The organism is Micromonospora sp. CB01531, assembly GCF_001905095.1.
Lineage (GTDB): Bacteria > Actinomycetota > Actinomycetes > Mycobacteriales > Micromonosporaceae > Micromonospora.
In genome coordinates this window covers 1-56,268 of record NZ_LWLS01000060.1, presented here as the reverse complement: position 1 = coordinate 56,268, position 56,268 = coordinate 1, and the positions used below count along the sequence as shown (strand labels likewise).

General features: G+C 72.7%; 54 protein-coding genes and 1 pseudogene. 11 read left to right on the top strand and 44 right to left on the bottom strand.

The genetic code is table 11. From position 1 onward, the window contains the following. The first annotated feature begins 294 nt into the window (after window positions 1–294). On the top strand, window positions 295–711 hold the full coding sequence (locus A6A27_RS11380) for a YchJ family protein (protein WP_073834544.1): 417 nt from the start codon (window positions 295–297) through the stop codon (window positions 709–711). Window positions 712–795: 84 nt separating this feature from the next. On the opposite strand, the gene A6A27_RS11375 is transcribed toward A6A27_RS11380, so the two are convergent. From A6A27_RS11375 to A6A27_RS11340, 8 genes are all read right to left on the bottom strand, one after another. Beyond that, window positions 796–1,344 (bottom strand): gluconokinase, encoded by a 549-nt coding sequence (locus tag A6A27_RS11375; protein WP_073834543.1) that lies wholly within the window; start codon window positions 1,342–1,344, stop codon window positions 796–798. Continuing rightward, window positions 1,334–2,563 carry a D-mannonate dehydratase ManD gene (manD, locus tag A6A27_RS11370; RefSeq protein ID WP_073834542.1) on the bottom strand — a complete coding sequence of 410 codons (1,230 nt, stop codon included), beginning with the start codon at window positions 2,561–2,563 and terminating at the stop codon, window positions 1,334–1,336. Before manD ends, A6A27_RS11375 begins: the two co-directional genes overlap by 11 nt. Before the next feature lie 23 nt (window positions 2,564–2,586). Next, window positions 2,587–3,540, bottom strand: a complete 954-nt coding sequence (locus A6A27_RS11365) for a sugar kinase (protein ID WP_241825230.1) — start codon at window positions 3,538–3,540, stop codon at window positions 2,587–2,589. Next, the gene (locus A6A27_RS11360; protein ID WP_073834540.1) at window positions 3,537–4,160 is read right to left on the bottom strand and encodes a bifunctional 4-hydroxy-2-oxoglutarate aldolase/2-dehydro-3-deoxy-phosphogluconate aldolase; all 624 of its coding nucleotides are present in this window, start codon (window positions 4,158–4,160) and stop codon (window positions 3,537–3,539) included. The genes A6A27_RS11365 and A6A27_RS11360 overlap by 4 nt, the downstream gene beginning before the upstream one ends. A gap of 4 nt (window positions 4,161–4,164) precedes the next feature. Next, complete coding sequence (dgoD, locus tag A6A27_RS11355) at window positions 4,165–5,313, bottom strand: galactonate dehydratase (protein ID WP_073834539.1); 1,149 nt, start codon at window positions 5,311–5,313, stop codon at window positions 4,165–4,167. 5 nt (window positions 5,314–5,318) lie between these two features. Continuing rightward, window positions 5,319–6,134, bottom strand: coding sequence for a carbohydrate ABC transporter permease (locus A6A27_RS11350; RefSeq protein WP_073834538.1), 816 nt, complete (start codon window positions 6,132–6,134; stop codon window positions 5,319–5,321). Continuing rightward, window positions 6,131–7,081, bottom strand: coding sequence for a carbohydrate ABC transporter permease (locus tag A6A27_RS11345; protein ID WP_198940269.1), 951 nt, complete (start codon window positions 7,079–7,081; stop codon window positions 6,131–6,133). The genes A6A27_RS11350 and A6A27_RS11345 overlap by 4 nt, the downstream gene beginning before the upstream one ends. Window positions 7,082–7,158: 77 nt before the next feature. Then, on the bottom strand, window positions 7,159–8,448 hold the full coding sequence (locus A6A27_RS11340; protein WP_073834537.1) for an ABC transporter substrate-binding protein: 1,290 nt from the start codon (window positions 8,446–8,448) through the stop codon (window positions 7,159–7,161). Window positions 8,449–8,584: 136 nt separating this feature from the next. Here A6A27_RS11340 and A6A27_RS11335 point away from each other — a divergent pair, with 136 nt between their 5' ends. The 3 genes from A6A27_RS11335 to A6A27_RS11325 all read left to right on the top strand — a co-directional run bounded on the left by A6A27_RS11335 (window position 8,585) and on the right by A6A27_RS11325 (window position 10,679). After that, window positions 8,585–9,343, top strand: a complete 759-nt coding sequence (locus A6A27_RS11335; protein WP_241825229.1) for a FadR/GntR family transcriptional regulator — start codon at window positions 8,585–8,587, stop codon at window positions 9,341–9,343. Between the two features lie 230 nt (window positions 9,344–9,573). Then, window positions 9,574–10,293, top strand: a complete 720-nt coding sequence (locus A6A27_RS11330; RefSeq protein ID WP_073834536.1) for a hypothetical protein — start codon at window positions 9,574–9,576, stop codon at window positions 10,291–10,293. Beyond that, window positions 10,290–10,679 carry a VOC family protein gene (locus tag A6A27_RS11325; RefSeq protein ID WP_073834535.1) on the top strand — a complete coding sequence of 130 codons (390 nt, stop codon included), beginning with the start codon at window positions 10,290–10,292 and terminating at the stop codon, window positions 10,677–10,679. Before A6A27_RS11330 ends, A6A27_RS11325 begins: the two co-directional genes overlap by 4 nt. 121 nt (window positions 10,680–10,800) lie before the next feature. Here the strand turns inward: A6A27_RS11325 and A6A27_RS11320 are convergent, their stop codons facing one another. Further along, a complete protein-coding gene (locus A6A27_RS11320; protein WP_073834534.1) occupies window positions 10,801–11,190 on the bottom strand; it encodes a DUF2267 domain-containing protein in 390 nt (129 codons plus the stop codon). A gap of 131 nt (window positions 11,191–11,321) precedes the next feature. On the opposite strand from A6A27_RS11320, the gene ligD reads away from it, so the two are divergent. After that, a complete protein-coding gene (gene ligD / locus A6A27_RS11315; RefSeq protein ID WP_241825228.1) occupies window positions 11,322–12,287 on the top strand; it encodes a non-homologous end-joining DNA ligase in 966 nt (321 codons plus the stop codon). A gap of 13 nt (window positions 12,288–12,300) precedes the next feature. Here ligD and A6A27_RS11310 read toward each other — a convergent pair whose 3' ends face one another. From A6A27_RS11310 to A6A27_RS11215, 20 genes and pseudogenes are all read right to left on the bottom strand, one after another. Further along, window positions 12,301–12,708, bottom strand: a complete 408-nt coding sequence (locus A6A27_RS11310) for a DUF2267 domain-containing protein (protein ID WP_073834533.1) — start codon at window positions 12,706–12,708, stop codon at window positions 12,301–12,303. 68 nt (window positions 12,709–12,776) lie between these two features. Next, window positions 12,777–14,630: a transketolase gene (locus A6A27_RS11305; RefSeq protein ID WP_073834616.1), complete on the bottom strand. Its 1,854-nt coding sequence runs from the start codon at window positions 14,628–14,630 to the stop codon at window positions 12,777–12,779. Window positions 14,631–14,732: 102 nt separating this feature from the next. Continuing rightward, a complete protein-coding gene (locus tag A6A27_RS11300; RefSeq protein WP_073834532.1) occupies window positions 14,733–15,770 on the bottom strand; it encodes a zinc-dependent alcohol dehydrogenase family protein in 1,038 nt (345 codons plus the stop codon). Continuing rightward, complete coding sequence (locus A6A27_RS11295) at window positions 15,767–16,636, bottom strand: carbohydrate ABC transporter permease (RefSeq protein WP_073834531.1); 870 nt, start codon at window positions 16,634–16,636, stop codon at window positions 15,767–15,769. Before A6A27_RS11295 ends, A6A27_RS11300 begins: the two co-directional genes overlap by 4 nt. Next, window positions 16,633–17,565, bottom strand: a complete 933-nt coding sequence (locus A6A27_RS11290) for a carbohydrate ABC transporter permease (RefSeq protein WP_073834530.1) — start codon at window positions 17,563–17,565, stop codon at window positions 16,633–16,635. Before A6A27_RS11290 ends, A6A27_RS11295 begins: the two co-directional genes overlap by 4 nt. A gap of 57 nt (window positions 17,566–17,622) precedes the next feature. Next, on the bottom strand, window positions 17,623–18,993 hold the full coding sequence (locus A6A27_RS11285; protein WP_073834529.1) for an ABC transporter substrate-binding protein: 1,371 nt from the start codon (window positions 18,991–18,993) through the stop codon (window positions 17,623–17,625). A 55-nt stretch (window positions 18,994–19,048) separates the two neighbouring features. Next, window positions 19,049–19,810 carry a DeoR/GlpR family DNA-binding transcription regulator gene (locus tag A6A27_RS11280; RefSeq protein WP_073834528.1) on the bottom strand — a complete coding sequence of 254 codons (762 nt, stop codon included), beginning with the start codon at window positions 19,808–19,810 and terminating at the stop codon, window positions 19,049–19,051. Between the two features lie 244 nt (window positions 19,811–20,054). Further along, a pseudogene (locus A6A27_RS11275) lies at window positions 20,055–21,303 on the bottom strand (MFS transporter). Between the two features lie 176 nt (window positions 21,304–21,479). Then, on the bottom strand, window positions 21,480–22,385 hold the full coding sequence (locus tag A6A27_RS11270; RefSeq protein WP_083672551.1) for a mechanosensitive ion channel family protein: 906 nt from the start codon (window positions 22,383–22,385) through the stop codon (window positions 21,480–21,482). Between the two features lie 170 nt (window positions 22,386–22,555). Next, window positions 22,556–23,059, bottom strand: a complete 504-nt coding sequence (locus tag A6A27_RS11265) for a hypothetical protein (protein ID WP_073834525.1) — start codon at window positions 23,057–23,059, stop codon at window positions 22,556–22,558. A gap of 18 nt (window positions 23,060–23,077) precedes the next feature. Beyond that, window positions 23,078–23,923 (bottom strand): hypothetical protein, encoded by an 846-nt coding sequence (locus tag A6A27_RS42165; protein WP_083672550.1) that lies wholly within the window; start codon window positions 23,921–23,923, stop codon window positions 23,078–23,080. After that, window positions 23,920–25,155 (bottom strand): MCE family protein, encoded by a 1,236-nt coding sequence (locus tag A6A27_RS11255; RefSeq protein ID WP_073834524.1) that lies wholly within the window; start codon window positions 25,153–25,155, stop codon window positions 23,920–23,922. Before A6A27_RS11255 ends, A6A27_RS42165 begins: the two co-directional genes overlap by 4 nt. Further along, the gene (locus A6A27_RS11250; RefSeq protein ID WP_073834523.1) at window positions 25,152–26,564 is read right to left on the bottom strand and encodes an MCE family protein; all 1,413 of its coding nucleotides are present in this window, start codon (window positions 26,562–26,564) and stop codon (window positions 25,152–25,154) included. Before A6A27_RS11250 ends, A6A27_RS11255 begins: the two co-directional genes overlap by 4 nt. Then, window positions 26,561–27,811: an MCE family protein gene (locus A6A27_RS11245; protein ID WP_073834522.1), complete on the bottom strand. Its 1,251-nt coding sequence runs from the start codon at window positions 27,809–27,811 to the stop codon at window positions 26,561–26,563. Before A6A27_RS11245 ends, A6A27_RS11250 begins: the two co-directional genes overlap by 4 nt. Continuing rightward, the gene (locus A6A27_RS11240) at window positions 27,811–28,794 is read right to left on the bottom strand and encodes an MCE family protein (protein ID WP_073834521.1); all 984 of its coding nucleotides are present in this window, start codon (window positions 28,792–28,794) and stop codon (window positions 27,811–27,813) included. The genes A6A27_RS11245 and A6A27_RS11240 overlap by 1 nt, the downstream gene beginning before the upstream one ends. Continuing rightward, entirely contained in the window at window positions 28,791–29,825 is a 1,035-nt protein-coding gene (locus A6A27_RS11235) for an MCE family protein (protein WP_073834520.1), read from the bottom strand. The genes A6A27_RS11240 and A6A27_RS11235 overlap by 4 nt, the downstream gene beginning before the upstream one ends. Continuing rightward, entirely contained in the window at window positions 29,822–31,117 is a 1,296-nt protein-coding gene (locus A6A27_RS11230; RefSeq protein WP_073834615.1) for an MCE family protein, read from the bottom strand. Before A6A27_RS11230 ends, A6A27_RS11235 begins: the two co-directional genes overlap by 4 nt. Window positions 31,118–31,119: 2 nt before the next feature. Then, window positions 31,120–31,923, bottom strand: a complete 804-nt coding sequence (locus A6A27_RS11225) for an MlaE family ABC transporter permease (protein WP_073834519.1) — start codon at window positions 31,921–31,923, stop codon at window positions 31,120–31,122. A 1-nt stretch (window position 31,924) separates the two neighbouring features. Beyond that, window positions 31,925–32,695: an MlaE family ABC transporter permease gene (locus A6A27_RS11220; RefSeq protein WP_073834518.1), complete on the bottom strand. Its 771-nt coding sequence runs from the start codon at window positions 32,693–32,695 to the stop codon at window positions 31,925–31,927. Then, complete coding sequence (locus tag A6A27_RS11215; protein WP_073834517.1) at window positions 32,692–33,711, bottom strand: ABC transporter ATP-binding protein; 1,020 nt, start codon at window positions 33,709–33,711, stop codon at window positions 32,692–32,694. The genes A6A27_RS11220 and A6A27_RS11215 overlap by 4 nt, the downstream gene beginning before the upstream one ends. A gap of 165 nt (window positions 33,712–33,876) precedes the next feature. On the opposite strand from A6A27_RS11215, the gene shbA reads away from it, so the two are divergent. After that, the gene (gene shbA, locus A6A27_RS11210) at window positions 33,877–34,455 is read left to right on the top strand and encodes an RNA polymerase sigma factor ShbA (RefSeq protein ID WP_073834614.1); all 579 of its coding nucleotides are present in this window, start codon (window positions 33,877–33,879) and stop codon (window positions 34,453–34,455) included. After that, the gene (locus A6A27_RS11205; RefSeq protein WP_073834516.1) at window positions 34,452–35,297 is read left to right on the top strand and encodes an anti-sigma-D factor RsdA; all 846 of its coding nucleotides are present in this window, start codon (window positions 34,452–34,454) and stop codon (window positions 35,295–35,297) included. Before shbA ends, A6A27_RS11205 begins: the two co-directional genes overlap by 4 nt. A 61-nt stretch (window positions 35,298–35,358) precedes the next feature. Here A6A27_RS11205 and A6A27_RS11200 read toward each other — a convergent pair whose 3' ends face one another. The 4 genes from A6A27_RS11200 to A6A27_RS11185 form a co-directional block, all read right to left on the bottom strand. Next, the gene (locus A6A27_RS11200; protein WP_073834515.1) at window positions 35,359–36,429 is read right to left on the bottom strand and encodes a hypothetical protein; all 1,071 of its coding nucleotides are present in this window, start codon (window positions 36,427–36,429) and stop codon (window positions 35,359–35,361) included. 70 nt (window positions 36,430–36,499) lie between these two features. After that, entirely contained in the window at window positions 36,500–36,847 is a 348-nt protein-coding gene (locus tag A6A27_RS11195; RefSeq protein WP_073834514.1) for a PadR family transcriptional regulator, read from the bottom strand. A 42-nt stretch (window positions 36,848–36,889) separates the two neighbouring features. Beyond that, the gene (locus tag A6A27_RS11190; RefSeq protein WP_073834513.1) at window positions 36,890–37,774 is read right to left on the bottom strand and encodes an SPFH domain-containing protein; all 885 of its coding nucleotides are present in this window, start codon (window positions 37,772–37,774) and stop codon (window positions 36,890–36,892) included. A gap of 98 nt (window positions 37,775–37,872) precedes the next feature. Continuing rightward, window positions 37,873–38,967, bottom strand: a complete 1,095-nt coding sequence (locus tag A6A27_RS11185) for an enolase C-terminal domain-like protein (protein ID WP_241825227.1) — start codon at window positions 38,965–38,967, stop codon at window positions 37,873–37,875. A gap of 191 nt (window positions 38,968–39,158) precedes the next feature. Here A6A27_RS11185 and A6A27_RS11180 point away from each other — a divergent pair, with 191 nt between their 5' ends. Beyond that, on the top strand, window positions 39,159–39,665 hold the full coding sequence (locus A6A27_RS11180; protein WP_073834511.1) for a MarR family winged helix-turn-helix transcriptional regulator: 507 nt from the start codon (window positions 39,159–39,161) through the stop codon (window positions 39,663–39,665). Window positions 39,666–39,790: 125 nt separating this feature from the next. Continuing rightward, window positions 39,791–39,967 carry a hypothetical protein gene (locus A6A27_RS44215; protein ID WP_158073978.1) on the top strand — a complete coding sequence of 59 codons (177 nt, stop codon included), beginning with the start codon at window positions 39,791–39,793 and terminating at the stop codon, window positions 39,965–39,967. Between the two features lie 58 nt (window positions 39,968–40,025). Here A6A27_RS44215 and A6A27_RS11175 read toward each other — a convergent pair whose 3' ends face one another. From A6A27_RS11175 to A6A27_RS11125, 11 genes are all read right to left on the bottom strand, one after another. Next, entirely contained in the window at window positions 40,026–40,847 is an 822-nt protein-coding gene (locus A6A27_RS11175) for an HpcH/HpaI aldolase/citrate lyase family protein (RefSeq protein WP_083672547.1), read from the bottom strand. After that, on the bottom strand, window positions 40,847–42,040 hold the full coding sequence (locus A6A27_RS11170; RefSeq protein WP_073834510.1) for a CaiB/BaiF CoA transferase family protein: 1,194 nt from the start codon (window positions 42,038–42,040) through the stop codon (window positions 40,847–40,849). The genes A6A27_RS11175 and A6A27_RS11170 overlap by 1 nt, the downstream gene beginning before the upstream one ends. After that, entirely contained in the window at window positions 42,037–44,187 is a 2,151-nt protein-coding gene (locus A6A27_RS11165; RefSeq protein ID WP_073834509.1) for an alpha/beta hydrolase-fold protein, read from the bottom strand. Before A6A27_RS11165 ends, A6A27_RS11170 begins: the two co-directional genes overlap by 4 nt. Then, entirely contained in the window at window positions 44,184–46,136 is a 1,953-nt protein-coding gene (locus A6A27_RS45555) for a formylglycine-generating enzyme family protein (RefSeq protein ID WP_073834508.1), read from the bottom strand. Before A6A27_RS45555 ends, A6A27_RS11165 begins: the two co-directional genes overlap by 4 nt. A 76-nt stretch (window positions 46,137–46,212) precedes the next feature. Beyond that, entirely contained in the window at window positions 46,213–47,151 is a 939-nt protein-coding gene (locus tag A6A27_RS11155) for a ribokinase (protein WP_073834507.1), read from the bottom strand. Further along, window positions 47,148–48,539, bottom strand: coding sequence for an ADP-ribosylglycohydrolase family protein (locus tag A6A27_RS11150; protein WP_073834506.1), 1,392 nt, complete (start codon window positions 48,537–48,539; stop codon window positions 47,148–47,150). Before A6A27_RS11150 ends, A6A27_RS11155 begins: the two co-directional genes overlap by 4 nt. Window positions 48,540–48,576: 37 nt before the next feature. Beyond that, window positions 48,577–49,710 carry an ADP-ribosylglycohydrolase family protein gene (locus A6A27_RS11145; RefSeq protein WP_073834505.1) on the bottom strand — a complete coding sequence of 378 codons (1,134 nt, stop codon included), beginning with the start codon at window positions 49,708–49,710 and terminating at the stop codon, window positions 48,577–48,579. A 2-nt stretch (window positions 49,711–49,712) separates the two neighbouring features. Continuing rightward, window positions 49,713–51,008, bottom strand: a complete 1,296-nt coding sequence (locus tag A6A27_RS11140; RefSeq protein WP_073834504.1) for an ABC transporter substrate-binding protein — start codon at window positions 51,006–51,008, stop codon at window positions 49,713–49,715. A gap of 37 nt (window positions 51,009–51,045) precedes the next feature. Beyond that, on the bottom strand, window positions 51,046–51,885 hold the full coding sequence (locus tag A6A27_RS11135) for a carbohydrate ABC transporter permease (protein WP_073834503.1): 840 nt from the start codon (window positions 51,883–51,885) through the stop codon (window positions 51,046–51,048). A 1-nt stretch (window position 51,886) separates the two neighbouring features. Then, window positions 51,887–52,819: a carbohydrate ABC transporter permease gene (locus A6A27_RS11130; protein ID WP_073834502.1), complete on the bottom strand. Its 933-nt coding sequence runs from the start codon at window positions 52,817–52,819 to the stop codon at window positions 51,887–51,889. Further along, window positions 52,816–53,895: a LacI family DNA-binding transcriptional regulator gene (locus A6A27_RS11125; RefSeq protein ID WP_073834612.1), complete on the bottom strand. Its 1,080-nt coding sequence runs from the start codon at window positions 53,893–53,895 to the stop codon at window positions 52,816–52,818. The genes A6A27_RS11130 and A6A27_RS11125 overlap by 4 nt, the downstream gene beginning before the upstream one ends. 311 nt (window positions 53,896–54,206) lie before the next feature. Here A6A27_RS11125 and A6A27_RS11120 point away from each other — a divergent pair, with 311 nt between their 5' ends. Together A6A27_RS11120 and A6A27_RS11115 are read left to right on the top strand one after the other, a co-directional pair. Next, a complete protein-coding gene (locus A6A27_RS11120) occupies window positions 54,207–54,686 on the top strand; it encodes an RNA polymerase sigma factor (RefSeq protein ID WP_198940267.1) in 480 nt (159 codons plus the stop codon). A 172-nt stretch (window positions 54,687–54,858) separates the two neighbouring features. After that, the coding region (locus A6A27_RS11115) for a transposase (RefSeq protein WP_073834501.1) at window positions 54,859–56,268 on the top strand (1,410 nt) is incomplete at its 3' end.

Genomic DNA, 56,268 nt, shown 5'->3' with positions numbered 1-56,268 from the left:
GCCACGGCGACCCCCGCCCGGACGAAGAAGGTGCCCGCCACGAAGGCGCCGGCCACGAAGGCCGCACCGAAGAAGGCCACGGCGAAGAAGGTCGCCGCGAAGGCGCCGGCCAAGCGGGCGACGGAGGCGTCGCTGACCCGCACCACCGCCGCGAGCCGGGCCCCGGCGAAGGCGGCGAAGAAGGCCACCACCATGGCGTCGTTCGGCAAACGGAACACGGCGAGCACGCCCGGCCGCAAGACGGTGGGCAGGGCGACTCGCCCGCCGCGCTGACCGGTCGACGAGAATGGCCGGGTGGCGAAGCGCGCTGGCCGCCGGAGCGCGGCCGATCCGATCGAAACCTGTCCGTGCGGCTCCGGTGTGCCGTACGCGGACTGTTGCGGCCCGGTCCACCAGGGCGCGTCGACGGCGGCGACCGCCGAGGCGTTGATGCGCTCCCGGTACAGCGCCTTTGCCGTCGGAGACGCGGACTACCTGCTGCGCAGCTGGCACTCCAGCACCCGTCCGGTTCGGCTGCGGCTGGATCCGGGGCAGCGGTGGACCCGGCTGGAGATCCTCGGCACCGACCGGGGTGGCCTCTTCGACACCACCGGCACAGTCCGGTTCCGCGCCCACTACCGCCAGGCGGGCCGCCCGGGCTCGCTGGACGAGCAGAGCCGTTTCGTCCGGGAGGACGGCCGCTGGGTCTATCTCGACGCGCTGCCCGACTGATCATCGGCGGCGCCGCCCGCTCGCGCCGCCACCCGCCCGGTGTCTCGGCGTCGCCGCCCCGCGCCCCGGGCCGGCGGCGGCCGGTCAGCGGCCGGCGGCCGCCGTGCCCAGCAACGGCAGGCCGAGCCGCTCGATCGCCGCCGTGACCAGTTCGGCGGGTGCTGCCGTCACCTGCAGCACCACCCCGGACTCGTCCGGGTCCAGCTGCTCCAGCGTGGCCCGTTGCGAGTCGAGGAGGCTGGCCGGCATGTAGTGCCCGACCCGCCGGCTCAACCGGTCCCGGATCAGCTCCGCCGTCCCCTCCAGGTGGAGGAACTCCACGTCCGGCGGCCCCTGCCGCAGCACGTCCCGGTAGGCGCGCTTCAGCGCTGAGCAGGCCAGGATGGTGGAGACCCCCTCGGCGTGCCGGTCGGCCATCCAGCCGGCCAGGGCGCGCAGCCAGGGCCAGCGCTGCGCGTCGTCGAGTGGAATGCCGGCCCGCATCTGCGCCACATTGGCCGCCGAGTGGAACTCGTCCGCCTCGGCGAACCGCAGCCCGGTCAGCTCACTGATCCCCCGGGCCACGGTCGTCTTGCCCGCCCCGGACACGCCCATCACCACGATGTGCCGGGTGGGCTGCCGCTCACCAGTCATGGACGGTGCCGTCCTTGAGCCGGTTGTACGGCAGGTACGCGGGCTGGTACGGGAACCGGGCGGCGGCCTCCTCATCGAGCTCCACGCCGAGGCCGGGCTGCTGTCCCGGGTGCAGGTACCCGTCGGCGAAGGTGAACGACTGGCGGAACACCTCGTTCGTGAGCGCCCCGTGCTGCATGTACTCCTGGATGCCGAAGTTGTGGATGGCCAGGTCCAGGTGCAGCGCGGCGGCCATGCCGACCGGCGAGATGTCGGTGGGGCCGTGGATGCCGGACTTGATCTGGTACTGGGCGGCGAAGTCGAGCAGCTTGCGCATGGCCGTGATCCCGCCGGTGTGGGTGACGGCGGACCGGACGTAGTCGATCAGCTGTTCCCGGATCAGGGTCTGGTAGTCCCAGACGGTGTTGAAGATCTCGCCGATGGCCAGCGGGGTGGTGGTGTGCTGGCGGACCAGCCGCAACGCCTCCTGGTTCTCGGCCGGGGTGCAGTCCTCCAGCCAGAACAGGTCGTACGGTTCGAGGGCCTTGCCGAGCTTGGCGGCCTGGATGGGGGTCATCCGGTGGTGCCCGTCGTGCAGCAACGGCAGCTCGGGGCCGAACTCGTTGCGCACCGCCTCGAAGACGCCGGGCAGGTGGCGCAGGTAGGCGCGGGTGTCCCAGTCCTCCTCGGCGGGCAGCGGGGTGCGCTGCGCCGGCTCGTAGTCGTAGCGCTTGCCGTCGGCGCTGGGTTGCGCGGCCACCCCGTAGACGGCGTTGATGCCGGGTACCGAGGTCTGCACCCGGATCGACCGGAAGCCGAGGTCGAGGTGGTGGCGGATCGAGTCGAATAGCTCCGGCAGGTCCCGGCCGGAGGCGTGCCCGTAGGCCATGATGCCGGTCCGGGACGCGCCGCCGAGGAGCTGGTAGAGCGGCATCCCGGCGGCCTTGGCCTTGATGTCCCAGAGGGCGACGTCCACGGCTGCGATGGCGGCCATGGTGACCGGGCCGCGCCGCCAGTAGGCCGACCGGTAGAGGAACTGCCAGGTGTCCTCGATCTGGTGCGGGTCCCGGCCGATCAGCAGGGGGACGACGTGATCGGCCAGGTAGGACGCGACGGAGAGTTCGCGCCCGTTGAGGGTGCCGTCTCCCAGTCCGGTCAGCCCCTCGTCGGTGGTGATCTTGAGGGTGACGAAGTTGCGGTCGGGGCTGGAGACGATGACGTCCGCTGCGACGATCTTCACGCGGGTGCCTTTCTCGGGGTGGATCAGCGAAGGGTGCTGCCGGGCAGCAGGTCGTCCAGGAGGGACAGCTCGTCGCGGCGCGGCAGGGCCTCCCAGTCGCCGTGCCCGGCGACGGCGAAGGCGCCGAGGGTGACCGCGCGGTGCAGCCGCCCGGCCAGGTCGAGTCCGTCCAGGTGGCCGGAGAGGTAGCCGGCGGTGAAGGCGTCCCCCGCGCCGACGGTGTCGACCGCCGTCACGGGCAGCGCCGCCGCGTGCCGGCAGCCGTCCCGGGTGTACGCGCGCGCGCCGTCGCCGCCGAGCTTCACCAGCACGGTCGACACACCCCGGTCCAGCAACCCGGCCACCACGGTCTGCTCGTCGGCGCCCGGCGCGCCGACGAGGTCCAGCTCGTCGGCGGAGGCCACGACGACCGAGACGTGGTCGGCGAGCGGGGCGAGCACCGCCCGGGCGGCGTCCCGGCTCCACAGCTTGGCCCGGTAGTTGACGTCGAGGCAGACCAGTGACCCTGCCCGGGCGGCGCTCTCCGCCGCCCACGTCGTGGCCTCCCGGGCACTGTCGGACAGCGCCGGGGTGATCCCGGTCAGGTGCAGCACCTGCGCCCCGGCAGCCAGGGCGGCCCGCAGGTCGTCGACGCGGAGCGCCGATCCGGCCGACCCGGCCCGCTGGTAGATCACCCGGGTCAGGTCGGCGGTGCGCCGCTCGAGGAACATCAGTCCGGCCGAGCGCTCCGGATCGCGGGTCACGTGCGCCACGTCGACGCACTCGGCACGCAGCTGCCGCAGCAGGAACCCGCCCAGCTCGTCGTCGCTGACCCGGCCGGCGAAGGCCGCGCGGTGCCCGAGCCGGGACACGCCGACGGTCACATTGCACTCCGCTCCGGCGAGGTGCGGCGTGAGCGGGCTGCTGGCGGCGAGCGGCCCGGCTGAGCGCAGCGAGACCAGGGCCTCGCCGAACGTGAGCAGGTCGACGGCGGTCACGATGTGGCAGCCAGGTAGGCGCGGGCCCGCTGCCGCAGGGCGTCGAGGTCGCCGCCGGAGGCCGCGTCGCCGACCAGCGGCCCGCCCACGCCGACGGCGATCGCCCCGGCGGCGAAGTAGCCGGGCAGGTCGGCCAGACCGACCCCGCCGACCGCGACGAACGGGATGTCCGGGAACGGGTCGCGCACCGCCTTCAGGTACGCCGGGCCCCCCACCGACACGGGGAACAGCTTGATCGCCGACGCCCCCATCCGCATCGCGGTGTACGCCTCGGTCGGGGTGAACGCGCCGGCGGCGACGGGAAGGCCGCGCCGCGCCGCCTCGGGGATCGACTCGACCACGGCCGGCGTCACGACGAACTGCGCGCCCGCGGCGGCCACGTCGGCGACGTCGGCGGCGGTGAGCACCGTTCCGGCGCCGACCAGGGACCCGGCGGGCGCGGCCGCGCGCAGCGCCTCGACGGCCGACGCCGCGTTCGGCGTGGTGAGGGCCACCTCGACAATGCGTACGCCCTCTTCCAGCAGGGCGGTGCCGGCGGCGATCGCACCGGCGGTGTCGGTGCCCCGGATGACCGCGAGGATCCGGGCGGCGGTGAGTTCGGCGGTGAGATTGACGGTCATGTGGTCACCATTCCGCGTAGGAGCCGTCGCGGTGCCGCCAGGTGGGGCTGCGCCAGGCGTGGCCGCGCTTGTCGGCCGCCCGCACCGCGTCTTCGTCGATCTCGATGCCGAGGCCGGGTCCCGTGAGCCGCTCGACGTGGCCGTCGACGAAGGTCAGCGGCTTCTTGTCGAGGCAGTAGTCGAGCACCTCGGCGCCGAGGTTGTAGTGGATGCCGATGCTCTGCTCCTGGATCAGGTAGTTCGGCGTGGCGAAGCCGACCTGCAGGCAGGACGCCAGGGCGATCGGGCCGAGCGGGCAGTGCGGCGCGAGCTGTACGTCGTACACCTCGGCCAGCGCGGCGATCTTGCGGACCTCGGTGATGCCACCCGCGTGCGAGAGGTCCGGCTGGGCGACCGCGATGCCGGCCTGGAGCACCGGCAGGAACTCCTGCCGGTTGTAGAGCCGCTCCCCGGTGGACACCGGCGTGGTGGTGGCGCGGACCAACTCGCCGATGAGGTGCGAGTTCTCCGGAACCACCGGCTCCTCAAGGAAGAACGGCCGGAAGGGCTCGAGCAGTGGGGCAACCCGGCGGGCGGTGGCGAGGCTGAACCGGCCGTGGAAGTCGACCGCGACGTCCCGCTGATCACCGAGTACCTCGCGGGCCGCGGCCACCCGCTGGACCACCCCGTCGAGTTCGGCCACCGAGGCCACCGGGCTCATCCGGCCCGAGGCGTTCATCTTCACCGCGGTGAGGCCCGTCTCGACGGCGGCGCTGATCTGGTCGCGGACCTCACTGGGCTCGTCGCCGCCGACCCAGCCGTAAACCCGGATCCGGTCCCGGACCGGGCCGCCGAGCAGCTGGTGCACCGGGGCGCCGTAGTGCTTGCCGGCGATGTCCCACAGCGCCTGGTCGAGGCCGGCCACGGCGCTGGCCAGGATCGGCCCACCGCGGTAGAACGAGCCCTTGGTCATGACCTGCCAGTGGTCCTCGATGCGCAGCGCGTCCTGGCCGATCAGCAGTTCGCTGAGCTGCTCGACGGCGGTGCGGACGGTCTCGGACCGGCCCTCGCAGGTCGCCTCGCCCCAGCCGACGATCCCGTCGGTGGTCTCGACGCGGACGAAGAGCCAGCGGGGGGCGACGAGGAAGGTCTCGATGCGTGCGATGGTGGTCATGCTGCTCAGCCCTTCGTGGCACCGGCGGTGAGGCCGGAGACGATGTACTTCTGCACGAACAGGGCGATCACCATGATCGGCAGGGTGACCACGGCGGCCGCAGCCATCAGGCCGCCCCAGTCGATGCTGGCGTAGCCGACGAAGTCGAAAATCGCCACGGGCAGGGTCTTCGTGTCCGCGCCGGAGAGCACCAGGGCGAACATGAAGTTGTTCCAGGAGAAGATGAAGGACAGAATCCCGGCGGTCGCGATGCCCGGTACGGACAGCGGCAGCGTGATCCGGCGGAACGCGCCGATGTGGGTCAGCCCGTCGACCAGCGCCGCCTCTTCCAGGTCCTCCGGCAGGCTGTCGAAGAAGCCCATCATGATGTAGACGATCAGCGGCAGCGACACGAACATGTGGCTGAGGATCAGCACTGTGAAGCCGCCGACCATCTGCAGGTTCGAGAAGACGTAGTACCAGGGCACCAGGAGCGAGACACCGGGGATGACCCGGGCCATGAGCACGACGAGCGCGGACTTCTTCATGTTGAAGCGGCTCATCGAGTACGCGGCGGGCACCCCGAGGATGAGGGAGAGCACCGTGGCGGCGAATGCCACCCAGAGGCTGTTGCCGATGAACTGGACGTAGTTCGCCTGCTGGAGCACGTTGTGGTAGTTGTCCAGCGTGGGCGAGAAGGAGAACGCCTTGCTGGTGTCGTAGATGTCGACGTTGGTCTTGAACGAGGCGGCGATCATCCAGAGCAGCGGCGCGACCAGCGAGATCACCACGACGGCCAGCGCCAGCGCCTTGAACACCTTGAACGGCTTGCCCGGGTTCATCGCTGCAGCCCCTTCTTGCGGTAGGTCAGAGCCCACATCACCCCGATGATGATCAGGAAGAAGATGATGAGGACCGTCGATGAGACGCCGTAGTCGTTGTAGTCGAAGCTGAGGCCGTACGCGTAGACGTTGAGGGTTTCCACCTCGTGGAACGACCCGCCGCCGCGGCCCTTGGTGGCGTAGAGGATGTCGAAGGTCTTCAGCGCATCGATGCCGCGCAGCAGGATCGCGACGATCACGGTGGGCATCAGCAGCGGCAGGGTGACGTGCCGGAACCGCTGCCAGGTGCTGGCGCCGTCGATGAGGGCCGCCTCCTGGGGCTCGTCGGAGAGCGACGTCAACCCGGCGAGCAGGATCAGCACGACCATCGGGGTCCACTGCCAGATGTCGATGAACATCGTCGTCGGCAGGGCCGAACTCTGGCCGGCCAGCCAGGGCTGGGGGCCGATGCCGACCCAGCTGAGCAGCTGGTTCGCCATCCCGATGTTGGGGTCGAAGATCAGCCGCCACATCATGCCGACCGCGACCGGGGTGGCCACCAGCGGCAGGAGGATGGCGACCCGGACCCACTTCTCACCGCGGAACGGTCGCCACAGCAGCAGGGCGATCGCCATGCCGAGCACGACCTCGACGAGGAGCACGACGCCGGTGAAGAAGACGGTTCGCCACACCGCCGGCCAGAACCGGTCGGTGTCGGTGAGCACGTCCAGATAGTTCTGGAGCCCGATGAACTGGCTCTCGGCGCGTACCGAGCCCTCGGCGTCGGTCAGGCTGAGGTATCCGGTCCACGCCACCGGGAAGATGATCAGCACGGCGACGAATGCCATGGCGGGTGCCGCGAAGAGCCACTTGCGGTGCGCGTTGGCCCAGCGCGACCAGGCCGACTCCGCCGAGGGTGCCGGCCCGGCGTCGGGCGATCTGGTGACGGGTGTGGTGACGGCTGACATGAGGTCTCCGGGTGTTCAGGGCCAGGGTCCCGGCGCGGGGTGGCGGAGCCGGTCAGCCCCGCCACCCCGCGGTCGGACTACTTCGCCTCGTCGTCGAGGAACTTCTGGAACGCCTCGTTCGCCGCGTCCGCCGAGGCGGCCGCGTCCTTGCCGGTGATCGCGTCGACGATCGGCTGGCCGACGATCTCGCGAGCCTGGGCGACCTTCACGACCAGCGGACGGTCGTGGCCGATGCCGTTGGCGGTGCTGACCTTGGTGGCCTCGGCGAGGTCCTTCGGGTAGGTCGCGGTGCCCTCCGGGTTGTCCCAGACGGAGGCCCGGGCGCCGGGGACGCCGGCCTTCTGCTGCGTCAGGGACTGCTCCTTGCCGGCCGCCCATTGGATGAACTTCCAGGCGTTGTCCTTGTTCTTCGACGCGTCGTTGATGCCGAGCGCCCAGGACGGGATGTTGTACGGCTTCGAGCCGGCCGGGCCGGCCGGGAAGGTCGCGAAGCCGACGGTGTCGGAGACCTTCGACTTGGCCGGGTCGGTGGCGTTCTTGTAGAGCGAGTTGGCCTCGGTGTAGAAGGCCGCCTTGCCCTGGGTGAAGATCGCCATCGCCTCCGACCAGCTCATGTCGGTGCTGATGTTCTTCGGGCCGTGGTCGCGGAGCAGCCCGCCGTAGTAGGCGTACGCCTGCTTGGCCTGCTCGGTGTTGACCGAGGCCTTCCCGCTGCCGTCGACGAAGTCGCCGCCGAAGCTGTACAGGAAGCTGGAGAACTGCGTGACGGCGGCCGCCTTGCCGGTGCGGGACACGAAGCCCGCGACTCCGGGGTTGTCGGCCGCGACCTTCGCCGCCTGCGTCTTGAGCTCGTCAAGGGTCTTCGGCGGGGCCGTGAAACCGGACTTCTCCAGCAGGTCCTTACGGTAGTAGAGGACCTCCTGCTCGGTGATGATCGGCACGCCGACGATCTTGTCCTCGTATGTGGTGGCCTGCACCGGACCGGCCTGGAAGTCGCTGAAGTCGAAGGCGCTATCGGACTTGGTCCGATCCGTCAGGTCGGCGAGGTACTTGTTCTTGGCGAACAGCTTCCCCTCCTGCAGCGGCCGGTACATCATCACGTCGAGGTCGCTGGACCCGGCGTTCAGCTTGACGTTGTACTGGTCGGAGAGCTGGTCCTCACCGAGCTGGGTGACCTCGACCTTGAGGCCCGTCTGCTTCTCGAACTCCGGCAGAGCCTTCTTGATGTTCTCCGTCCAGACGTGGTTCACCAGCGTCACGCGCAGGGTTTTCGACCCGCTGCCGCCGTCGGCCCCGCCGCCGCAGGCGGACAGGCCCATGGCGGCGACGACGGCCAGAGAAGTGCCGATTATCGATCGACGTCGCACGCTTATCTCTCCTTCGGTCCCGGTCGCGGCCCCTGATGGGGCGCTACCTCGGGGTTTACATCCGCTTAACGTCGGGATGCTAGGCCGAAAAAGCTGACTTATTCAAGGGGTAGACCCAACTGATATGATCCTTGGCGTGGAACCGTACTCCTCCGGGGGCACCACCGCCCAGCACGCCCCAGCCGAAGCCGGGCTGCACGCACGTGTCCTTGAGCACCTCGGCACCGCCATCTGCGGCGGCGAATTCGCCCCCGGGGCGGTCCTCAACATCGACGATCTGGTGGACCGCTACGAGGTGTCCCGCTCGGTGGTCCGCGAGGTGCTGCGGGTCCTGGCGTCGATCGGGTTCATCGAGACCCGGCGACGGGTCGGGGTGACGATCCGGCCGGCGCACGACTGGAACGTCTTCGACCCGCAGGTGATCCGCTGGCGGCTCGCCTCGGACAGCCGGATCACCCAGCTCCGGTCGATCACCGAGCTGCGCACCGCGATCGAGCCGCACGCCGCCCTGCTGGCCGCCAACCGGGCCGGCCACGACGAGGCGAGCGATCTGGTCGGACTCGCGGCGAAGATGTGGGCCGCCGGCAAGGCCGGCGACGAGGAGCGCTTCCTGCGCCTCGACATCGAGTTCCATCGGCGGGTGCTGCTCGCCTCCGGCAACGAGATGTTCGTCCGGTTGCAGGATCTGGTCGCGGAGGTGCTCACCGGTCGACACAAGCACCACCTGATGCCACACCACCCGCACGAGCAGGCGCTGCAGCTGCACGCCGAGGTCGCTCAGGCGATCCAGCGGCACGACGGCGAGCGTGCCCGGGAGGCGATGGTGCAGCTCATGGAACAGGCCTTCGACGAGATGAAGTCGATCTGGGAGCAGACCGCCGAACCGGCCCGGTGAGCTGACCTCCCCCACCCGGGCGTTCGGAGGCGTATGCTGGCCCCGGCGTAGTCCTGCGCCTCACCTCCTTCCCCGGTGCTCACGCCGCCGGCCTCGCGGAGGCAAAGGGGATCTTGCGTTCTCGGGGCGCGGTGCCGCTTGGCCCACCTCGACACGCCACATGCACTCCAGTGCGGCGAGGTCGACGGGAGCGTGAGTCCCTGCGACCGTGCCGCCGACGGGAGCATGTGATGACGACTCAGAAGTCGTTCAAGACCCGGGTGCGGGCCCGGATGGCGAAGACCGGCGAGAGCTACACGACCGCCCGTCGCCAGCTGCTCGCCAAGGCCACCACCGACGCCCCGACCGCCGGCACGCCCGACCCCGTTCCGGCCGCCGCTGGCGGCCGGGGGCAGCGGGACCGGGTCTCGGATGCTGTGTTGCGCGAGCGGACCGGACGCGCCTGGGATGACTGGTTCCGGCTGCTCGACGAGTGGGGCGCCGCCGAGCGCGGCCACACCGAGATCGCGCGCTGGCTGGTCACGACGCACGACGTGCCCGGCTGGTGGGCGCAGACGGTCACCGTCGGGTACGAGCAGGCGCGCGGGCTGCGCGAGCCGGGGCAGCGCCGAGGCGGCGGCTTCGAGGCCACCGGCAGCCGGACCGTGGCGGTGCCGGTGGCGGTGCTGTTCGCCGCGTTCGCCGACGAGGCCGTACGCCGGCGGTGGCTGCCGGACGTGCCGGTCCGGGTCCGTACCGCCACCGCGCCGAGGACCTTCCGGGCGGACTGGGCCGGCGGGCCCACCCGGATCGCCGTCGGCTTCACCCCGGCGGGCGAGGCAAAGGCGCGAGTGGCCGTCCTGCACGAGAAGCTGGCCGACGCCGACGAGGCGGACCGGCTCCGGGCGTACTGGCGAGACCGGCTGGCCGCCCTCAAGCAACTCCTGGAGTCGCCGGAGGAGACCCGATGAGCAGCGGAACGTTCGTCAACCTGCCGGTACGCGACCTCGACCGGGCGGTCGAGTTCTTCACCGCCCTCGGCTTCACCGCCGGGCCCCGGCAGCCCGGCGGGGAGAGCGCCCAGCTCACCCTCGGCGGCAGCACCCACCTGATCCTGCACACCCCGACGGCCTTCGCCGCGTTCGCCGGCACCGCGGTGTGCGACACCGCGACCAGCCGGGAGGTCATCGTCGGCCTCGGCGTCGACCGGCGGGAACGGGTCGACGAGCTGGTCGACCTGGCCGCCGTCGCGGGCGGGCAGTCGCTGGGCCCGGGCCAGGACCTCGGATTCATGTACATGCGCGGGTTCCGGGACCTCGACGGCCACCAGTGGTCGTTCCTGTACCTGCCCGGCTGACCGGATGGTCCCGGCGGTCCACGGGCGACCGCCGGGACCACAGTGATGCCTGCCCCGGCCGCGTCCTGGGACATCGTCGCTGGGGGTTCGTCCGCCCCGGCTGGCCGCCCGACCCGGGCGGTCAGCGCCCGCGGGGCACCGGCTGGGCCAGGCCCCGGATGTCCGCCGGCAGTTGCGACAGCGCGTTCGTGAATTCCTGGTGCCCGACCACGGGGTCCAGGGTCCGCAGGACGGCCCGGGCGCCCCGCTCGGCGACCGCACGTTCCACTCCCGCGCGCTCCGCCACCCGGCGCAGGAACTCGTCGTACCCGAATGCCTCCGGCTCCTCGGGGCGGGCCCGGGCCAGCAGCGGACGCAGCTGGTGCGCCACGTGGTCGGCCAGGTCGGCCGCCTCGCCGCCGCTGATCCGCTCCGCGAGGGTACGCAGGGTGGCCTCGGTCAGCGCCCGCGCCGTCTCCGCCGGGACCCCGGCCCCCGCCGCCACCTTCTCGACGAACTCCAGCTCAGCCATGCCCCGTCCTTCCCGTCCCGGAGACCGGGTGGCTACCCGCCGCCGCCTGCCACAAACGACGGCGGTCCGGCCACCGGGCGAAAGGCCGGAAACCGGCGTTGCCCGGCGGCGGCGTTGGCCATGATCGAGGCGTGGGTGCCAGGATGCCGAAGCTCGTGCCGCCGATGCTCGCCTCCAGCGGCGCGCTGCCCACCGGGTCGGGTTGGGGCTACGAGTTCAAGTGGGACGGCGTCCGCGCGATCGCCTACGTCGACGGCGGGTTCCGGCTGCTCAGCCGCAACGACCGGGACGTCACCCGGGCGTATCCGGAGCTGGGCGAGCTGGCGCGGCTGCTGGCGGGGCGGCGGGCGGTGCTCGACGGGGAGATCGTGGCGCTCGACGGCCAGGGGCGGCCCAGCTTCTCGGCGTTGCAGCACCGGATGCACGTCCGGGCGCCGGCCGCCGCGCTGGTCGAGGCGACCCCGGTGCGGCTGTACCTGTTCGACCTCCTGCACCTGGACGGGCGGGACCTCACCGCGCTGCCGTACACCGAGCGTCGCGCGACGCTGGAGGAGCTGGGCGTCAGCGGCGAGAGCGTCGACACGCCGCCGTACTGGACCGGCGAGGCCGGCCGGGACCTGGCCACGGCGGCGGCCGAACTCGGCCTGGAGGGGGTCGTCGCCAAGCAGCTGGGTGCGCCGTACCAGCCCGGCCGCCGGGCACCGGCGTGGGTCAAGGTGCCGCTCAACGACACGGTCGAGGTGATCGTCGGTGGCTGGAAGCCGGGGTCCGGCCGGCGGGCCGGCACCATCGGTTCGCTGCTGCTCGGCATGTACGACGCGGACGACAAGCTGATCTACATCGGTCACGTCGGCACCGGCTTCACCCAGACCGTGCTGCGCGACCTGCAGCGGCGCCTGAAGCCGCTGGGCCGGCCGGACTCGCCGTTCGACTCCCCGGTGCCGCGCGAGCACGCCCGCCACGCCGTCTGGGTCGACCCGGCCCTGGTCGGTGACGTCACCTTCCGGTCCTGGACCCCGGACCGGCGGCTGCGGCACCCGTCCTGGAAGGGGCTGCGCAGCGATCGCGAGCCGGCTGAGATCCGGCTGCAGGGGTGACCCCGCGACCGCCCTAGGTGCCGACCCGGCGGGTTTCGAACCGGTTGACCGATGGTCCGGTCAGCTGCCAGAACTCCTGCGGCAACTGGTCGACGACGTCCCCGTACTCCTTGGCGCTGATCTTCTCCCGCAGGGTGTCCAGCACGGCGCGCGCACCGTCGGTGGCCTCCTGCCGACCGACCGCGGCCCGGTTCTGCACCCGCTCGAGGAACTCCGTCAGCCCGAACGGTTCGGGGTGCTCGTCGGGCTTGTCGACACACGACCGCAGTTCCTCGGGAAGCTGGGTGGCGAGGTCCCGCGCCTGCCCGCCGGTGATCCGTTCCGCCAGCGTCACGAGCGTGGCGCGGGTGATCGGCTCGGCCTGCGCCGGTGCCGCCAGCGGTTTCGCCGCCACCGACTGGATGAACTCGGTGTAGTTCACCTGGATCCCCCTCTCGGACCGGACCTGCGGGTACCCGCGCCTGCGGGGGTGAAACGACTCGGGTGCCCTCACCCGAGGGCGCGGGCCGCCGAGACGATGGCGGTCACCCCGATCCCTGCCTGGTCCATCAGCTGGGTCGACGTGCCGGAGGTGGGCAGCCCGCGTACCGCCAGGTGGGTCACCCGCACCGGCTCGGCGAGGTCGGCCAGCGACTCCAGCACGGCCGACCCCAGCCCGCCCTCCGGGTAGTGGTCCTCGACCACCACCAGCCGGCCGCCGGTGTCCCGCACCGCGTCGAGCAGCCGCTGCCGGTCCAGCGGCTTGACCGAGTAGAGGTCGATGACCCGCGCGTCGATCCCCTCGCGTGCCAGCTCGTCGGCGGCGGCGAGGCAGTTGTGCACGGTCACCCCGGCGCCGATCAGCGCGACGTCGTCACCGGGGCGGAGCAGCTTGCTGCCCCCGATGGGGAACGCGTCGCCGTTGTCGTAGAGGACCGGGTACTTGCCCCGGGTGGTGCGCAGGTAGCTGACGCCCTTCCGGTCGGCCAGCTGCGCGACGAGGGCGGCGCAGGACACGGCGTCGCTGGGATAGAGGACGGTCGAGCCCTGGACGGCGCGCAGCGCGGCCAGGTCCTCCAGCCCCATCTGCGAGGGCCCGTCCGCCCCGATCTCCACCCCGGCGTGCGAGCCAGACAGGGCGATGTCGGCCCGGGAGATGGCGGCCATGCGGATGAAGTCGTAGGCACGGGAGAGGAACGCCGCGAAGGTCGCGGCGAACGGCCGGTAGCCACGCACCTGCAGGCCGACCGCGGCGGCCACGAGTTGCTGTTCGGAGATGAACATCTCGAAGAACCGGTCCGGGTACGCCTCGCCGAACTTGTCGGACCGCGTGGAGTCGCTCACCTCGCCGTCCAAGGCGACCACGTCCGGCCGGGAGCCCAGCGCGCGCAGCGCCTCACCGTACGCGTTCCGGGTGGCCACCTTCGCCCCCTTGTCGTACCGGGGCAGCTCGGGCGGTTTGGCTTCAGGCTTCGCGGCGGGCTTGGCGGGCTCGGGCTTCGGGCCGGCGACCCGGATCTGCCGGACGCCGCCGAGCGCCTGGACGGCCCGTTCGGCCATGTCGGGTTTCAGGGGTTTGCCGTGCCAGCCCGGCTTGTTCTCGACCTCGGCCACCCCCTTGCCCTTGACCGTGCGGGCGAGCACCACCGTCGGCCCGGTCGCCTGCCGGGCGCGGCTGAACGTCGCGTCGATCGCCGCCAGGTCGTGGCCGTCGACGACCAGGGGATGGCAGCCGAACGCCTCGACCCGCCGCCGGTAGGTGTCCAGGTCCCATTCCAGCTCGGTCGGCCCCCGCTGCCCGAACCGGTTCACGTCCACGATCGCGGTGAGGTTGCGCAGCCCGTAGTGCCCGGCCTTGTCCAGGGCCTCCCAGATGGAGCCCTCGGCGGTCTCGCTGTCGCCGCAGAGCACCCAGACGTGGTACGGCAGCTGGTCGAGGTACTGGCCGGCCAGCGCGATGCCGACGCCGACCGGCAGCCCCTGGCCGAGCGAGCCGGTGGCGACGTCCACCCAGGGCAGCGCCGGGGTGGGGTGGCCCTGCAGGCGCGATCCGAGCTGGCGGTAGGTGTCCATCAGTTCCTGGTCGCTGATCGCGCCGGTCGCCTTGAGGACCGCGTACAGCAGGGGGGAGGCGTGGCCCTTGGAGAAGATCAGGTGGTCGTTGTTGCGGTTGCGGGCGTTCAGCCAGTCGTAGTGCAGGTGCCGGGAGATCAGGACCGCCATCAGGTCGGCGGCCGACAGGCTGGAGGTGGGGTGCCCGGAGCCGGCCTGGGTGCTGCAGCGGATCGAGTCCACCCGTAGCTGGGCGGCGAGTTCATCCAGCTGGCTGATCTCCTCTGCGCGCAGGGTGCGCTCTGCTTCCATGGTCACCGGTATCGCCTCCCGAGGTCCGCCCTGCTCGGCCGGTCCTCGGCCCGCGCGGGCGGCTGACCGCCTCCCGCCAACGGTAGTCCGAAAGGCAAAACATCATCCGGTAACGCCTGATTTGCCGGTCCGACTGTCGGCATCGCCAGCCGGACCGGTCACCTGGATCTTGCGACCGACGCCGGCCCGGAACTGGGCCATCGCCTCGGCGTACCGGTGGAGCGGGAAGCGGTGGCTGATGAACACCTCCGGGTCGAGCACGCCGGCGGCGAACAGTTCCCCGGCCCGTTCGAAACTGTGCAGCACCGCCATCGAGCCGGTGACGGTGATCTCCCGGTTGTAGATCCGGTACGGCTCGACCGTGGCCCGGGTGCGGTACTCCGAGACGCCGAACTGCAGGAACGTCCCGGCCGGGGCGACCCGACCCAGCCCGTCGTCGATCGCCGCCCGCACGCCCGTACAGTCGATGACCACGTCCCACCCCCGGGGGCGGAGCACCTCGTCGGCGCTCGCGGCACTGGCCGAGCAGCCCAGCCGCGCCGCGGTGGCGAGCCGGTCCGGGTTCGGGTCCACCAAGCTGACGCTGGCCGCGCCGCAGCGTTTCGCCAGCTCCAGCATCATCAGGCCCATGGTGCCGGCGCCGTAGATCAGGTAGTGGTCGGCGAGACGGCGGGGCAGCACGTCGAAGCCGCGTACCGCGCAGGAGAGCGGTTCGATCAGCGCGGCGTCCGCCGGCGCGATGCTCTCGGGGAGCAGGAAACAGTTCCGCACCGGCGCCACCGCGTACTCGGCCGCGCCGCCGGAGACGGTGACGCCGATGGCCGCCCAGCGTTCGCAGAGGTTGCCCCGGCCGCGCCGGCACTGGTAGCACTCGCCGCAGTGCAGCGACGGGTCCACCGCGACCGCGTCGCCCGGTCGCACCTCGGTGACGTCCCGCCCGGTGGCGATCACCATGCCGGCGAACTCGTGGCCGGGCACGATCGGGTACGCGGGTGCGAACTCGCCGTCCATGATGTGCAGGTCGGTACCGCAGATCCCGCACCCGGCGACCTCGACGACCACCTCCCGTGGCCCCGGCGTGGGATCCGGCACGGACTCCAGCGAGATCTGTCCCGGCGTGACGATGACCGCTGCCTTCATTTGACCGCCCCCATGGAGAGTCCTCGGACGAGCTGCTTCTGGGCGATCCAGCCGGCCAGCACGACCGGCAGCGACACGATGGTCGCCGCCGCGCAGAGCCGGGCGAGGAACAACCCTTCGGACGTGACGAAGCCGACCAGGAAGATCGGTGAGGTGCCGGCCCGGGTCGCGGTGAGGTTGACCGCGAAGAAGAACTCGTTCCAGCTGAAGATGAAGCAGATCAGCGCGGTGGCGGCCAGGCCCGGCGCGACGATCGGCAGGAGGATCCGCCGGATCGTGACGGTCAGGCTGGCGCCGTCCATAGCCGCCGCCTCGATCAGCGCCGACGGGACCTCCAGCAGGAACGAGCGCATCATCCAGACCGCGAGCGGCAGGTTCATCGACGTGTAGAGGACGACCATGGTCCAGACGTTGTCGAGCATGCCGAGCTGCTTGACCAGCAGGTAGATCGGCAGCAGCGCGGCGACCGCGGGCAGCATCTTGGTGCTGATGAAGAAGAACAGCACGTCCCGCCACTTGGCGACCGGCCGGATCGACAACGCGTACGCCGCGGGGGTGGCCAGCAGGAGCACCAGCAGGGTGGAGACCAGGCTGGCGGTCACCGAGTTGAGCAGGTACGGGGTGAGGTCCCGGTCGAAGACCTGCCGATAGCCGTCGAGCACCGGGGTGAAGAACCAGGTCGGCGGGTTGCTGGCCGCGTCGACCTCCCGCTTGAATCCGGTGAGCACCATCCACAGCACCGGCAGGAAGAACAGCAGTCCGGCGAGCCAGGCCAGGGTGGTCCAGGCCGCCCCACGCACGCCGTTGGCCCGCCGGGCGGGGCTGGTGGGCCGGCGCCGGGACCCGTGCCGGGTCAGTGTGGTCATCGCGCGCCCTCCATCCGGAAGAGGCTGGAGATCACCCGCAGCGCGAAGGTGGCGACCACGATCGTGCCGATCACCACCACGACGCCGGCCGCGGCGGCCTCGCCGTACTCGAACTTGCGGAAGGTGGTCAGGTAGATCTCGTACGGCAGGTTGGTGGTGGCGGTGCCCGGACCGCCCTGGGTGATGGTGAAGACGGCGTCGAAGGTCTGCACCAGATAGATGGAGCCGAGCAGGGCGCCCAGCTCCAGGTAGGGGCGCAGGTAGGGCAGCGTCACCCGGGTGAAGGTCTGCCACGGCCCGGCCCCGTCAACCCGGGCGGCCTCCAGGGTTTCCAGCGACTGGCCCTGCAGCCCGGCCAGGATGATCAGCATCATGAAGGGGGTCCACTGCCAGACCAGCGTGGTCACCACGGAGATCATCGGGTACTGCGACACCCAGTCGGTGCTGCCTCCGGCGATGCCGTTGATCAGGCCGTACGACGGGTTGTAGATGGCGTGCTTCCACAGCAGCGCCGCCGCCATGGGCATCACCAGGAACGGTGTGATGAGCAGGGTGCGGACGACGCCGCGTCCGGGGAATCGGCGGTCGAGCAGGATGGCCAGGCCGAGGCCGAGCAGAACGGAGACGACGACGGAGGCGGCGGTGAGCAGCACCGTGTTCAGCAGGGCGGCGCGCAGCCGGGCGTCGGTGAGCACCTCGCCGTAGTTGGCGAGGCCGATGAACGCGCGGCGGCCGGGTCGGAGCGCGTTCCAGTCCAGGGTGGACAGGTAGAGGGTGACCAGGAACGGGATCTGGGTCACCACGATCGCGAAGGTCAGTGCGGGCAGCAGCGGGGCGCGGCGGGTCCAGCGTTGCCGTGCGCCGAGCGGGACGGGTCGGACGGCACGGCGGGGCGGTGCGCCGGCACCGGCGGTGATGGTCCGGGTCATCGGTTCACCTCGTGGGGTGGCCGGGGCCGGCCGTGCGGTGGCCGGCCCCGGCGGCGGCTACCGGTATTCCTTGGCGACGTCGTCGGCCAGTCGCTGGCCGTCGGCGAGCGCCTTCTCCACCGTGGTGCTGCCGGCGATGGCGGCGGAGACCTCCTGCGAGACCTTGGTACCGAGGTCGGCGAACTCGGGGATGCCGACGAACTGCACCCCGAGCGCGGGACGGGGCTGCCGGCCGGGGTTGACCGGGTCGGCCTCCTGGATCGACTTCAGGGTGAGGTCGGCGAAGGCGGTGGCGGACTGCCGGTACTCCGGGATCTCGTAGGTGGACTGGCGCTTGCCGGCCGGCACCCGGGACCAGCCGAGGGAGGAGCCGACCAGCTTCTCGTACTCCTTGCCGGTGGCCCAGGCGATGAACTTCCAGGCGGCGTCGGCGTTCTTGGTGGTCTTCGGCATCGCGAGGGCCCAGGCCCACAGCCAGCCCGACGACGTCGTCCGGTTGACCGGCGCGTACGCGTAGCCGACCTTGCCGGCGACCTTGCTGGCGCTGGCGTCCTCCAGCGTGCCAGCGGCGGAGGTAGCGTCGTACCACATCGCGGCCTTGCCCTGGCCGAAGGTGTTCAGGCACTCGGTGAAGCCGGCCTGCGGGGCGCCGGGCTCACCGTGGGCGCGGATCAGGTCGACGTAGAACTTCGTCGCCTCGGTGAACTCGGGCGCGTTCACCTTCGGCGTCCAGTCCTTCTCGAACCAGGTGCCGCCGAAGGTGTTGACGACGGTGGTCAGTGGCGCGAAGAGCTCGCCCCAGCCGGGCAGGCCGCGCAGGCAGATGCCGGCGACGCCGGCCTTCTTGTCGTCCAGCGTCGCGGCGAACTGTGCCACCTGCTGCCAGGTCGGCCGCTCGGGCATGGTCAGGCCCTTGGCCGCGAAGAGTTCCTTGTTGTACATGAGAAAGGACGACTCGCCGTAGAACGGCGCCGCGTAGAGCTTGCCGTCCTCGCCGGAGAGCGAGGCGACCATCGGCTTGAGCAGGTCGGCCTCGTCATAGCCGCCGTCGGCGTCGGCGTACGAGCTCAGTTCGTGCAACCAGCCGTTCTTGGCCCAGATCGGTGCCTCGTACGCGCCGATCGTCGCCACGTCGTACTGTCCGCCCTGGGTGGCGACGTCCTGGGTGACCTTGTCGCGCAGTTCGTTCTCCGGCAGGATCGTGAACCGCACCGTGATCCCGGTCTGCTTGGTGAAATTGTCGGCGGTTACCTTCGCCAGGTCCTCCATCTGCGGGTTGCCGACCATCAGCACGGTGATGGTCTTGCCACCCCCGGAGCCGGACGAGGAGCGGCCACCGGCTCCGGAGCAGGCGGTCAGAGTCAGGCCGGCCACGACGGCGACCGCGAACGCGCCGCGCCATCGGCCAGGAGACCGTGTTCTGGACACAGTGAACCTCCATGGGTGGTGGTGGGGTTGTGGTGGAGGCGGGTCGGCCGGGCGCTCAGACGCGCAGCACAACGGGGCCGAGCAGCGAGTAGCGGTGTGCCTCGGACGCCGGTAGCGCCGTGTCCGTGACGATGGTGTCGACGTCGGCGACGTCGGCGAAGCGACAGAAGCTGTGGCCGCCGAACTTGGTGTGCACGCCGGCGAAGACCACCCGCCGGGCCACCCCGATCGCCTGCGCCTTGACCGCGGCCACGGCCGGGTCGGGCGTGGTCAGCCCGTGTTCCCGGGAGATCCCGTTCGCGCCGACGAAGGCGAGGTCGATGACGAAGCCGGCGAGCATGGCGGTGGCCCAGTGGTCGACGGTGGCGAGCGTGCGGCCGCGGACGCGGCCGCCGAGCAGGAGGACCGTGAGGGTGGGTGAGTGGGCCAGCGCCGCGGCGGTGTGCAGCGAGGCCGTGACGACGGTCAGCGGTCGGTGGGTGGGTAGCGCCTCGGCGATCAGCTGCGGGGTGTAGCCCTCGTCGATGAAGATCGACTCCGCGTCGCCGACGTGTTCGACCGCGGCGGCGGCGATCCGCCGCTTCTCCGCGACCATCCGGGTGGTGCGGGTTTCCAGGGTGGTCTCGAAGCGGGCCGTCTCCACCGGGTAGGCGCCACCGTGCGTGCGCCGCACCACGCCCTGCTGGGCCAGCATGCTCAGGTCGCGCCGGACGGTCTCCGGGGCGACGCCCAGGTCGGCGGCCAGCTTCTGCACGTCGACCTCGCCGTGCCGGCGGGCCAGCGTGAGGATGTGGTGTCTCCGTTGCGCTGCGTCCACTTAGCACCTCCTCGGCTCGTGCCTCTGTTTCTAACACCGCGAAACGGGCATGACGACGGTCACATCTCGGGTAATGACTTGGGTTTGCCGCCCGGGATGCCGCCCGAACGGGCAGCGGAGACCGGACGTATCCGGTATACCTCTCTTTTGGCTCGCCCGTTTCTCACCATCCGCTGCCCGATCTCGACCCGGCCCCGCCCGGACGGGCCGGGCGGGGACCGGCCTGCGGCCCCCGCCCGGCCGGTCAGGTCCGGCGGACGGCCAGCCAGACCGCCACCACCAGGTACGGCACCAGGGCCACCGCGAACGCCAGGGCGTTGCCGGCGGCGGTGGCGACCGCGCCGTAACCGGCGTAGACCGCGATGATGCTCAGGTCGGTGGCCATCCCCGCGGCCGAGCTGACCGTCGCCCGGCTCGGCCCGGTGATCTGGGACTGCAGCCGGACGTCGGCGAGTACCGTGGCGAGTTGGAACGCGCCGAATGCCGCCCCGATCAGCACGAACCCGGCCGGATTGCGAACCAGGGCACCGGCGGCCAGGGCCACCGCCGCGACCACGAGCAGGGCCGCATACCCGCGGGTGGTCAACCGCTCCCCCACCGGGGTGAGCAGCCCGCCGAGCGTCGTGCCCGCCCACACCAGCACAAGCAGCAGCGGCACCCGGTCCAGCGCGACGCCGGTGTCCCGGGCCAGCAGCGGCGTGTACTCCTCCAGCGCGCCCCAGATCGCGGCGACGGCCGGGACCAGCAGCAACGCGGCCCGGACCGACCGATCGGCGCGGGCCTCGGCCAGCCCGCCGCGCAGACTCGCCAGCCACCCCGGATCGGCGTCCGACCCGTCGTCGTCCGACCCGCCGTCGTCGGCCGGGCCTGCGCCGCCGGCCGGGCGGTGCTCGGGGAACCGGGTCGCGACCGCCGCGGCGAGCAGGCAGGCGACGACGCTGGCCGCGCCGACGGCCCGGTAGCCGCCAAGGGCGAGGACCGGGCCGGCGAGTCCCATCGCGGCGAGCACACCCAGGCTCTCGGCGGTCTTCGCCCGGCCCATCAGGCGGGCGTACCGGCCGGTGGCGTCGAGCCGGTCGAGTTCGGTGAATACCAGCGCCTCCAAGGCGCCGGAGCGCAGTGCCCCGCCGGCGCCCCAGAGCAGGAAGCCGACGGCGAACGCCGGGTAGGACGGGACGAGCACCCAGAGGGCGAAGCCGGTGGCGGGCAGCAGCGGCGCGAGGCAGAGCAGCAACCGCCGGGAGACCGCGTCGGCCCAGGCGCCGGAGGGCACCTCCAGCAGAATGCCGGTGGCCGACCAGATAACGAACAGCGAGGAGATCTGCCCGACCGACAGCCCGGTGTCGGCGAAGAGCAACGCGTAGACCGGGTAGAGCAGGACGAGGTCGGTGAGGAACGCGTACGCGTAGAGCGCCGCCGCCAGCGGGCGGACGTCGGATCGGCGCGCGGAGACAATGAGCATGAGGGCCTTCCCACGGGGACGTCACGGACACCGGACATGCGGTGTCCGTGGCGGCCCGGGGCCTCGGCCCTCAGAACCCTCAGGATGGGATCAACATCGCCAGGTCATGCGCCGATGGTAGTCGGCGCGGGTCGTCCCCGCCGCCCCGCCGGACGCGAAACCGGGGTGGGGCCCGACTGGGCCCCACCCCGGTCACGACGCGGGCGGTCAGCGGCGGAACTTCTCCGCGTTTGCCTGCGGGATCACCATCGTGGCGTCGTTGTCCACCGCCTGCCCGGCCGTGGGCTGCCGCGGGGTGGCCGCCGCGCCGGCGTGCGGCATCGGCTGGGTGGGCTCCGCCGCACCGTGCGGGCCGACCGGCTGGGTCCGCTCCGCCTCGGCATACGGGCTGCCCAGCTGGGCCGCCACGTCCCGCCGCCCGGCCTGGTAAGCCCGGGCGTGCTCGGCGATGGTCCGGCGCTCCTCCTCGGCGCGGGCCAGCCAGCTCTCCCAGCGGGCCTGCATCGGCCGGACCAGCCCGCCGCCGACGCCGACGACCAGGATGCCGCCGATCGTGGCGAGCACGGCGATCAGCACCGGGGTGGTGACCGTGGTGGCGACGCCGATCTGGTTGAGCGCGGCGATGACGCCCAGGCCGAGGATGAACACCGAGACGATGTTCGCCAGCACCCGGCCGTAGGAGAGGCCACCGAGGGCGCTGGCGATGATGTCCTTGACCGCCTTGGCGATCGCCGCGGCCACCACCACGATCACGATGGCGACGAACGCCTTGGGCAGCCACGCCACCACGCCGCGGATCAGGTCCGAGATCGGATTCGGGCCCCAGATACCGAACGCGAGCTGCAGGGTGACCAGCAGCACCGCGTAGTAGGCCAGCTTGGCGACGATGTCGCTGGCGTCGTACTTCGAGCGGGCCAGCGCGGTCTTGATGCCGCCACGCTCAACGGCCCGGTCGAAGTGCACCCGCTCCAGGACCTTGTCCACGAGCTTCAGCACGGCCTTGGCGATCAGCCAGCCGACCACCAGGATCGCGATGAAGGCGACCGCCTTGGGTAGGAACAGCATCACCGAACGGAACGCGTCTCCCACCGCGTTGCCGAAGTTGTCTCTCATCGAAGGGCCTCCACGCATGTGTTCGGGTCAGTCCCGTGAGGACCTACCCCGGTCACACCGGCGGAAAACGCGGTCAGCCCCGCCGGCAGCGGTCAGACCTGCGCGCCGGCCTGTGCCGGCGACGGCTCGACGATGCTGTCCCGCCGGCGCCGATGACGGGAGCCCGCCGGTCAGATCGCGGTGGCCTTGACGACCTTCCACTCCCCGTCGACCGGGACCATGGTGAGCACGACCCGGTTCTGGTCGACCTTCTCCCCCGCCGTGGTCACGTTCCGCCGGTACTGGTTGAGGAAGAGCAGCAGCTCCACCCGGTCGCGGTCGGCGCTGACCACACCGGTGGCGGACACTTCGGCCAGCACGACCGCCTGCTGCTTGGTGGCGGTCTGCTTGAGCGCGGCGGTGGTCTGTGCGTACTCGTCGGCGAACGCGCCGGTGGCGAAGGTGCGGCCGTTGGCGATGCTGTCGTCGAAGGTGCGGTAGTCGTACGAGAAGAGGGCCTTCGCCGCGGCGGGCGCGGTGGCCAGGGCCTGGCGTACGGCCTGGTCGCGCTGGCCGGCGCGGCGGTCGCCGTACCAGGCGGCGAGGGCCACCGCCGCCACCAGGACCAGCGCGACGACCAGGGTGGGCACGGGGCGCAGCCGCGGCGGGCGACGCAGGACGGTCGGGACACGCATCGGGGTCTCCTCCTCCGATCAGCCGACGAACTGGAGCTTGGACACCAGCCAGTCGCCCGAGTCCTTGTCCCGGACCAGGTCGAGCTGGATCCGGTAGTGCGACGGCCGCCCGTCGGGTGCCTTCACGTTCTTCACCGTGGCGTCGACCGCCACCAGCACCACCGCGTGCCGGCGGTCTCCGGAGACCAGGCCGGCGCGCAGCACCATGCCCTGCGACTGGACCTTGTTCTCCACCACGGCCGTGCGGACCTGCGCCTGGCCGCGGGTGAACTCGTCCTTGAAGTCGCCGGTCGCGCCGGCGGTGATGCGCTGCAGGTCGCGGTCGACGCTGGCGGCGCTGACCGAGACGAAGTTGACGGCGGCCTGCCGGGCGGCGGCGACGGCGTCGCCGCGGGCCTGGTCGGTGGCCCGGTCGACGTACCAGCGGTGGCCGTAGACGCCGGCGGCGGCGAGGGCGGCCGCGAGCAGCACGACGAGCAGCGCGGTCAGCGCCCGGCCGCGGCCCGGCGTGCCCGGCGCCGCCTCGGCCCGCCCGCCGTCGCCCGCCGCGGTGGCGTCGGCATCCTTCGCCTTCGGGTCGGCCTCGGTGTCGGTGCCGGCCGCCTTGTCGTCGGGGTCGGGCGGGTCTTCGACCCCGACGGGGTCGCCGACGACCTTCAGGTCGCCGGCCGCCGCGGGCTCCGCCACCGGCTCCCGGTCGAGGCGTTCCAGCACCTGCTCGATCGGCTCGGCCGGCCGGGGCACGGGACGGGTGACCAGGCGGCGTCGCGCCGGGGACGGGCCACCGGCCAACGCTCCCTTGATGACTTTCAGCGTGGTGTTCCTGCGGCTGGTCACCGCCACCTCCTCGGGTACGCCGGTCACGGGGTCACCCCGGTGAGCAACAGCTGTTTCCAGGACTGGTCACCGGCCGTCCGGTACTGGCCGCCGGTCCCGCCGAACTGCAGCGGTCGTCCGTCCGAGCCGAGCACCAGGCCGGTCGCCGGGTCGTAGCCGGCGTTCGCCCCCGGGTCGGACGGCGGCGGCGCCGGCTCCCGGCCGGACGGTCGGGGGGTGTTCTGTGCCCCGCGTACGCTGGCGCCGGCGGCGCGCTCGTTGCCGCTGCATTTGGTGCTGCCGCCCCGGTAGACGCAGGACGGCGGATCGCCGGCGTTGACCACGAGGCCCAGGTGGGCGGTGCCGTCGCCGGGGGTGACGGTGAAGCCGCCGGCCACCGCGATCGGGTACGTCACGAGCAGCTGCTCGATGCCGGGCAGCCGCCGGGCGGCGATGCCGTTGACGGTGACCAGGTTGCCGAGCAGCGCCCCGATGTCGGGTTCCAGGCCGCGCAGCAGCGCCCGCAGCTCGGTGCCGGCCGGCGGTCCGGTGGCGAGCAGCCGGCGCAGGTCCGGGTCGGCGGCGCGGATGGCGGCGGCCAGCTCGGCCAGGCCGGCTGACCAGCGGCGCAGCGCCTCGGCGGACTCGGCCTGGGTGGTGAGCACGGTCCGGGCGTCGCGGATCAGGGTGAGCGTCTCGGGCAGCCGGGTGTCCGCCTCGGTGAGCAGGGCGTCACCCGCGTCGAGGATCCGGGCGAGGGCCTGCTCGTTGCCCTCGAACGCGGTGCCGAGTTCGGTGATCAGCACGCTCAGGTCGTCCGGGTCGACCGAGCGGACCAGGGCGTCGAGGTTGGTCAGCAGGGTCTCCGGGGCGAGCGGGAGGCCGGTCCGGTCGGCCGGGATCACCGCCCCGTCGGCGAGGTAGGGCCCGCCGTCGCGGTCGGGGCGCAGGTCGAGGTACTGCTCGCCGACGGCGGACCGCTGGGTGACCACGGCCCGCAGCGCGTCGGGCACGCGTACGCCCCGGTCGATCCGCAGGTCGGCGCGGACCCCGTCGGCGCGCAGCGCGACGGCGGTGACCCGGCCGACGGGCACGCCGCGATAGGTGACCGGGGCGTTGGCGAACAGGCCGCCGGCCCGGGCGAGGTCGACGTGGACGACGTAGCCGGTGCCGAACAGCCGGTCCCCGAGGCCGACGTAGCGGATCCCGACGTAGCTGACGCCGAGGAGGCTCACCAGCACGAAGGCGAGGACCTGGAGTTTCGCGGTGCGTCCGATCACTTGATCAGCCCTCCTCCGAGGAGGTCGGTGAGGCCACCGAGCTGGCCGATGACGGCCCCGGTCACCGGGAGCACGCACTGGGCGGTGAGCACGGTGCCGTCGGGCAGCTCGGTGCCGGCGGGGAACGCCGTGCCGGGCGGCACGAGGCCCTTGGGCAGGAGCAGCCCGCCGAGCGGCACCGTCGAGCCGGGCTTGAGCAGCTGGCAGCCCTCCGGCAGCCCGCACTCCTTGGGCGGAGTGAAGATGGCCGGGAAGTTCTTCAGATCCGGCAGACACCCGGTCAGCGGTAGCTCGGGGAGGATGCCGCCGCCGGGTTTGCCGCCGGGCCGGTTCGGGCCGGTGCCGGGTGACCGGGGCGCGGTCGGTGCCTTGGCGCCCGGGGCGGGGCGGTTCGGCTGGGCCGGGGCGGGTGCGGCGGCCACCAGGTTGGCCAGGATGCTGGCGGCGTCCAGGTCGGCGGTGACGGAGAGGTTCACGAAGTCGCCCACGATGGCGCCGGTGACGTTCGGCGGGAACGGGTACGACAGCATGAAGTCCAGTGACTTTGGCAGGTCGTCGCCGGCCCGGGCGAGCTGCTCCAGGATCGGTTGCAGGGAGCGTACGGCGGCGATGGTGTCCGCCCGGCTGCGCTCGATCACCCGGGTGCCGACCGTACCGAGCTGGCCGAGGGCGGTCAGCGCCTTGGTGAGCTGGACGCGTTGCTGGGCCAGGACGGTCAGCCCGGGCGCCAGGGAGTCCAGCGCGTCGCCCACGACCTGCCGTTGCCGGGCGAGGCGGCCGGTCAGCCGGTCCAGCGCGTCGATGGCGCGGACGATGTCGGCCTTCTGCCGGTCGAGCCCGGCGAGGAAGGTGTCGAGCTGGGTGAGGGTGTCCCGCAGGGCGGGTTCGCGGCCGGCGAGCGCCTTGCCGAGTTCCTCGTTGATGGTCCGAAGCTGGGCCAGGCCACCGCCGTTGAGCAGCAGGCCGAGGGCGGCGAGGACCTCCTCCACCTCGGCGCCGCGGGTGGTGCGGGACAGCGGGATGAGGTCGCCGTCGGCGAGCCGGCCGCGGGCGGGCTCGGTGGGCGGCGGGGCCACCGTCACGTACTTCTCACCGAGCAGGCTGCTCTGCCGTACGGCGGCGGTGGCATTGGCGGGCAGCCGCACGCCGCGGTCGATGCGCAGCCGGACCCGGGCGTGCCAGCCGGACAGGGAGATCTTCTCCACGCTGCCGACGGTGACGTCGTCGACCTTGACGGCGGCCTGCGGCACCAGGTCGAGCACGTCGGCGAACTCGGCGGTGATGGTGTAGCCGTCCCCGGCCGGCTTGCCGCCGGGCAGCGGCAGGTCCGCGACCTCGGGCAGGCCGCAGCCGGCGGGCAGCAGCGCCACCGCGAGCGCGCCGGCCAGCAGGCGGACCCGGGCGGTCACGCCGTGCCTCGCAGGATGCCGCCGAGCGTCGGGTCGCTCGTGGTGGTGGGTGGGAAGCCGCCCGGCGCCTCGTCGGCGGTCGGCGCACCGGGGGAGCTGATGGAGCCCGGTGGGGACCCGCCGGCCACCGGGGCGCCGGGCGGCAGCTTGAGCAGCTTGCGCAGCTGGTCGGTCAGGGGCAGGTTGCGGGAGTGGAGGGTCTGTGCGAGTGCGGTGCACTTCGCTGGCACCTCGGCGGCGGGGAGTTGGTCCACGATCAGCGAGCAGACGAAGCTGGCCGGGTCGTACGGGCCGAGCGGGTTGTCGCGGGTGTCCAGCGTCCCCGAGCGCGCGTTGTACGCGAGGTTGAGGTTGCTCAGTGCCAGCGGAGCCACGTCGAGGATCTGGACGACGGCCTGCTGCTGGCGGACCAGGATGCGGGTGATGTCGGCCAGCGCGGTGACGTTGGAGGTGAGCGCGGTCCGGTTCTGCCGGACGAAGGTGGTCACGTCGGCCAGCGCGGCAGCCAGGTTGCGCAGCGCGGCGGCCAGCTCCTCCTTCTCCCCCGCGAGCTGCTCGGCGACGTCGGCGAGCTGCTGCTGGAAGCGGCGTACCTGCTCGTCGCTGCGGGCCAGGGTGGTGGTGAAGCGTTGCAGGTTGGCCACCGCGCCGAACAGGTCGCCGCGGCCGTCGGAGAGGGTGGTCAGCGCGCGGGACAGCCCGTCGAGGGTGTCGTGCAGGTTGGCGCCGTTGCCCTCCAGGTTGGCCCGGCCGGTGGTGACCAGGTCGGACAGGGCACCGTCAGCGTTGGCGCCCGTCGGACCGAGGGTGCGGTTGAACTCGTCGAGCGCCTGGTAGATGTCGTCGATCTCCATCGGCGCGGCGGTCCGCCCGACCGGGATCTCGGCGCCGTCGGCGAGCGCGGAGCCGCCGGTGAACGCCGGGGTGAGCTGCACGTACCGGTCGCTGACCACGCTGGGCGGGACGATCAGGGCCTGGGCGTCGGCGGGGAACCGCAACGCCGGGTCGTAGCGCATCTCGACCCGGACGGTGCGGCCCTGCGGGACGACCTTCTCGACCTCGCCGACGCGGACGCCGAGCACCCGGACGTCCGAGCCGGGATACACGCCGACCGCGCGGGTGAAGTAGGCGACGACCCGCCGTTGGGGTGTCTCGTGCCGCCACACCACGGCGCCGACGGCGCCGGCGAGAAGCAGCACGGTGGCCGCGGCGAGCGGGCGCCGCCAGCGCTGGACCGGACCGGGCATCAGCGTCCTCCCGTCGTGGGCAGGTACGGCTGGAGCAGGCCGTCGACGTACGAGTCGAACCATCGGCCGTTGCCGACCACGTTGGCGAACGCGGTGACGAACGGCCCCATCCGCTTGATGGTCTGCTCCAGGTCGTCGCGGTTGCGTTGCAGGACGGCGACCACGTCGCGCAGCTTGCGCAGGGCCGGTTCGAGCTGGGTGCGGTTGTCGGCGACCAGCCCGGACAGCTGGGTGGCGAGCTGGTCGGTGCCGACGAGGAGCTGGTGGATGGCGTCCCGGCGGCGGGTGACCTCGGTGAGCAGCTTCTCCCCGTCGGTGACGAGCTTGCGGAACTCCTCGTCGCGTTGGGCGAGCACGCCGGTGACGTCCCGGGCGCGGGCGAGCAGGGTGCGCAGCTCGGCGTCGCGGCTGGCGACGGTGCGGGACAGCCGGGACAGCCCGGTCAGGGAGGTGCTGACGCTGGCCGGGGTGTCGGCGAAGGTCTGCGACAGGGTGGTGAACGCCTGCGCGAGCTGGTCGGTGTCGACCTTGTCGAGGGTGTCGGCGAGCCCGGTGACGGCCTGGACCACGTCGAACGGGGCGGCGGTGCGGTCGAGCGGGATCTGGGCGTGCTCGGGCAGCTTGCCCGGTCCGGCCGGGGACAGGGCGAGGTACTTCTGGCCGAGCACGGTCTTGATCCGGATGGTGGCGCCGGTGTCCCGGCCCAGGCGTACGCCGTCGTCGTCGACGCGGAAGCGGACCCGGACGTACGGCTGGCTCTCGCGGGCGAGTTCCACGGCGGTCACCACGCCGGCGCGCACTCCGGCCACCCGGACCTCGTTGCCGGTGGCGAGTCCGCTGGCGTCGTGGAACGCGGCCTGGTAGCTGCGGCCGGTGAGCGCGGCGAGGCGGTCGAGCTGGAAGGCGCCGAGCAGGGCGGCGAGGATCACGGTCAGGCCGACGGTGCCGACGACGACCGGGTTGCGTTCGCGGAAGGGTTTCACTGGCTGCCTCCGGTGGCGCAGCGGGCGGCGGTGGCGCTGACGCCGGGCGTGGTCAGCGGCGGCTGGCCGGCGACGGCCACCCGGCCGTCGAAGTCGCAGAGGTAGAAGTTGAACCAGGAGCCGTACGAGGCGACTCGGGTCAGCGACTCGTAGCGCTGCGGCAGCCGGCCGAGGGTGGCGTCGATGACGGCGGAGTTGCGGTCGAGGGTGCCGGCGAGGTCGCCGAGGGCGCGGACGTCGGCGGCCAGCGGCGGCCGGGTCTGGCGCAGCAGCCCCGCGGTGGTGTCGGTGAGCTCGCCGAGGCTGACCAGCGCCTCGCCGATGGCGGTACGGTCGGCGGACAGCCCGGAGACGAACTGCTGGAGCTGGGTGACGCTCTCGTCCAGTTGCTGGTCGTGGCTGGCCAGGGTCTCCAGGACCTGGTTGAGGTTGGTGACGACCCGGCCGATCACGGCGTCCCGGTCGGCCAGGGTGTTGGTCAGCGAGGCGGTGCGGCGCAGCAGGCTGGCGACGGTGCCGCCCTCGCCCTGCAGCACCTGGATGATCTCGTATGCGAGCTTGTTGACGTCGTCGGGGTTGAGCGCGGTGAACAGCGGCCGGAACCCGTTGAACAGCACGGTCAGGTCCAGCGCCGGTTTGGTCTGGGTGAGCGGGATCAGCCCGTCGGCCCGTAGCGGCCGGCCGTCGCCCGGTCCCTCGGTCAACGCCAGGTAGCGCTGGCCGACCAGGTTTCGGTAGCGGATGGCGGCGCGGACGCTGGTGGCCACCGGTACGTCCCGGTCGACGGTGAAGGTGACCTCGGCGACGCTGTTGTCGACCACGGCGATGTCGCTGACCTTGCCGACCCGTACTCCGGCGATGCGGACGTCGTCGCCGGGCAGCAGGCCGGTGACGTCGGTGAACCGGGCCCGGTAGGGCGCCCCGCCGGGCGGGAACGCGCCGAGGGTCTGTGCGAGCAGCGCGGTGGCCAGCAGCGTCACCGCCGCGAAGATCACCAGTTTGACCAGTGCGGGCGTCGTCTTCCCGGTCATCGCGCGTTCACCACCGCTCCACGCAGCAGCGGCCCCCAGAGCAGCACCGCGATGTCCGGCACCTCGGCCGGCGGGGTGCCGGTGAGCCCACCGACGAGGGGTTTGACCAGGGCCTGTTCCGCATCGGTGCCGGCCTGGCCCATGGCCGGGGAGGCGGCGGCCGGGGCTGCGCCGCCGGACGCGGCGGGCAGCCCGACGGGCAGCAGCGGCGGGGTACGGGTGCCCCGGTAGTCGTAGCCGTCGGCGATCGGCACCTGCGGGGCGGGCATCGGCGGATCGGGCAGGTGCCGGCAGTTCGGGCCGTTTTGGGCGCCGTAGACCGGCTCGTCGCGGCCCCGTTCGTAGGGGCCGCCGTCGCGGGTGACCTCGAGGGTGATGTGCATCCGCCCGCCGGAGAAGACCTCCTCGACCCGGGGTTGCAGGGCGACCAGCCCGCTGACCAGGCAGGGGTACTCGGGGGCGTAGGTGGCGAGCAGTTCCAGCACCGGCCGGCTGACCTCGCCGAGGCGGATGAGCTGGTCGCCGTGCCGGTCCAGGAAGCCCCGGGCGGTGTCGGCGGTGTCGGTGGTGTCGGCGAGGAACGCGGCGAGCTGGGTGCGCTGGTCACTGACGGTGCCGGCGGTGACGGTGACGTCGCGCAGCAGGGCTAGCAGATCGGGCAGCGCGGCGTCGTAGCTGTCCAGCACGACGGCGAGCTTGCGGAGGTCCTCGGCGATGGTGGGCAGTTCCGGGTTGAGCTGCCGCAGGTACGCGCCGAGCCGGGTGAGGTTCGCCCCGAGCTGGTCGCCGCGTCCCTGCAGGGCGGTGGAGATCGCGCCGAGGGTGGCGGCGAGCTGGTCGGGGTGGATCGACTGCAGCAGCGGCAGCGCCTGGTCGAGCACGCGTTCCAGCTCGACGGCGGTGCGGCTGCGGTCCTGGCTGATGACCGCGCCGTCGCGGATCGGTCCGGCGGTGCTGCCGGCAGGCGGGACCAGTTCGACGTACCGCTCCCCGAAGAGGGTCTTGGGCAGCAGCCGGGCGGTCACGTCGGCGGGGATCCGGCCGGTGGTGGCCGGGTCGAGCGCGAGACCGATGACGGCGCCGCCGCCGTCGCTGCGGACCGAGCGGACGTCGCCGACGACCACCCCGCGTACCTTGACGTCGGCGCCCTCGAGGAGGTGCAGGCCGGCACGGTCGGCGTGCAGGGTGACCCGGTCGACCGGGGTGAACGCCTTGCGGTACTGCAGCACGGAACCGGTCAGCGCCGCGGTAAGCAGGGCGATGAAGACGATGCCGAGGACACGGTGTCGCATGGTCACCCCGCGATCCGGACGGTGGTGGTGGCGCCCCAGATGGCCAGGGACAGGAAGAAGTCCACGACGTTGACGGCGACGATGGCGGTACGCACGGCCCGTCCGACCGCGACGCCGACGCCGGCCGGCCCGCCCTGGGCGGTGTAGCCGTACCAGCAGTGCACGAGCACCACGATCACGCTGAACACCAGCACCTTGCCGAAGGACCAGAGCACGTCCCCGGGGGGCAGGAAGAGGTGGAAGTAGTAGTCGTAGGTGCCGGCCGACTGGTCGAAGTAGACGACCGCGATGGTGCGGGTGGCCAGGTAGCTGGAGAGCAGGCCGATCACGTACAGCGGGATGACCGCGATGAAGCCGGCGATCATCCGGGTGGTGACCAGGAACGGCAGGGACGGCACCCCCATCACCTCGAGCGCGTCGACCTCCTCGGAGATCCGCATCGCGCCGAGTTGGGCGGTGAACCCGCAGCCCACGGTGGCGGACAGGGCCAGCGCGGCCACCAGCGGCGAGATCTCCCGGGTGTTGAAGTACGCGGAGACGAACCCGGTGAATGCGCTGCTGCCGATCTGGTCGAGCGCCTGGTAGCCCTGCAGCCCGACCTCGGTGCCGGTGAAGAAGGTGAGGAAGCAGATCACGCCGACGGTGCCGCCGAGCACGGCGAGTGCGCCGGTGCCGAAGCTGACCTCGGCCAGCAGGCGGATCACCTCGCGCTTGTAGCGGCGCAGGGTGCGTGGCGCCCAGGCGAGGGCGCGCAGGTGGAAGGCGAGCTGCCCGCCGAGGTCGTCCAGGTAGCGCAGCACTGCCACGTCAGCTTCCCTTCTGCGGTACGACCTGGAAGTACACGGCCGTGACGACGAAGTTCAGCGCGAACAGCAGCATGAAGGTGATGACGACGCTCTGGTTGACCGCGTCGCCGACGCCCTTCGGGCCACCTTTGGCGGTCATCCCCTTGTAGGAGGCGACCAGCGCGGCGGTGGCCCCGAACAGCAGCGCCTTGACCTCGCCGACCAGCAGGTCGGGCAGTTGCCCGAGGGCCTGGAAGCTGGCCAGGTACGCCCCCGGGGTGCCGCCCTGCAGGACGACGTTGAACGCGTACCCGCCGGTGACGCCGACGACGCTGACCAGGCCGTTGAGCAGGACGGCGACCAGCATCGAGGCGAGCACCCGGGGCACCACGAGGCGGTGGATCGGGTCGATCCCGAGGACCTGCATGGCGTCGAGTTCCTCGCGGATCTTCCGGGAGCCCAGGTCGGCGCAGATCGCCGAGCCGCCGGCGCCGGCGATGATCAGGGCGGTGACGATCGGGCCGGCTTCGCGGACCACGGCGAGCACCGAGGCGGCGCCGGTGAACGACTGCGCGCCGAGCTGGCGGACCAGCGAGCCGAGTTGGAGGGCGATGACCGCACCGAACGGGATGGAGACCAGGGCGGCCGGGAGGATGGACACCGAGCTGATGAACCACGCCTGCTGGACGAACTCGCGTACCTGCACCGGCCGCCGGCCGAGCCCGCGCAGGGTGTCCAGGCAGAACGCGAAGAACTCACCGGAGCGGCGGACGGCCGCGGTCGGGGCGCTCATCGGGCCACCTCCCGGCCGTGCCTGCCCGGGTCGTCGGTGAGGTGTTCCGCCAGGTCGATGGTCGGTCGCTCCACCTGCCGGAGGCCCTCGAACGAGCCGGGCGGCGGGGTGACGGCGTGCTCGCGGCACCACTGCCCGGGTGGGCGCTCGGCTCGGCGGGGCAGCCCGTCCGACGGCTGCAGTTGCAGTGGGATCGGCGGCAGCGGCGGCAGTTCCACCCCGGACTCCGCCTCGGCGGCCAGTTCGTCGGCGTCCTTCTCCTCGGCCATGCCGATCGGCCCGATCCGCTGGGCGTTGAGGAACTGCCGGACCACCGGTTCGGTGCTGGACAGCAGCATCTCCCGCGGCCCGAACATGGCCAGGTGCCCGTGGTAGATCAGGCCGATGTTGTCGGGCACGGTGCGGGCGGTGTTGATGTCGTGGGTGACGATCAGGAAGGTCGCCCCGGTGCGCTGGTTGAGGTCGATGATGAGCTGGTTGAGGTAGGCGGTACGCACCGGGTCCAGCCCGGAGTCCGGCTCGTCGAAGAGGATGATCTGCGGGTCGAGCACGAGCGCGCGGGCCAGGCCGGCCCGTTTGCGCATGCCGCCGGAGATCTCGCCGGGCAGCTTCTTCTCGGCTCCGACCAGGCCCACCATGTCCAGCTTCTCGGTGACGACGGCCCGGATCTGGGACTCGGACATGCGGGTGTGCTCGCGTAGCGGGAACGCCACGTTGTCGTAGATGTTCATCGAGCCGAACAGGGCGCCGTCCTGGAACAGCACGCCGAACAGCTTGCGTACCTCGTACAGCTCGCGTTCGGACAGCCGCGGCAGGTCCTTCCCCTCGATCAGGATGGCACCCCGGTCGGGCCGCAGCAGCCCGACCAGTGTCTTGAGGAAGACCGACTTTCCCGTGCCGGAGGGTCCCAACAGGACGGAGATTTCCCCGGCGGGCAGGGTCAGGGTGATGTCCGACCAGACCGGCTGCCCGCCGAACGACTTGGTCAGCCCTTGCACGGCGACCTCGACGCCCACTGGTCCCTCCCCTCTCCGTCGCTGCCTGACACATCGGCGCGACCGTGGAGAACGCAACAAACTTCTTTCCGGCGTGGGTTCGTCACAAACCGTGAGCTAGGAAAATTGAGCAAGGCTCGATAGCGTGCCGGTAACCCGCCGGTAATGAAGGTGCCTCGCGAGCTCATGACAGTGATCCAGCAGCCAGATCTCGTCCGCCGGGCCGCCGCGGGCGACCCGGCGGCGACCGCGACGCTGCTCACCGACGTACGCCCCGGGCTGGTCCGTTACTGCCGGGCCCGCCTGGGGAGGGTCGGCGGGGCGTACACCACCGCGGACGACGTGGCCCAGGAGGTGTGCGTGGCGGTGCTGCGGGCGCTCCCCCGCTACCGCGAGCAGGGTGTCCCGTTCGCCGCCTTCGTCTACGGGATCGCCGCGCACAAGGTCGCCGACGCCCAACGCGCGGCGATCCGGGACGCAGCCGTCACCCCCACCGACGCCCCGCTGGACCAGCCCGACGCCGCGCCCGGGCCGGAGCAGCAGGTGATGGCCAGCGACCTGGCCCGGCGGCTGTCCGCCCTGCTGGACCGGCTGCCCGACGTCCAGCGGGAGATCATCCTGCTGCGGGTCGCGGTGGGCCTGTCCGCCGACGAGGTGGGCACCATCGTCGGGATGACGGCGGCGGCGGTACGGATGGCCCAGTCTCGCGCGCTCGCCCGGCTCCGTACCCTTGCCGGGGGCTCCCTGGACGAGGTGGCGGCATGAGCGGGCGAACGCCGGACGGCGGCGAGGCGGTGGATCTGGACGTCCTGGCCCGCGACGACGCGCTGCTCGACGCGCTGGGACGGGGCGAGTTGGTGCCGGCCGGAGACGAGTTGGCCGAGTTGCTCGTCGCCTGGCGGGCCGACGTCGCCGACGGCGTCCCCGAACGGGCCGAGGTCCGTCCGGCGGCGCCGGCCGAGGACCCGGTCGAGCCCACGCCACTTCCGGTCCGTCCGGCCCGGACCAGGCGATCCCGCCCTCGGGCGGTGCGTCTCGCGGCGGCCGCGGTCGCGCTGCTGGCCCTGGCGTCCGGGCTCGGGATCAGCAGTCGCACCGCCGAGCCGGGCAGTCCGCTGTGGTCGCTGACCAGGCTGCTCTACCCACAGCAGGCGGAGGTACGGGACGTCGAGGACACAATTACGCGGGCCCGCGCGGCCCTGACCGAGCGGCGGTTCGACGAGGCCCAGGAACTCGTCGACCAGGCACACGGCGAACTCGACCAGGTCACCGACCCGGCGAGCGCGGCCCGACTGCGCGGCGACCTCGACGTGCTCGGGCGGGACCTCACCGCGGAGCGGGCAAAGCTCCTGCCCACCGCCGTGCCGATCTCCCCCACGCCCGGCGTCGTCCCGACCACCCCGGCCACTCGCCCCAGCACCGGCCCGGTGGCTCCGCCGCCCGGGCCGTCCCAGCCGCCGGCCTCGAGAACGCCGGGCGGCGCCGTGAGCGACGGCGGTGGTCTGCTGCCGCTGCCCAAGCCGCCGCGGCCGCCCTCGCCCAGCCTCTCGCCCCTGTTGCCTGGGCTGCCCGGGCTGCCGCTACCCACCGGTGGCCTGATCGACTGACCGAGTCCGGCGAACGGCCGCCGGTGGCCCCGGCCTTAGCTGCGGGGCCACCGGCGGCGGCTCAGGCGGCGGGCCCTTCCCGGTCGGCGGCCCGGCCCAGGGCCACCATGCGCAGCGTCTCCTCGCGGCGGCGCACCAGCAGCACCCCGGCGAGGAAGGTCACCGCTGGGGCGAGGACCACCATCGCCCACTGCGCCGGCACCAGCGGGATGGCGTGCCCCATGTGCATCGTGGATGCCGCCCAGCCGGCCAGCGCGGTGTCGATGAACAGGGCCAGCGCGGCGACCGGTGCCAGCATGACGACGACGCGCCGCCGTACCTCCGGGGCGAGCGTGGCCAGGCTGACCAGGACGGCCAGCCCGGCGACGGCGAACCCGGCCGCGTAGAGCCAGAAGACGGTCGAACTGCTCGCCTCAATTCCGTAGAGACGCTGGTAGGACACCGGCCCGGAGGTGAAGGCCGGGCGGGTCGCGCGGTTCAGCTCCAGGAGGGCCACCGCCGCCAGCGGCGCGAGCACCAGCACCGCCAGCCGGCGCGTGCCGAGCACCGCCAACGCCCGGCGGGGCGGCGCGGGCACGGTGAGCGCGGCGGCCGCCACCAGGGCGAGCGCGAACTGAGGCAGGGTGTCGATCACATAGCTGGGTTGGCCGGTGACGCCCGGCCCCACCAGCACCAGCCAGCCGACGACCCCGGCCCAGGCGAGTCCGGCCGCGACCCGACGCAGCCCGATCAGGGCGGCGAGGCCGACCGCCGCCCAACCCGCCACGCGCAGCCAGTCGACCAGATCGGGACCGCCCGGCGCGAGCCGCGGCGGCAGTGACGGGTCCGATACCACCTGGTCGAGCAGGCTCTTGCCGGCGGCCGCGAGCAGCAGCAACGCCACCAGGACGCCGGTCACGGCGGCAGCATCAGCCCAGGCCGGCTCGGTGAGCCCCCGTGCGCTCACCCGCAGCCGGGCCCGCAGGCCGGCGCCGATCAGGTTGACCGCGTCCCCGGCGCTCGGGCGGGTCTGACCGGGCCGCGCGCCCTCCAGGAGGACGGCGAGCATCTCCTCCTCGTACGCCCGGCGGTGTTCCCACGGGTAGACGGCGAGCAGCCGGCGGTAGCGGCGCTCCAGCCCGCCGGCGCTCACGCCGTCGCTCCGCTTCGCTCCGCGGCGGCGCGAGGCGTCCCGCTGCCGAGCCTGACGGTCCGCGTGTTACTCATGCGGCGCCTCCCTCGGGCAGCAGGCCGGCGCGGCGCAGCCGCCGGCCCGCGGCGTCGGCGTTGCGGCGCAGCCGGGCGACCTCGTCGGCGAGCCGGGTCGCGCCCAGCGCGGTGAGCCGGTAGTAGCGGCGCAGCCGGGACTGCACCACCTCCTCGCGGTCGACCTCGATGAGGCCGTCGGCGCGCAGCCGGTCGAGGACGGCGTAGAGGGTGCCGGCCCGCAGCCGGACGCGGCCCTCGGAGATGCGCCGTACGTCCTCGATGACGGCGTACCCGTGCTGGGGTGTCTCGGCCAGCGCGGTGAGTACCAGGAACGTGGGTTCCCGCAGTGGACTGTCGTTCATGGCGACAAGCATATACAGGTTATCGGTATATGCGCTGTCCCGTCAGCGCTGCGGTCGGTGCCCGTCTCCCTCGGCTGCCGCGGCGACGCCCTCCGTGGTCGGGCCGAGCGCCTCGGCCGGTTCTGTCCGCCCCGGCCCACCGGGCGCCGCCTGCTCGCGGGTGCGCCGCCCGTACTCCTGGAAGAACTGCAGCAACTCCACGGGGAACGGCATGACCAGGGTGCTGTTCTTCTCCGCGGCCACGTCCACCACCGTCTGCAGCAACCGCAACTGGTACGCACCAGGCGTGTTCGCCATCGCCCGCGAGGCGTCGGCGAGCCGGCGGGAGGCCTGGAACTCACCGTCGGCGGCGATCACCCGCGCGCGCCGTTCCCGCTCCGCCTCGGCCTGCCGGGACATCGACCGCTTCATCCCCTCGGGCAGCGCCACGTCCTTGACCTCGACCCGCTCGATGAGCAGGCCCCATGGCTTCTCGGTGGGCGCGTCGATGACGGCCTTCAGTTCGGCGTTGATCTTGTCCCGGTCCCGCAGCAGGGTGTCGAGGTCGGCCTTGCCGATCACCGAGCGCAGCGCGGTCTGCGCCACCTGGAGCACGGCGGCGGGATAGTCCCGAACGTTGATCAAGGCCTTGACCGGGTCGACCACGCGGTAGTAGACGACTGCGTCGACGGTGAGCGTGACGTTGTCGCGGGTGATGACGCCCTGTGCCGGCACCCCGATCACCGTGGTCTGCATGCTGACCCGCACCATCCGCTCCGCGACCGGGATGATCAGGTGGAAGCCGGGCTGGCGGATGCGGTCCAGCACCCGGCCGAAGCGGAACACGACACCGCGCTGGTACTGCTGCACCAGCCGGACGCTCAGCGACAGCACGATCAGCGCGATCACGACGACGATCACCACTGCGACGATGGCGGCGACTGCCATGGTCCCCCTCGATCCCGGAGGCGCCCGCCTCCCGGCGCCGGGCCTACCCGTTCCGGCGCCGTTCAGTCCTGCCGGTCGGGCGCCCGGGCGCGCCGGATTCACCCGATCCGGTACGACGCCGCCGCCGACTCGTCGAACCGCAGCCCGTGCCCGGGCACGGACAGGTCGGGCCGCAGCAGGCCGCCCGGCTCGGGCGTGACCGTGCCCTGGAACAACATCGACTCGATGCGGACGTGGTCGTGGAACCACTCCAGGTGCCGCAGGTTGGGCGTCGCGGCGGCGACGTCGAGGTGCAGGTGCGGGCCGCAGTGGCCGGAGAGCTGGAGGTTGTCCGCGGCGGTCACCGCGGCCACCCGCTGCCACTCGGTGATGCCGCCGCACCGGGACACGTCCGCCTGCAGGCAGTCCACCGCGCCGGCCCGCACCATCGCGGCGAAGTACGGCAGGTTATAGCCGTACTCCCCGGCCGCCACGTCGGGCAGGACGGCGTCGCGCACTTGCCGCAGGCCGGCCAGGTCGTCGGAGGAGACCGGCTCCTCGTACCACCGCACGTCCTGGTCGGCCAGGGCCTGCCCCACCCGGATCGCCTGTTTGCGCTGGTAGCCGCCGTTGGCGTCGACGTAGAGCTCGGCGTCCGGACCGATGATCTGCCGGGCCGTGCCGACCCGGGCCAGGTCGCGTTCGACGCGGGTTCCCCACGACTCGCCGATCTTCATCTTCACCCGCGGGATGCCCTGCTCGTGCACCCAGTGGGTGAGCTGGGCGCGCAGTTGCGCCTCGTCGTAGGTGGTGAAGCCACCGCTGCCGTAGATCGGCACCGCCTCCCGCGTCAGGCCGAGCAGCCGGGCCAGCCGGATCCCCAGCAGTCGCGCCTTGACATCCCACAGCGCCACGTCCACTGCGGAGATGGCGTAGGCGGCGACTCCGGGGCGGCCCACGTTGCGCACGGCCGCCTGCATGGCCTGGTAGCTGCCGGGGACGTCGAGCGCGTCACGCCCGGTCACCACCCCGGCCAACAGCTCGGTGACCAGCTCGCCGGCGGCGGCCGCCGCGTACGTCCAGCCGGTGCCCACCTCGCCGCCCGCGCTGACCTGGACCAGCACCAGCGTGGTGGCGCTCCAGGCCGCGGTGCCGTCCCCCTCCGGGGCGTCGGTGGGGATCCGGTATGCCCCGGCGGTCACCCGGTCGACCACGGAGTCACCCCGCACGGCGGGCCTCTGGACATGCTGGGGCGGTAGGACCTCGGTCCACGCGCCGGGAGGCCACGATTGCGGAGGTGATGCGCTGCATGGATCGGAGATACCGCGGATCGCCGGAGGCAAACCCGCCGGCGCCCGCGCCGGCGTCGTCCGACGGGCTACCGGTTGGCTGGAATGATGGCAGTATGCAATCACCCGCCGGCGACAGCGAAACGGCGGCCGTCGAGGCGCTGATGGCGGCCAGCCGCGCGTTCGTCGGCCTCGCCGCCCGCTCGCTGGCCGACCTCGACGCCGAGGTCACCCTGCCGCAGTTTCGGGCGTTGGTCGTGCTGGCCACCCGGGGACCCCAGCGCGCCGTCGACGTCTCCGCCGAACTCCAGGTCGCCCCGTCGACCGGCACGCGGATGTGTGACCGCCTGATCCGCAAGGGCCTGGTCCGCCGGTCCCGCTCCACCAGCGACCGCCGGGTGGTGCGGCTGCGACTCACCCCCGCCGGGCTGGCCCTGGTGCGGGAGGTGATCCGTCGGCGGCGCGCGGAGCTGTCTCGGATCGTCGCCGCGACCTCGGCGTACTGGCAGCCGACGGTGACCGAGGCGCTGACCGCGTTCGCCACCGCGGCGGGTGAGCTGCCCGAGCAGGAGTGGTGGCTGGGCTTCACCGCGGCGGACAGCCCCGCGGAGGCCGAGGCCTGACCGTTCCGTCCACCGGGCGTGCGTCAAGCACTGGCCGAGATGCTGGCACAGTGCAATGATGGCTGTATGCAAGCGATACTGTGACAGCACGCACCATCGTCACGACCAGTGACGGGAGGCACGCCATGGACCGCGACGGACACCACGAGGTCGCCCGGATCGACGACACGGTCACCCCGGACACCCTGCACGAACGGGCCGAGCGGGTCGCCGTGCCCGACTTCGACTACCTCACCCAGTTCATCGAGGCGGTCGCGGACGGGCTCACCCCGCACCTCCCCAGCCCGACCAGGCGAGGTTGACCCGCCGCCACCCGGCCGGCGGACATCGGCCAGGGCGGCCGAGCGGAGTGAGCTGCGCTCAGGCGGCGTAGAGGGCGGCGAGGTCGACGACCCGGCGGGCGGCGGCCACCATCGCCCGGTCGGCGAACCGCCCGTCGGGCAGCACCACGGTGCCGGAGTCGCGGGTCTGCGCCTCGGCGACGGCGGCGAGCAGTTCCCGGGCCCGGGCCACCTCGCGCTCGGCCGGACGGAACGCCGCGGCGATGACGGGGAGCTGTCGTGGGTGGATGGCCGTCCGGCCGAGGAAGCCGAGCCGTCGGCCGGCGGCGCAGGAGGCGGCCAGCCCGTCGAGGTCGGCGACGTTCGCGTACACCGACATGGCCGGCGGAGGCAGGCCGGCGGCGCGGGCCGCGACGATGATCCGGCCGCGGGCCCAGAGCAGGCCGTCGTCATCGCCGACGCCCAGGTCGGAGCGGAGGTCGGCCTCGCCGAGGCCGAGCGAGGCCACCGCCGGGTGGGCGGTGGCGATCCGGTACGCGGACTCCAGCCCGACGGCGGACTCGATCAGCGGGTGCAGCGGGGTGTCGACCCGGTCGGCGACGGCGGCGACGGCCGCCGGGGACTCCACCTTGGGCAGGCGCAGGCCGGCCAGCCCCGGTTTACCGGCGACGGCAGCCAGGTCGGCGTCGACGTCCGGGCCGGTCAGCTCGTTGACCCGCACCTGGACCGGCACCGGCGACGGTTCGGCGAGGAACTCGGCGACAGCATCCCGGGCGTACGCCTTGCGGCCGGCGACGACGGCGTCCTCCAGGTCGAGGATGACCGCGTCGGCGCCGGAGGCGACCGCCTTGGCGAACCGGTCCGGCCGATCACCGGGCACGTAGAGCCAGGTCAGCCGCATCAGATCACGCCCCGCTCGCGCAGCGCGGCCAGGTCCGCGTCGGTCAGGCCGAGCGCCCGGAACACCTCGTCGGTGTCCTGGCCGTGCCGCCGGCCGGCGTGCCGGATCTCGCCGGGGGTGGCGGACATCCGGAACGGCACGTTCTGCATGCGGACCTCGCCGAGTTCCTCGTCGGGGACCGTGACGACGGTGCCGAGCGCCGCGTACTGCGGGTCGGCGAGGACGTCCCGGACGTCGTAGACGGGCGCGACAGCCGCCTGGGCCGCCTCGAACGCGGCCACCACCTCGTCCCGGTCCCGCTGTGCCACCCAGCCGGCGACGACGGCGTCGAGTTCGTCGGCGTGCGCGGCCCGGCCGCTGCCCGTGGCGAACCAGGGCTCGTCGACCAGCTCGGGGTGGCCGACGAGGCGGATCACCCGCTCGGCGATGCTCTGCGCGCTGGTGGAGACGGCCACCCAGCGGCCGTCCGCGCACCGGTAGGTGTTGCGCGGGGCGTTGTTGTTGGACCGGTTGCCGAGCCGGGGCTGCACGTAGCCGAGCTGGTCGTACCAGGTGATCTGCGGGCCGAGCATCGCCATGATCGGTTCGATGATGGCCAGGTCGACCACCTGGCCCCGGCCGGTCAGGTCGCGGCCACGCAGGGCCAGCATGACCGCGTACGCGGCGGCGAGCGCGGTGACCGAGTCGGCCAGGCCGAACGGGGGCAGGGTGGGCGGCCCGTCGGGTTCCCCGGTGGCCGCGGCGAAGCCGCTCATCGCCTCGGCGAGCGTGCCGAACCCGGGCCGGGGTGCGTAGGGGCCGACCTGGCCGAAGCCGCTGATCCGGGCGATCACCAGGCGTGGGTTGACCGCGTGCAGGGCGTCCGGGCCGAGGCCCCAGCGTTCCAGGGTGCCGGGGCGGAAGTTCTCCACCAGCACGTCGGCGTCGGCGAGCAGCCGGCGCAGCAGTTCGGCGCCCTGCGGGTCGGACAGGTTGAGCGTGACGGTGCGCTTGTTGCGGCCGAGCACCTTCCACCAGAGGCCGACGCCGTCCTTGGCGGGGCCGTGCCCGCGGGACGGGTCGGGCTTGGCCGGGTGCTCGACCTTGACCACGTCGGCGCCGAAGTCGCCGAGGAAGGCGGCGGCGAGCGGGCCGGCGAAGAGGGTGGCCAGGTCGACCACCCGAACGCCGTGCAGCGGGGCGGGCGCGGTCATGGCGTTCCCTTCGCCGGGTCGACGGCGGCGAGGAACACGTCGCCGTTGCCGAGGGCGGCGCCACCGGTGGGCGTGCCGGCGGTGCGGCCGCTGACCAGCAGCCGGCCGTCGGGGGCGAGGGTGGCGTAGACGTTCTCCTCGCCGAACGGGTCGGCCGCGTCGTCGCGCGCGGTGCCGTACTGCGCGACGGCGAGCTGCCGGCCGCGGGCGTCGAGGCGCAGGGTGAACACGTCCGCCCCGCCGGCCGGCACACCGAGCGTGCTGCCGGTGAAGCCGACCACCGCGAGCGAGCCGTCGGCCAGGGCCAGGACGTCGGTGCCGGCGTCCGCGCCGCGCCCGCCGGTGACGGTCCGCCAGCGCTGTGCGCCCTTGCTGGTGTACGCGACGGTCAGCACGTCGCCGGAGGTGGCGCCGGTGGCCACGACCTGCCCCGCGCCGGTGACGGTGACGCCGCCGAGCAGGTCGTCCCCGTCGCCGCCGGCGACGGTGAGCCAGTCGCGGGTGCCGTCCGGGGTGAACCGGGCGAGCCAGCCGTCGGCGCCGCCGAGCGGGGTGGTGCCGGGCAGTGCGGCGGAGGTGCCGCCGGCGACGTAGACGCCATCGGGGCCGACGGCGACGGCGTACGCCTTGTCCTCGCCGGAGCCGCCGAACTGGCGGGTCCAGGCGAGCGTGCCGTCCGGGGCGATCCGGGCGAGCACGGCGTCCTTGTCGCCGGCGTTGGCGCCGCCGAACGCGCCACTGGTGTAGCCGGCGACGTACGCGCCACCGTCCGGTGCGGCGGCGAGGGCGTAGAAGCGGTCGGCCTTGGCCGGGTCTCCGGCCTGGGTGAGCCAGGCGCGCTGCCCGGTGGCGGTCAGTTTCGCCACGAAACCGTCGTCCGCCGGGCTGGCCGGGTGCCGGCCGTCGAGGTCGCCGCGGGTGTAGCCGGCGGTGAGCACGCTGCCGTCGGGTAGCGGCACGGTCCCGTAGAGCCGGTCGTTGGCGGCGGTGCCGAACTGGGCGGTCCAGCGGGCGGTGGTGCGGTCCGCGGCGAGCCGGGTGACCACGGCGTCGAGGCCGCCGGCGTACGGCTGGCCGACGACGCTGCCGGACGCCGCGTAGCCGAGGGTGACGTCGCCGTCGGGGTGGGCGGCGACCCCGCCGGCCCAGTCCGCGCCGGGGGTGCCGTGCAGCGGCGCGGGCAGCCCGGCGGGCGGGGTGACGCTGAGGGTGGCGGCGAGATGCGTGAGACCGGCGACGAAGGCGGGGCGCCAGACGTCCCAGTCGTGCCCGCCGTCGAGGACGCGGAACTCGGCGGCGATGCCGTCGGTGCGCCGGACGGTGTTGTAGAGGGTGGCGGCCTCGTAGTCGAGGTCGTGGACGGCGTCGGCCGGGTCCGGGTTGGGCCATTCGTCGTCGCCGACGGCGACGAACATCCGGACCGGGGACTCCGGGTCGACGCCGGGGAGCAGGGCCGGGTAGTTCAGGCGCCGGTAGACGTCGTCGGAGAAGAGCTGGTCGCCGGTGCCGAAGGCGCCGAACTCGCGGGCCGAGGAGTCGGCCGGCGGCAGCGGCCGGTAGACGGCGGGGCTGAGCACCAGCGCGTTGGCGAAGAGGTCCTGGTGGGCGAGGGCGTAGCGCAGCGCGCCCGCGCCGCCCATCGAGTAGCCGCCGATGAGCCGGGCGTTCCGGTGCGCGGCGGTGCGGTAGGTGGCGTCGACGTGGGTGACGAGGTCGCGGGTGAGCGCGGTCTCCACGGGGCGGCCCGGGTTGTCGGCGCCGGTGTACGCGGAGTCGACGTACCAGCTGCCGCGGCTGCTCCACGGGGCGTCGGGCAGCACGGCGATCACCGGCGGCACCCGCCGATCGGCGATCAGCCGGTCGAGGTCCGACTTGATGCGGGTCCACGCCTGCATGGTGTCGCCACGCCCGTGCAGCAGGTACAGCACCGGGTAGCGGGTGGCGGCCTGCGCGGGGTCGCGGTAGCCGTACGGGAGGTAGACGGTGTAGTCGATGCTGCCGCCGAGGGCCGGCGAGGGTGCGGTGGCGGTGCCGAGCGTGCCGGCGGGATCCTTGGCGGCGACGGCGGTCTCCGGCGCCAGGACGGTGAGCCCGACGGCGGTCAGCAGGGCGACGAGGATGGCGCCGGTGCGCCACGTTCTGCTCATCGGGGGGCTCCTTCGGCGGGCAGGTCGGCGGCGCAGCGGAAGCCGATCGAGTCGGAGCGGGTGAGGCCGGCGCCGGTGAGCAGCAGCTTCACCGACACCTCGGGCGGTTGCGGGCCGCCGTCGAGATACCAGTCGGAGCCTTCCGCGCGGTACGCGCAGCCGCCCTTGAGGATGACGAACCGGGTACGCCCGTCGGAGTGTTCACTTTCGGTCAGGTTCCACACCAGCGGTGCCCGGCGCGCGAGCAGTCCCGCCTCGGCGGCGACCTGCCATTCGTCCTCGGTGGGCAGCCGCAGCCCGGCCCAGTCGGCGTACGCGCGGGCGTCGGCGAGGTCGACGCCGGTGACCGGGGCGTCGGCGGGCCCCTGCCCAGCGGTGAACCGTTCCGGCCGGACCGGCCGGTAGCCGGTGGCGGCGAGGAAGCGGGCGTACTGGCCGTGGGTGACCTCGTGGGTGTCGATGGCGAAGCGGCCGAGCCGGACCGGGCGGCGCAGGGTGCCGGTGTGGTGCAGTCGGGGCGGCAGGGGCTTCCACTCGTCGACGTAGGGGGCTTCGCCGTACAGGCCGGTCTCTCGGACGCGGTGGCGGACGGTCAGCTCGTGGTGCCCGTCGTCGACGGAGACCATGCCGTCGGGCAGGGCCGCGAGGGGCGACCACGGGGTGCGGGTACGCACGGCGGCGCGGGCCGGGAAGGACGGGTCACCGGTCGGCGGTTCGTGCCGGTCGACGGGGGTGTCGGTGGCGACCACCGCGGCGATCGCCCCGGCGGGCAGCGGCCCGCCGACGGCGACCCGCCCGTCCTCGAGTTCGGTGACGGTCAGCTCGGCGCCGGTGACCAGGTCGACGAAGCGGCCGGGACGGGGCTCGGTGAGCAGCCAGAGGCCGTCGTGGTCGGCGCCCCGGTTGACCACCGTCCACAGGGGTTGGCCGTCGTGGGTCCAGCGGGACGCGTACACCTGGCCGGTGCCGGGGTGATCGGCGAGCGGGACCCAGTCCTCGGCGCGCAGCCACGCCGCGTGGCTGGCCTGCACCCGCCGCATGGCGCGCAGCACGGCCTTGTCCCGGTCGTTCCAGCCGACCCAGACGCCGAAGACGCTCTCCCAGACCAGCACGCCGCAGCCGTTGAGCCAGGCGGAGTGCAGCTCGTCGAGGTGGCTGCGGTGCCAGCGGCGGGTGTGGTGCAGGATGTGCCGCCGCTCGAACCACTTTGCCCGCAGCACGCCGGGCACGTCGGAGTCGGCGAACCACTGCGCCCAGGACATGGCGTGGTCGGCGATCCGGGCCAGCGGCACCCGGCTCTCACCCTCCAGGACCAGGCCGGGGCGAACCCCGTCGAGGGTCTTGCGCAGCTCGCCGGCGCCCTCCTTGAGGGTGTCCAGGAAGACCCCGTCGACGCCGAGGGCGGCGGCCAGCGCGGCGACCTCCTCGGCGTCGGCGCCGGGCTCCCGCCTGGTGCCGGTGTCCCAGGGGTTGTAGTCGACGAACACCCGGACGCCGTGGGCCTGGAACTGGCGGACCACGTCGGGCAGTTCGGGGACGTCCCGGTACCAGTCGAACTGGTTGCGCGCGTCCAGCCCGATCACCGGGTACGCGTGCCAGAGGACCACTCCGTCGAAGCCGCCGAAGTCGCGCCGCGCCGCGTCGAGAAACGCGTCCACGGTGAACCCGCCCCGGTCGTGGTCGTAGAGGGTCTCGTCCCACAGCCAGGCGAGGCACACGGTGAAGCAGTCCCCGGTGATGTCGTCGTAGTGCTCGCCGGTGTAGGCGAGCCGGGCCCGGGCGTCGGCCCGCCAGCGGGTGAGCTGGTCGCGCCAGGCGGGCCAGTCGGCGGGGTCGCCCGGGGCGGCGAAGATCTTCGCCTCGTCCAGGGTGGTCAGGTCGGCGTGCGCCCCGAGCGGCACCTCGGTGGGCCGGTCGATGGGGCGCGGGAGGTACGGGTTGAAGCTCACGCCGTCGCCTCTCTGCGGTCCGCGCCGGCATGCGGCTCCACGGCACTGAATCTGATGGTTCGCTCGCTACGCTCGTTCACTCTTCCGCTCCGTAGGTCGCGGCTTGCAGGGTGTCGATGGCGGCCCGGTCGGGCAGCGCGGTGGACGCGCCGGGGCGTTGGGCGCAGGCCGCCCCGGCGGCGCAGGCCCAGCGCAGGACGGCCGGCGCGGTGGCGGCGGTGAGGGTGCCGCCGCATTCGGCGAGGGCGACCGCGAGGGCACCGGTGAACGCGTCGCCGGCCGCGGTGGTGTCGACCGCCTCGATCGCCGGCGCGGGCACCTGCAGGCGGGTGCCGTGCCGGTCGGCGTAGGCGGCGCCCCGGGCGCCGAGGGTCAGCACCACCCGGGGTACCAGGGTCACCAGCGCGTCGAGCAGGGCGGCGGGCTCGTCGATGAACATCTCGGCGACGACGGCGGCCTCGTGTTCGTTCACCACCAGCACGTCGACGAGGTCGAGCAGCTCGTCGGGGAGCGGGCGGGCCGGGGCGGCGTTGAGCACCACGGTGGTGGCGTCGGCGCGGGCCCGGTCGGCGGCCTGGGTGACGGCCGCCAGCGGCACCTCGAGCTGGAGCAGCAGCACGTCGGCCGCGCCCACCGCCGCCCGGTCGGCGGGGTGCAGGTCGGTCAGGGTGGCGTTGGCGCCGGGCGCGACGACGATGCAGTTCTCCGCGGCGTGGTCGACGGCGATCAGCGCGACGCCCGAGGGCGCGTCGACGGTGCGCAGGCCGCGCACGTCCACGCCGGCGGCGGTCAAGTTGTCCCGCAGCTGCGCCCCGAAGTCGTCGGCGCCGACCGCGCCGACGAAGGCGCAGTCCGCGCCGGCCCGGGCGGCGGCGACCGCCTGGTTGGCGCCCTTGCCGCCGGGCACGGTGCGGAAGCCGTCACCGAGAACCGTCTCGCCGGGCCTGGGCAGCTGCGGCGCGGTCACCACCAGATCCAGGTTGGCGCTGCCCACCACGACCACCCGCGCGGTCACGCCGCACCCCGGTGGGCCAGGGCGAGCGTGCGGCCGGCCAGCTCGTCGAAGCGGACGCCGTCGAAGCCGGCGATGCTGCTGGCCAGGCGATTGCGCAGCGGAGCGACCCAGCGCCCGGGCAGGGCGGACGCGCCGGTGAGCGCCCCGGTGACGGCCCCGACGGTGGCGCCGGTGGAGTCGGTGTCCCAACCGCCGGAGACCACGGCGCAGATGGACCGTTCCAGGTCGCCGCGCCCGTACGCGAGGGCCGCGGCGACCAGGGCGGCGTTGTTGCGGACGTGCACCCAGTGCAGGTGCCCGTGCCGGGCGTAGAGGGTGTCCACGATGCTCTCCCAGTCGTCGGTGCCCGTGCCGAGGGCACGTGCCTCCCGGATCGCGGCGGTGAACCGGCTGTCCGGGGGCAGCACCGACTCGCCCGCGTCCAGCACCTCGTCGACGCTGGTGGCGACCGGTGCCGCCGCGGCGAGGGCGGCCACCCAGATCGCCCCGTACGCCCCGGCCCGGACGTGGCTGACGGCGGCGTCCCGCCAGGCCGCCTCGGCGGCACGGTCGGGGCGGCCGGGGTTGGTCCAGCCGTACACGTCGGTGCGGATCTGCGCGCCGATCCACTCCCGGAACGGGTTGTGCCGGCGGGCGGTCCGCGGCGGGGTGAGGCCGAGCAGCAGGTTGCGGTAGGCGACCCGTTCGGCGGTGAAGACCCGCCCGGCGGGCAGCCAGTCCAGCCAGGCCTGCGCCACGTCGGCGCTGGTGAAGTCCGGCCCGTACGTCTCCAGGATGCGCAGCGCGAGCAGCGCGAAGTTGAGGTCGTCGTCCTCGGGCATGCCGGCGATGTTCTCGGCCAGGCTGGTGGGGGCGCTGCGCCGGTTCCACGGCCAACGGGCGGCGACGTCGGCTGGCAGCCCCTGCGCGGTGAACCACCCGCGCAGGGGCCACCGGCCGGTGGCGGAGAGGATCTCCCGGATCCCGTGACGGGGGATCTTCTCCACCGGCTTGCCGAGCAGGCAGCCGGCGGCCCGGCCGAGCCAGGCGCCGTGCAGCCGGTCCCGCTCGACGGTGGTCGGCAGGTGCCAGGCGCTCGGCCAGGTCGCGCGGACCGCGTCGAGGTCGTCGGGCTCGTGCGCGGTGTCCGGTCCGGGCCGCGCATCGGCGGCGTCGAGCAGTTCGACGGCGAGGGCGCGCAGCCGCGGCGATGCCGGCACGGGCGACGCGCCGCTGACCGGGGCGGTGACGTCACCACCGGCCGCCGCCCACCGCTCGGCGAGGTCGGTGACGTCGCGGCCCTCGTCGCGGCTCGCGGCCAGCTCGTGCGGCAGCAGGTCCTCCGGCTGCACCCAGGTCAGCCGGAGCCCGTGGGCCGCACCGGCGGCCGGGCCGTCCGCAGCGCTCATGCCGAACCGAGCTTGATGATTCGCTGGCTGCGCTCGCTCATGCCAGACCGCCGAAGCGTTCGGCGCGGCGGGCGAACCGCTCCCGGTCACGGTCGAAGACCTCGGTGGCCACCTGGGCGAGGACCCGGGCGGGCTCGACCAGGTCGGTTCGGGACGCGGAGGCGACCGCCTGCGACCACTCGGCCGGCACGGCCGCGGCGCCGCCGAGCGCCCCGGCGATCGCACCGGCCATGGTGGCCGTGGAGTCGGCGTCGCGGCCGTAGTTGACCGCACCCAGCACCGCCGCCCGGTAGTCGCCGCCGGCCACCACCAGCATGCCCAGCGCCACCGGCAGTTCCTCGATGGCGTGCAGCCGGCTGGGCCGGCGGGCGCCCAGGCCCGGGGTGCGGTACTCCTCGCCCACCGTGTCGTAGGGCGCGACGGCGGCGCGCAGCGCGGGGATCGCCGCCTTCCAGTCGTCGTACCCGCGGGCCTCCTTGACCACCGCGTCGACGGCGGCGCGGGTGCCGTCGCGGGCCAGGTCGAGGGCCGCGGCGAGCACGTCGTCGACGCCCGCGCCGGGTGCCGCGGCGGCGGCGACCGCGGCGGCGAAGACCGCCGCGGCCTCCCGCCCGTAGCTGTGCTGGTGTGCCCCGGTGAGCTCCACCGCCTCGGCGTACGCCCCGGCCGGGTCGCCGGCGTTGACGATGCCGACCGGGGCCATGTACATGGCGGCGCCGCAGTTGACGATGTTGCCCACGCCGGCCTCGCGGGGGTCGACGTGCGCGTGGTGCAGGCGGGTGACCAGCCACCGTTCGGCCGCGGCTAGCCGGTGGAAGGTCACCCCCTCCCGCTCCAGGTCCGGGAGATAGACCACCCGCTCGATCAGGTCGGGGACGAGCAGTTCCGCCACGTCGTACGCGTCGAGGTGGTCCCGTTTGGCCGCGTACGCGCGGACCAGGGCGTGGGTCATCAGAGTGTCGTCGGTGATGTGCCCGTCGCCCTTGTGGTACGGCGCGAGTGGCCGCGCGGTGGCCCAGTCGGCGTGGTACGGGGGGACGATCCCCTCGACCCAGCCGCCGAAGCGGGCGCGGATCTGCTCCGGCAGGGCTGTCTCGGTGGCCCCGCCGAGGGCGTCGCCCACCGCGGCGCCGACCAGGCAGCCGACCGACTTGTCGAGCAAGAGTGACATGGTTACCTCAGCACCTGCTTGCCCCCGTCGACCAGCTGCGTGCCGAGCTGGTCCAGGGTGATCTTGTTGGCGAAGTACTGCTGCAGCGCCGGGGTGGCGTACTTGGTCTTCCACTCCGGGTAGCCGTCGACCTTCTGGAACGGGGCGACGGTCAGGTCGGCGGCGCTGTCCGCGGCGACGTCCCAGCCCTGCTTGCCGTCGGTGGCCTTGACCAGCTCCTGGTTGGCCTGCTTGCCGGTGGGCACCAGCCAGTCACCCTTGGCGAGGGTGGCCATGTTGGTGGGGTTGAGGAACCACTCCAGGAACTGCGCGGCCTGCTTCTTGTGCTTGCTGTCCTCGGAGATGGACAGCGTCTGCGGGTTGGCGGCCTGCTTGCTGGACAGCCCCTTGATCGGCGGGAGGGTCACCCACTCGAAGCCGGCGGGGGCCTGCTCGACCATCTGCTGGCGCAGCGAGACCGAGCCGGGGAGCATGGCGTACTTGCCGCCGAAGAAGCCGGGCAGGGTGTCCGCGCCGCTCATGCCGAGCGCCTCCGGGGAGGCGGACTTGGCGGTGTAGAGCATGTCGTGGATCCGCTTGGGCACCTCCTTCTCCGGGTCGCCGACCTTGACCTCGGTCTTGCCGCCGTCGGTGTAGAAGAACTTGCCGTCGTAGTTCAACGCCAGGTTCATCACCCGGTTGGTCGGCGACTTCAGCGCCCAGGCCACGCCGTACTGGCCGGGCTTGGTGAGCTTCTGCGCGTTGGCCTGGAACTCGTCCCAGGTCCAGCCGCCGTCGGCCGGCGGGACGGCGACGCCGGCGGCGTCGAGCAGCTTCTTGTTGGCGATGACGACCTGCGACTCCAGCAGGAACGGCACCCCGGTGACCTTGCCGTCGAACGTGACGGTGTCCCAGACGCCCTGGTCGATCTGGCCCTTGAAGTCGTCGCTGAGCAGCTTCGAGACGTCGGCCAGGTAGCCCTGCTTGCTGAACTCGCCGATGGCGGACGCCTCGTAGTGCACGATGTCGGCGGCGTCGCCGCCCTCGAACGAGGTGACCAGCTGGTCGTGGATCGAGTTCCAGTCGCCCTGGACGTACTCCACCTGGATGTCCGGGTGTTCGCTGTTCCACTTGGCGACCAGGTCCTTGTTGGCCTGCAGCGACTCCTTCTGCCAGGCCAGGCTGAGGAAGCGCAGCTTGACCGGGCCGGACGACGGTTCGTCCTCGCCGCCGCCGTCACCGCAGGCGGTGAGGGCGCCGAGGCCGACGACCGCGACCGCGGTGGCCGCGGCGAGCCGACGGAATCTGCTTCGGGGCATGGGGGTTTCCTCCTTGGTGGTGGGTGGGGGACGCGGTTCAGCCCTTGACCGCGCCGGCGAGCGACCCGGACGAGAGCCGGCGTTGCATGAACGCGAAGAAGATCAGGCTGGGCAGGGTGGCGAGCAGCGATCCGGCCGCGAGGGGGCCGAGCCGGGCGGTGCCCTCGATGCCGACGAACCGGGCCAGGGCGACCGGCAGGGTCGCCAGCTCGGGCGTCTTGACCAGCACCAGGGCGAAGAAGAACTCATTCCAGGCGGAGATGAAGGAGAACAGCGCGGTCGCCACGATGCCCGGCGCGAGCAGCGGGAAGACCACCCGGCGCAGCACCTGGAGTCGGCTGGCGCCGTCGACGGCGGCCGCTTCCTCCAGGTCGCGGGGGATGTTGCGGACGAAGCCCTGCAGCATCCACAGGGCGAACGGCAGCGCCCAGACCACGTAGATCAGCACCAGCCCGGCGTGCGTGTTGGCCAGCCCGACCTGCCGCAGAATCAGGAAGATCGGGATGATCAGCAGTACGAACGGGAAGAGCTGCGACAGCAGCACCCAGCCGAGCGCGATGGTGCCGAGCCTCGTGCGGAACCGGGCGAGGGCGTACGAGGCGGGCAGCGCGACCAGCACGGTGAGCACCGCCGAGGCGAGCGACACCTGGAGGCTGTTCAGCGCGGCCCGGCCGAGTTGCTGCTCGGTGAAGGCCTGCACGAAGTTCTGCACGGTCGGGTTGCTGGGGATCAGTGTGGGGTGCAGCTGGACCAGTTCCCGGGGCGGCTTGAACGCGGTGGAGAGCAGCCAGACCAGCGGGAACCCGAGGAAGACCAGGTAGCCGGTCAGCGCAAGGTACTGCAGCGTGCGCCCGGTGCGGCTCGGCTTTCCGAACATGTCAGTTCGCCTCCCTCAACCGGCGGCGCAGATAGACGGCCAGCAGCGCGACGATGATCACGACCATGACGTTGCCGAGGGCGGCGGCGTATCCGTAGTTGCCGTAGCGGAACGCCTCCTCGTAGGCGAAGAGCATCGGCAGCATGGTCTTGCCGCCCGGGCCGCCCGCGGTGAGCACGTAGACCAGGCCGAACGAGTTGAAGTTCCAGATGAAGTCCAGCGAGGTGATCGCCACGATCACCGGGGTGATGGCGGGCAGGGTGACGTTGCGGAAGCGGTGCCAGGTGCTGGCGCCGTCGACCGCGGCCGCCTCGTGCAGTTCGCGTGGTACACCCTGCAGCCCGGCCAGGAGTACGACGGTGGTCTGCGGCATGCCGGCCCAGACACCCACGAGGATGACGGCGGGCAGCGCGGTGTTGAAGTCGCCGAGCCAGTTGGTGCGCAGCCCGTCGGCGTCGATGCGGTGGAAGAACTCGTTCAGCAGGCCGGCGTCCGGGTGGTAGACGAGCTTCCACAGGATGCCGACCACCACCGGCGGCATCGCCCACGGCACCACGGACAGCACCCGGGCCACGCCGCGGAAGCGCAGTTGCTGGTTGAGCAGCAGGGCCAGGCCGAGGGCAAGCAGGAACTGCAGCACGGTCACGCCGACTGCCCAGAGCAGGCCGATCTTGAAGGAGTTCCAGAACAGGTCGTCGCCGAGGAGTTCGCGGTAGTTGGCCAGCCCGGTGAAGCTGATCTCGACGTGGCGTCCGGCGCGGGCGTCAGTGAAGCCGAGGTAGATGCCGCGCAGCAGCGGGAACACCGACAGCACCACGATCGGCAGCAGCGACGGGAGCAGCAGCAGGTAGATGCCCATCCGGTCGGACCGGGACCGGGCCACCCGCGGCCCGTCGGTGGGGGCGACGTCGGGCCGCTCGGCCAGGGTGGTCATGCCGTCACCTCCGGGGTACGCGGTGCGGGCAGAGTTACGCCGGTCGCGGGCCCGGTGGCGCTGGAGGCGCGGACGGCGAGGCTGGGCGCGACCTGTTCCCGCCGCGGCGGCAGGGTCGGATCGGCGATGCGTTGCAGCAGCAGCTCGGCGGCGCGCCGACCACGTTCGGCGGAGCCGAGGGAGACGCTGGACAGCTGCGGGAACATCATCCGGGCCAGCTCGGTGTCGTCCATGCCGACCAGCGCGACGTCCTGCGGGACGCGGTGGCCGGCGGCGAGCAGGGCGTGCAGCGCGCCGACGGCGATCAGGTCGTTGGCGCAGACCAGCGCGTCGGGGCGGGCCCGGGCGAGCAGCCGTTCGGTGGCCGCGCGGCCGGCGGCGTACCGGAAGTCGCCGACCTCGACGAGGCGCTCGTCGAGGTCGATGCCGTGGGCGGCCAGGGCGGCCCGGAAGCCGGCGTCGCGGGCGGCGCCGGGGACGGTGTCGAGCGGGCCGTTGACGAACCCGATCCGCCGCCGCCCGGCCGCGACCAGGTGGCCGACCGCCAGCCCCACACCGGTACGCGAGTCGGTGCGCACGTTGTCCACCGGCGCGTCGGCGCCGAGCTGGCCGACCACGACCACCGGCACGGGGCTGTCGACCAGCGCGGCGAGGTGGTCGTCGGTGACCCGGATCGGCGAGACGATCATCCCGTCGACGTAGCGGTGGGCGAGCCGGCGCAGCAGCGCGGTCTCGTTGGCGATCTGCCCGCCGGTGGCGTGCACCAGCAGTTGCCGGCCGGAGGCGGCGACCACCGACTCGATGGCCCGCATCATCTCGACGTAGACCGGGTTGCCGATGTCCTCGACGGCGAGCGCGACCAGACCGGTGCGCTGCGACTGGAGTGAGCGGCCGATGGCGTTGGGCACGTAGCCGACCTCGGCCGCCGCCTCGCGCACCTTGCGGATGGTCTCCGGGCTGCCGCCGACGCCGTTGAGCACGCGGGAGGCGGACGCGATGGAGACACCGGCGCGGGCGGCGACGGTGTGGACGGTGGGACGGCCGTCGGCCGACTCCTGTAAACGTTTACGACCCACGCCCCGCACCTCCACCTGTCTGCTGTAAACGTTTCCGGGAGTCTGCGCCGAGCCGGCGATCAGGTCAAGGGCTCGTTACGAAAACGTTTCCAATCGCGCCGAGCTGCGATGGCAGGCCGGGTCCAGAACGAGTTCGGGCCGGAAGCCGTGGTGGCCAGGCCACGGCATCGTTGCGCCCGCGCAGGATGTCCCTACCTCTTGCGCCCACACCTTGACTGATGGGACCCGTGTGTCGAACCAGTGGCATTCAGCATGCCGAACGGTTCACGAAAATTGCTGGAACCGGGAGCTTCCTGCGGACAGGAGAAGGTGTGAGCGCAACATTGCGAGCCCGAATTCGCGCGGGGGACGCTGCCGCCTTCGGACAGGTATTCGACGAGCATGCGGCAGCCGTATACCGGCATGCCGTGCGGGCCGACGGTCACACCTCGGGCGCGGAGGACGTCGTGTCGCTGACGTTCCTGGAAGCGTGGCGGCTCCGCGCCACGCTGCGGCCCGACGGTGACAGTCTGCTTCCTTGGCTGCTGGGCATCGCGACGAATGTACTGCGCAACCGACGCCGTGCGACCCGACGGCGTCGGGCGGCCCTGCTGCGGATCCCGCCGGCTGCCGCTGCCCCAGACGTCGCCGAGGAGGTCGTCGGCCGGATGCACGATGCGCGGCAGTTGGCCGCAGCCGCGGCCGCATTACGTCGGTTACGCAGGGCGGAAAGGGAAGTGTTTGTGCTCTGCGTGTGGTCGCAGTTGGACTACACGTCCGCCGCCGAGGCTAACCGATTTGATTATCGATGATCAGTGATCATAGATTGGCCTGTGTGGAACGTTTTCGGCTTTCCAAGGCCTGGAAGCGTGTCGGTGTTCACCCTGTGGCGCATCACGTTTGGGTTGGCCCGGGGAGGGTTCCGGTGGCGTGGGCCGGTCGTGAGCGTTGGTTCTGCTCGATCGATGGTGGGTCGTTGAGTTGGTGAGCGGGAAGCTGCGGCTGGCCGTGGGTGAGGCCTCCCGGACCGCGTGTGCCCGTGCTGTGCTGCGCGCGGGGGTGGATGAGGCAACCGGCGAGGTGCTGTCTCCGGCGGTGCTGGCGCGGCGGGTTGGTTGGTGTGCTGATCTGGTGGCGGGCATGGTGGCCGCGCTGGTCGGTGAGCATTGGAACCGCGTGGATGTGGGGGTGTTGGCGGCCGGGGTGGATGCGGGTGGGCGGCGGTTGCCGTCGCAGGCGTGGATGGCGTTGCGGCGGCTGGGCTGGGCGGTGACCGCGCCGGTGGGCGTGAGGGTTAATGACCGGGTCGTGCGGATGGCGCAGGAGCAGGCGGGGCGTGCGCTGCGTTCGGTGAAGTGGCGCGCTGACGTGACCGCCGGGGTCCTGGCGGCCTGGCCGGCCGATCCGCGCAAGCGCACCCCCGCCGAGTGGGATCACGTGCGAGCCTCGATCCCAGGCGGGCAGCACCTGCCATCCAATGTCATCAAGGGCCGCACCCGGCAGGCCGTCACGTTCGCCAAGGCCAATGGTCGCCTGCCGGTGGACGTGTTCGAACTCGAAGGCGCCCCGAGGATCGGGCGGATGTTGCTGCTGGCCGCGTGTGACCGGCAGCAGGCCACCATCGAGCGCTGCGACACTGGCCCGGCGAAGGCGCTGCTGCGGCTGCAGTTGCCCACCCGTCCGGATCCGCGAGGGTATCGGGACTGGACGTGGGTCGAGTGCCGGATCAGCCTGCCGTCCACGGTTCCCGCCTCGGCGGTGCTGCACCTGCCGACCCTCCGCGTCACCGACGGGACGGTGCGTGCCGACATGGCGTACACGCATGCCGTGCCGAAGGCCCGGGCCACCGGTCACTCGGTGGCGCTTGGCGTGGACTGGGGTCTCAACACTCTCCTCAGCGCGGGTGCCCTACGACTGGGAAAGGATGGCCGGATCACGGCGTTGGGGGCGGGTGGCCAGTTCCGCGCCGCTGGGGTCCTGGCCAAGCAGCACCGCCTGCGCCGCCACAGCGAGCGGCTGCATGCGAAGGCCGACCAGTACGCGCGGCTGCTCGGCGGCCGCCCCGACGAGCAGCTGAGGGCGAAACGTGAGGTGCTGGCCGGCGAGATCCGCCACGTGTCCGCCCGCCGCCAAAACTTGAACGATGCGCTCGCGTGGGCTGCCGCCCGCTGGACCGTCGACCAGGCGATCGCCGCCCGGGCGACGGCGATCTGTCTGGAAGACCTGCGGTCGATGGAAGCGCGGGGCATGGGGCACAGCCTGAACACGCGCCTGTCCCAGCAGGTCCGCGGAAGAATCAGCGACCGGATGCGGCACCTCGCCGCCGAGCACGGGATCGCCGTGGTCACCGTCCCCGCCCGGAACACCTCCAAGCACCAACGTAAGAGCTGGTTG

Coding starts and splice junctions, on each gene's coding strand:
- A6A27_RS11375 (WP_073834543.1), bottom strand. CDS start 1,344: ATGACTGGTGAGCGGCAGCCCACCCGGCACATCGTGGTGATGGGCGTG.
- A6A27_RS11360 (WP_073834540.1), bottom strand. CDS start 4,160: ATGACCGTCAATCTCACCGCCGAACTCACCGCCGCCCGGATCCTCGCG.
- dgoD (WP_073834539.1), bottom strand. CDS start 5,313: ATGACCACCATCGCACGCATCGAGACCTTCCTCGTCGCCCCCCGCTGG.
- A6A27_RS11350 (WP_073834538.1), bottom strand. CDS start 6,134: ATGAACCCGGGCAAGCCGTTCAAGGTGTTCAAGGCGCTGGCGCTGGCC.
- A6A27_RS11345 (WP_198940269.1), bottom strand. CDS start 7,081: ATGTCAGCCGTCACCACACCCGTCACCAGATCGCCCGACGCCGGGCCG.
- A6A27_RS11330 (WP_073834536.1), top strand. CDS start 9,574: ATGACGACTCAGAAGTCGTTCAAGACCCGGGTGCGGGCCCGGATGGCG.
- A6A27_RS11325 (WP_073834535.1), top strand. CDS start 10,290: ATGAGCAGCGGAACGTTCGTCAACCTGCCGGTACGCGACCTCGACCGG.
- A6A27_RS11320 (WP_073834534.1), bottom strand. CDS start 11,190: ATGGCTGAGCTGGAGTTCGTCGAGAAGGTGGCGGCGGGGGCCGGGGTC.
- A6A27_RS11305 (WP_073834616.1), bottom strand. CDS start 14,630: ATGGAAGCAGAGCGCACCCTGCGCGCAGAGGAGATCAGCCAGCTGGAT.
- A6A27_RS11300 (WP_073834532.1), bottom strand. CDS start 15,770: ATGAAGGCAGCGGTCATCGTCACGCCGGGACAGATCTCGCTGGAGTCC.
- A6A27_RS11295 (WP_073834531.1), bottom strand. CDS start 16,636: ATGACCACACTGACCCGGCACGGGTCCCGGCGCCGGCCCACCAGCCCC.
- A6A27_RS11290 (WP_073834530.1), bottom strand. CDS start 17,565: ATGACCCGGACCATCACCGCCGGTGCCGGCGCACCGCCCCGCCGTGCC.
- A6A27_RS11270 (WP_083672551.1), bottom strand. CDS start 22,385: ATGAGAGACAACTTCGGCAACGCGGTGGGAGACGCGTTCCGTTCGGTG.
- A6A27_RS11265 (WP_073834525.1), bottom strand. CDS start 23,059: ATGCGTGTCCCGACCGTCCTGCGTCGCCCGCCGCGGCTGCGCCCCGTG.
- A6A27_RS11245 (WP_073834522.1), bottom strand. CDS start 27,811: ATGCCCGGTCCGGTCCAGCGCTGGCGGCGCCCGCTCGCCGCGGCCACC.
- A6A27_RS11235 (WP_073834520.1), bottom strand. CDS start 29,825: ATGACCGGGAAGACGACGCCCGCACTGGTCAAACTGGTGATCTTCGCG.
- A6A27_RS11230 (WP_073834615.1), bottom strand. CDS start 31,117: ATGCGACACCGTGTCCTCGGCATCGTCTTCATCGCCCTGCTTACCGCG.
- A6A27_RS11220 (WP_073834518.1), bottom strand. CDS start 32,695: ATGAGCGCCCCGACCGCGGCCGTCCGCCGCTCCGGTGAGTTCTTCGCG.
- shbA (WP_073834614.1), top strand. CDS start 33,877: ATGACAGTGATCCAGCAGCCAGATCTCGTCCGCCGGGCCGCCGCGGGC.
- A6A27_RS11205 (WP_073834516.1), top strand. CDS start 34,452: ATGAGCGGGCGAACGCCGGACGGCGGCGAGGCGGTGGATCTGGACGTC.
- A6A27_RS11195 (WP_073834514.1), bottom strand. CDS start 36,847: ATGAACGACAGTCCACTGCGGGAACCCACGTTCCTGGTACTCACCGCG.
- A6A27_RS11190 (WP_073834513.1), bottom strand. CDS start 37,774: ATGGCAGTCGCCGCCATCGTCGCAGTGGTGATCGTCGTCGTGATCGCG.
- A6A27_RS11180 (WP_073834511.1), top strand. CDS start 39,159: ATGCAATCACCCGCCGGCGACAGCGAAACGGCGGCCGTCGAGGCGCTG.
- A6A27_RS44215 (WP_158073978.1), top strand. CDS start 39,791: ATGGACCGCGACGGACACCACGAGGTCGCCCGGATCGACGACACGGTC.
- A6A27_RS11175 (WP_083672547.1), bottom strand. CDS start 40,847: ATGCGGCTGACCTGGCTCTACGTGCCCGGTGATCGGCCGGACCGGTTC.
- A6A27_RS11170 (WP_073834510.1), bottom strand. CDS start 42,040: ATGACCGCGCCCGCCCCGCTGCACGGCGTTCGGGTGGTCGACCTGGCC.
- A6A27_RS11165 (WP_073834509.1), bottom strand. CDS start 44,187: ATGAGCAGAACGTGGCGCACCGGCGCCATCCTCGTCGCCCTGCTGACC.
- A6A27_RS11150 (WP_073834506.1), bottom strand. CDS start 48,539: ATGAGCGCTGCGGACGGCCCGGCCGCCGGTGCGGCCCACGGGCTCCGG.
- A6A27_RS11145 (WP_073834505.1), bottom strand. CDS start 49,710: ATGTCACTCTTGCTCGACAAGTCGGTCGGCTGCCTGGTCGGCGCCGCG.
- A6A27_RS11140 (WP_073834504.1), bottom strand. CDS start 51,008: ATGCCCCGAAGCAGATTCCGTCGGCTCGCCGCGGCCACCGCGGTCGCG.
- A6A27_RS11135 (WP_073834503.1), bottom strand. CDS start 51,885: ATGTTCGGAAAGCCGAGCCGCACCGGGCGCACGCTGCAGTACCTTGCG.
- A6A27_RS11130 (WP_073834502.1), bottom strand. CDS start 52,819: ATGACCACCCTGGCCGAGCGGCCCGACGTCGCCCCCACCGACGGGCCG.